Raw genomic sequence first — 53,619 nt, 5'->3', positions numbered from 1 at the left:
GACTCCGTCGCCCGGTACGCGTTCAACCTCCGCTCCATACCAGCTCGTACGGCCGCCAAGGCAGCGGCCGTTGCGTCGGCGGCGGTCAGCTGACGTTACGTGCCGGTACGGGCCACCTGCCGATGGCCCGTACCGGCACGTGGCCTGGCTGAACGCCACGCCCCGCCGGGGAGGGTGCCTGCGGCCCGCTAGCGGGTGATCTTGACGTCGTCGATGCCGGCCTCGACCAGGGAGGCCCCCGAGGCGTCGGCGGCGTCGATGAGGATGCGGACAGTCTGCCCGGCGAAGGCGTTCAGGCTCGCGGTGGCGGTCGCCCAGGAGCCGTTGCGGTTGGACGCCGCGCCGGACTGCTGGAACACCGTGGCCGTGGTGGTGCCGATCACGCGGACTCTGAGGTAGTCGGCGCTGGAGGAGTTCGAGCCGTGCGCCAGATACCAGGACAACGACAGGTTCAAGGGACCGGACGAAGGCAGCGTGATCGGAGGCGACTGTATCGAGGTGACGCCGCCGTCGATGTCGTACGTGCCCGCAGACGAGCCCGCGAGCCGCCCCGTGACCAGGTCGTTCGTGCCGCTGACCGTCGTCCCGAGCTGCTTGGCGCCCGAGGAGGTGGTGGCCTCCGGGTCGCCGCGTTCCCACTGGCCCGCGGTGGCGGTGTCCGTGCCGGAGGGGTTGGCGGTCCAGCCGTTCGCCGTCTCGAACGTGTCCTGCCAGACCACGACCGGCGGTACGGCGGTGGCGATCGTCCAGACGGCGTGCGCGATCGCGTCGGCGTTCCGGTCCAGCGCGGTGTCGTTGATGTTGACCCGCGTGTCACAAGCACGGTGGTAGCAGGGGTCGAACGCCTGCCCGGCCGTGCCGCCCCACAACGCCGCCTGGGCCGAGGACTTGACGCCCTCCGCGCCCGTGAAAGTGCCGCCCGCGGGGATGCCGACCGCGATGAACGGGCCGTAGTCGGAGCGGCCGTCGAAGTCGGTGCCCCGGGTGGGCACGCCGATCGAGGTGAAGTAGTCGATGATGGTCTGCTCCAGCGCCGCCGACCCGGCCGGGCCGGGACCGGCGCCCGTGCCGTCCGAGTTGTCGCCGTCGTATACGAAATATCCGGCGTTGGGGGAGCCGACCATGTCGAAGTTCAGGTATCCCTTGATCCGCGCGCGTTCGGCGGCCGGCAGGTTGTTCACGTAGAACTGCGACCCGCGCAGCCCCAGCTCCTCAGCGCCCCACCAGGCGAACCGCAGGTGCTTGGCCGGCTGGAGCGCCTGACGGGACACCTCGAGCGCGCTCTCCAGGATCGCGGCGCTGCCCGAGCCGTTGTCGTTGATGCCGGGTCCGGCGGTGACGCTGTCGAGGTGGGCGCCGATCATCAGGATGTCGTCAGGATTGCCGCCGGGCCAGTCGGCGATGACGTTGTAACCCGTGGCGCCGTTGTAGGTGAAGGTCTGGAGCGTCGTGGTGAAGCCGGCGGCGTTCAGCCGGTCCCTGACGTAGTTCGCGGAGGCCAGGTAGCCGGGGCGGCCGTGGGCGCGGGTGCCGCCGTTGGCGTCGGCGATGGACTGGAACTGGGCGAGGTGGGCCTTGACGTTGGCGAGGGGGATGTCCGGCGGGGCGGCGGCCCGCGCGGGCGCGACGATCAGGGATAAGCACAGGGTGGCGAGGGCTGCGACAATGACGCCTTTTCTGCGGGTGAGCAGCATGGCGGCGCCTCCATCCGAGGTCGAGGGCGGAAGATCCCGAGATGGTGCTGCATAGGAACGTAACGCCGCGAAAGGAGTTCGCCTAGATGCGCGTGCCAAGATCGGACCGGAGGGCGGACACCACCGGCTCCGGCCTGTCGGCGAAGAACGTGATCGTGGTGGCTTCGGCGCGGCGGCCGAGCGGGCGGACGAACACGATCGGCTCGCTCAGCTCGATCGTCACGTTGGTCCGTGACCCGACCGCCACCCGCAGGTGCCCGTCCTCGACCGAGACCATGCTGCTCTCGTTGTCGTTGCGGCTCGTGCGCACGGCGACGATGCGGTCGCGGGGCACGCGTACGTCGAAGTACGCGCCGTACCTGACGCGCAGCTCATCGGCGGTGATGACGTGCGGCCGGGTGACGCAGGCCGCGGCCAGCGCGACCCCGAACAGCAGCCCGTACACGTCGGCGATCAGCACCGTGAACCGCACCCAGTCCGGCACCCCGGTCGCGACCAGCAGCACATCCACGACCACCGTCTCGACCGCCATCGCGAACAACATCAGCGACAGCGTGAACGCCAGCTCCTTCGCGTACGTCACGACGGTCGCGCCCGCGGGCACTCCGTGCCGTCGGCGGACGATCCACAGCCCGATGCCGGCCAGGCCCTTGAGCTCGAACCCCAGGACTCGTAGTGCGGCTCTGACCATCAGCTTCCTCTCCCTCGGCTCCGGTCACCCCCATGAGACACGTTGACGCCGCGTCAAGGTCAAGCCGGGGAGGGTCTCCCAGATCTACGGCCGGCCACGCCGGCGGTCCTGACCTCCGCGGTGGTCGATCAATTCCAGGAAGGCCGTGGCGGCCGGGGACGGGTGGTTCCCCCAGATGAGGTGCTCCACCCGCGCCGGAGCATCGCGAAGCCGGATGATGCGCAGGTCGGTAAAGCGCGGCGCGTACGCGGCCGGCAACAGCCCCACGCCGAGGCCATGCCGCACCAGGTCGACCATGAAGTCGGCGGACGACACCTCGAAGGCGACGTCACGTCTTACCCCGGCGGCCGCGAAGGCCTCGTCCGACTGAGCCCGCCCGGCATGGCCGGCGCGGAAGTCTATGAACGGCTCGTCCGCCAGGCTTCGCAGGTCCGCTTCGTCGTCCGCCAGGTGATGATCCGGCGCGACCACGGCGACCAGCTCACCTCTGGCCAGCGGGCGGCTCTGGACGGCCTTCGGTTCCGCACGCGTCGGCAGGCCGAGGAACGCGACGTCGACGCCGCCCCGCCGGACCCCTTCGATCAGGTCTTCGCTGCCACTCGAGGTGAGCGTGATGTGCACCCTCGGGTGTCGATGGCGAAACTCCTTCAGTACGACCGGCAGATCGACGGCCGCGACCGTGGGGATGGCGCCGACGGCGAGCCGCCCGCGGATCTCCCCGCTGGCGGCCGCGACTTCGGCCCGGGCCCGATCGGCAGCCTCCAGGCACTCCCTGGCCGCGGGCAGGAACGCCTCCCCGGCCGGCGTCAGCCGTACGCGCCGGCTGGTCCGCTCGAACAGCCGGGCGCCCAACTCCCGCTCCAAGCCGGCGATCTGATGGCTGAGCGCCGACTGCACGACCCGGCAGCGTTCGGCGGCCCGGGTGAAGTTGCTGGTCTCCGCGACCGCGATGACGTACCTCAGCTGTTGCAGCTCCATCCAACCATCGTGCAACACGATCGTTCACGATGAAAATTATGTGTTGGACTCATTGATCGACTCTCGCGCACCCTTGAGTCATGACGGAACCCTCATCCGGGATCCGGTGACATCAGAGAGAACACATGCTCATACATGAAGAACGCCCGCACTCGACCTCGAGAGCATGGCTGGGCGTCTCCGCGATCACAGCCAGTTTGTTCGTCTTCCTCACCACTGAGCTGATGCCCGTCGGTCTGCTCACTCCGCTGAGCACAAGCCTGAACATATCGGTGGGTGTCGCCGGGCTCATGGTCACTTTGCAGGGCGTCTCGGCGGGGCTGGGCGTGCCGTTCATCGTGGCATGGACCAGGCGCGTCAACCGGCGCGTGCTGCTGTCCACGCTACTGGCGATATTGGCCCTGGGAAACGTCGTCACCGCCGTGTCGCCGAACTATGCACTGATCTTGACAACGCGGCTCATCATGGGATTTGCCAGCGGCGTGTTCTGGGCCATAGGCGTGAGCATGGCGATGCGCCTTGTTCCGGAACGCCACGCGAACAGGGCGGCCGCGATCGTGATGTCCGGCATCTCGATCGCCACGGTAGCGGGCATACCGCTGGGAACATTCCTGGAAAGCCTCACCGACTGGCGAACCACGTTTCTCATCTGGAGCGGCCTCAGCGCGCTGGTGTTCCTGGCGGTCGCTGCCATGATTCCATCACTGCCGTCGCAGAACGCGGTCTCGGTCCGGGAAGTCTTCGGGCTTCCGCTCAAGAACGTGCCGCTGCGTTCGGTGTTGTTCACCGTCGTATTGTTCGTGCTCGGCCATTTCGGGGCGTACACCTTTGTGCGACCTTTCTTGGAGGAAAATGCGGCCGCCACGCCCGTCTTCGTCACCGTGGTGCTGATGATTTTCGGTGTCGCCGGCGCCGCCGGGAACTTCGTCGCCGGACATACCGTGAACAGGAATCTGCGGGGCAGCTTCATCGCCGGCTGCTCGGGACTGGTGGTGTCCTTGCTCCTGCTGCTCACGATCGGTGACGGGCAGGCCGGTTCGATCATCTCGCTGATCCTCTGGGGACTTTCCTTCGGCGCCGTGCAACTGTGCCAGGTCAACATGACGCTCGCTGCCGCGCCCGACACCTTTGAAGCCGCCATGTCACTCAACACCATGGCATACAACACATCTATCGCTCTCGGCGCGCTTTTCGGTGGGCTGTTCGCCGATCATGCAGGTGTCACAAGTGTCGTCTGGTTCGGTGTGGCGCTGACAGCGGCTTCGCTGCTCCTCAACCTCGGCACTGGCCGGAAGACCTCACGCACCGTCGCCGACGATGAGCTGGCCGCCAGTGGATGAGCCTGTCCCTCCCATCCTGATGCCGGACGCCGGCTAGCTCGAGGCCGCGCCTGTCTGGCCCAGCAGCCGGGCGAGTGCCTCCAGGGCGGCGGCGCGGACCGCGGTGGGATCGTCGAGGTCGAAGCTGACCGAGAGCCCGTCCCTGAGCAGCAAGAGGATGTCCGCGGTGCGCTCGGCGTCCGGGTGACCGTCGGCCGCCAGCAAGTCCCGGTAGAGGTCGCGGGTCCAGCGCCGGTGCTCCGCGATGGCCTGCCGCACGGGATGGGCAGGATCGGGATACTCGGCCGCGGTGTAGATGAAAGGGCAACCCCGATAGCCGGGTCCCGCGCCGAAGTCGCACATGAAGGTGAAGACGGTCTCCAGCGTCTCCCGTGACGAGGCGGCCGGCATCGTGGCGGCCGCCGCCCGCTGCCAGGAGCTCTGCTCGGTCACGTAGGCCCGGACGAGATCGTCCTTGCTCGGGAAGTGGTGGTAGAAGGTCGCCTTGGCGACCCCCGCCTCCGCGATGATCCGGTCGATGCCCACGGAGTGCACGCCCTCCGCGTAGAACAGGCGGGTCGCGGTCTCCAGGACGCGTGCACGAGCCGGACGGCGCCCTTCCATAGTCTCTGCGGTCACCCCATTGACAGTACCAGACAGGTCTGTCTACTGTTGGGAACAAGAGACAGACAGGTCTGTCTGATACGGGAGGAAGTCATGAGCATCTACACCGCCATCGCCACCGCCGCCGGACGTGACTCTCGCGCGATCTCCTCGGACGGGAAACTGGACCTCAAGCTGGCCAGGCAGAAGGAGCTGGGCGGTGACGGCGAGGGCACCAACCCCGAGCAACTCTTCGCCGCCGGATATGCCGCCTGCTTCACCTCGGCGATGCAGCTGGTGGCCCGTAGCCAGAAGCTCGACGTCGCGGACGCGTCGGTCACGGCCGAGATCGGCCTGTCGCCCAACGGCCAGGGCGGCTTCCAGCTCGAGGCCACGCTCCGGGTGGAGCTGCCCGACACCATCGCGCCGCAGGCGGCCCGCGAGCTCGTCGAGGCCACCCACCAGGTGTGCCCGTACTCCAACGCCACCCGCGGAAACATGCCGGTCGAGCTGGTCATCGAGTAGGGAAGGCGCTGGCGAGGAGAGGCAGGCAGACATGGCACGAGGTATCCAAGCAGGCGACAAGGCGCCCGACTTCACCCTTCCGTCGCAATCCGGCCAACCGGTCCGGCTGTACGACCGGCTCGGCGAACGGGCGGTTGTCCTGTACTTCTATCCCAAGGACGACACCCGTGGCTGCACCGCTGAGGCCTGTGCCTTCCGGGACAGCCACGAGGTCTTCACCGATGCCGGGGCCGAGGTCATCGGCGTCAGCTCCGACTCGGTCGATCGGCACGCCGCGTTCGCCGGCCGGCACCGGCTGCCCTTCACGCTGCTGAGCGACCAGGGCGGCCAGGTGCGCAAGAGCTACGGGGTGCCGGCGGTGCTCGGCCTGATCCCGGGCCGCGTCACCTATGTCATCGACCGTCAGGGGACGGTCAGACATGTCTTCAACTCCATGAGCGGCATCGACGCGCACGTCAACGAGGCGTCCGAGGTGGTCCGCGAGATCCAGGCCGAGAATCCCGCCTGACGGCTGCCGAGGGCGAGGGAGGGGTGGGCCCGATGCACGCCTGCGGCGGGTCCGGGCCCATGAAGGGCTGGGACCGCGAGATCAACCACCTCGGCGGCGGCCGCGGCGTGTACGTACGCGACCCCAACGGGCACAGCTACGAGCTGTTCACCGTCGTCCCGCCCATGTGACGAAGACGCGAAAAATTCTTGGAATTCGATTGAACCCAGCCCCGGTGAGCGGCGTACAACCTGGCGGAAAACGGCGCTCGCCGATGGCCGGAAGGTGCGCCTGCCTGCGCATACATCGGCGTGCCCACCCTGGCGCGAGTCGATCGGCACGGGTATGGCGATGGATTTTCAGCGTGGTTCAGGCAACGACCTCTTCGATTTCGATCGTGGCGCCGTCGCCACCCTCGGGAAGCCGCTCCACCGTACGCGGCCGGCACCGCCGAAGTCCTTCGGCACCGGCGAACCGCCGTCGGCCCGGTCCCATCAAGGGCGGGAAGTCCACGGATGGAGCGACGGCCTGGCCTTACGGCCCCATGATTACCTGGGAAAGGGCCGGCCGCTGGCCCGCGTCGTCAGGGCGGCCGGGCCGTTCGGCGGCGAGGCGCTCTACTTGCTCGCGCTGGGCAGTGCCGCCACCATGGCCAGGCTGCACCTGGCCGGGATCGCGGGGCTGCGGCTCAGCCCGGCGAACGTCCTGATCGGGCCGCACGGGCAGGCGTTCTTCGCGCCCGGGCCGCGCGACAGCGAGTTCCCCTCGCAGGACGTGCGCGACTGGGCCGATGTGATCGTCTTCGCGGCGACGGGGTGGCAGGCGGGGGAGGGCGAGGAGCCCGATCTCGACCGGATGCTCCCGGCGCTGCGCGCGGTGATCGACGAGTGCCGGCAGCCCGATCCCGGGTCCCGCCCGACGGCGGTCGAGCTGGTGCGCATCCTGCTCGGCCACTCCGCGGCGGGCCACGGCGCCTCGCTGGAGGAGTTGCTGCGGGAGGCCGAGAGCCGGACCAGGCCGTACGAGCCGGCGCCGTCCGAGCCGGTGCTCGTGACGACGCCCACCTGGCGGAAGCCGGCGTTCCTGGCCGGGATCGCGATCGGCGTGTCGATCGTCGCGGTCGCGGCGACCGCGGTGGTGGCGATCTCCGGCGGGGCGCGGGAGCACGACTGGCGGGACGTGACAGGCGCCATCGATCGCCGTACCGCCTCCTTTCACCAGGAGGGACGGGACTTCGCCGCCGACGGCAGGCTGAGCTTCGACCGGACCGCGGCCACCTCGTACGAGATGAAGTTGACGTGCGGGAACGCTCCAACGAACGTGTCCCTGGTCGGTGACCGGGGCGTGGCCGGCGGCGTGGCGTTCGACGCAGGCCGGCCGGAGGTCGAGCCGTGCGCGCACCTGCACGCCCCCGCCGTCCGGCGATACAGCTCGCCGTACACGATCAAGGCGCTGCTCGACGCGGCGGGCGCGGACGTGCGCGCCGCGCCCGCGCCCGGCGGCGGCCGGACGATCACGGGCACGGCCCAGGCGCACCGCATGAGGGGCGAGGAGTCCACCGACGCGTTCGGGCAGTTCGGCGGGGAGGGGCCGATCAGGTTCTGGCTGCGGGTGGACGGTGACGGGCTGCCCGTTCGGCTGAAGGTGCAGACCGAGACCAGGGCCGACGGGCCGCTGGTCGTGGAGACGGTCTATCGGGACTGGCGCGAGTACGAGCCGGTCAAGGCGGAGGTGCCGAATGGCTGAGGAATTCACCGCCGACAGGCAGGAGGCCGCGAACGTCTCGCGGGACCTCACATCCATTCGCTCGGCGCTGGACGGGGGCAGGATCGGCGCGCTCGACGCGCGTACCGGGTCGGAGAAGGTCGACGAAGCCATGCGGACGTTCTTCGCGGAGTCCTCGGACAACCGGGAGCGGATGAACCAGTTGCTCGAACGGGCGGCTGGCCTGCTCGACGCCCTCGTCGAGGGCACCGGCGAGCTGGACGCCTCGCTGTCGGAGTCGCTGTCGACGAAGACCGGGAGTACGTGATGAAGGCACTCGGCCTCGGTGTGCTCACCGGAATCCTGCTGGCGACGATCGCAGCGTCGCTGGTGCTCGCCCTGATGGACAGGCCGGCGCACCAACCGGCCTCCAGTGTCGTGGAGGAGCTCGGCCATGGCTGATCTGCCCTTCGGATTCACGGTACGGGTGCCCGAATCCTGGTACGCGTTCGACACCTGGCGGGCCGGGCGTACCGGTGACCTGGCACGCCTGGTGGACGCCCGGGTGAGCGCCGCCCCGGAGCTGGCGCCGCACCGGTCGGTGCTGGTGAAGGTGCTGCGCGAGGTCGCCGACCTGGCGGGTCGGCGCGGTGCGGTGTTCGGCGCGGCGATGACCGACCACGTGGAGGACGTCGGCACCGTCCTGGCCACGCTCATGGTCCTGCACACGCCGGGATCGCCGGACCCCGCGGGCAACACCGTCGAGGCGATCGCCTCCGGCATCATCGCGATCCCGCCACGACAAGGCACGCCGGCCTGGCGGGATGTGGAGATCGTCGAGGTCGACGCCGGCCGTGCCGTGCGGGTCACCGGCGTCGAAGCCGGCGAGATCGAGGCGGTGACCATGCAGACCCTCATCCCCGTACCCGGCGGGCACGGCGTGCTGGACCTGGTGCTCACCAGCCCGCACCTGAGCCTGACCGAGCCCATGCTCGACCTGTTCGACGCGATCAGCGCCACCCTGGCCTGGTCCGATCCCGAAGGAGAGTGAACCGTCATGGCAGGTGGGACCCATCACCTCAGCTTCCCCCAGGTAGAGAACAGCGCGAACCGGCTGAACAGGGAGAAGGAGGACATCGAGAGCCGCCTGACCCAGCTCAAGGCGATGATCGACCAGCTCGTCAGCAGCGACTTCGTCACCGAGCGCGCATCCGGCAAGTTCCAGCAGGACTACGACCAGTGGAACAACGGCGCCAGGCAGGTCATGCAGGGCCTGGAGGGCATGAGCCAGTTCCTCAAGACCGCCATCGCCAAGCACCGCGAGCTGGACGCCTCGCTCAGCGGCGGCGCGGGAGCGTGACGTCGTGCCGGGCGGATGGGAGGTGCTCGGCCTGCCCGGCGACCCCGCGCCCGGGGATCCGGGCCAGGTCCGGGGGCTCGCCGGCCGGCTGCTCGAGGAGGCGCGGCTGGCCGAGGACAACACGGCCAAACTGAGCGCGGTGTCCGGGAACAGCTCGGCACTGCGGATGCGCGGGGACTACGCCGCCCCGTACGCCGAGGCGCTGGGCGAGCTGCCCGGCGAGCTGGCCAAGCTGGGCAAGGCGTACCGGGGCGCCGGGAACGCGCTGATGACGTACGCCGGAAGCCTGGAGCAGGCCCGGGCGCAGGCCGGCGCGGCGCTGCGCCAGGGTCGGACGGCCGACACGCAATACCAGGGCGCGCTACGCGAGGTGCGGGCGCAGCTCCCCGGCGCGGGCGGGGTACGCAGCCTGGCGGAGGCGGAAGCGGCCGTCCGCGCCGCGGAGCCGGCCGTGCGGGCGGCGGTGCGGCCGGCCGTGGAACGTGCCCGCAACGCCGAGGCCGACCGGGCACGGGCACGCCGGATCGCCGACGAGGCGACCCGGCTGCGCGGGGACGCCGAATCGCGGGCCGTACGGGAGATCGAGCAGGCGCTCGACGGCAGCGGCATCAGGAACAAGTCGTTCCTGCAGCAGGCGTGGGACGTGATCTCGACGCCGTTCCGGTCCTGGGACGACTTCGTGGCGTTCGCCGGCAAGGTCGCGCTGGTGGCCGGGCTGGTGGTGCTGGTGATCGGCACCGGCGGGCTGGCCGGGGCGATCCTGGCCGGGGTGGCGGTGGCGGCCGGGGCGGTGGTGCTGGGCGACGCGCTCAACAAGTACCGGCAGGGCCGGGGATCGTTGGGCGAGGTGGGGCTGGCCGCGCTCGGGATCATCCCAGGCGGAAAGAGCCTCGGCCTGCTCGCCCAGGGCGCCAAGGCGGTGGGGAGGCTGCGTGGCGCGGCCGCCGCGGTCCGCGCCGGCGGCGGCACGCTGCTGGGGTCGGCAGCGAAGATCCCCGCGGGCGCGATGTCGATCCGCTCGGCGATCCAGGCAGGCGGAACGCACGCCGGAGCGGCCGCGGCCGCGGCCTGGCAGCGGGGCCGCCAGTTCTTCAGCAAGGACCCGGTGCACTTCCCGACCGGCATCGTGCTGCTCGCGCAGACCGACGTGGACCTGCCCGGCGTGCTGCCGTTACGGCTGGAACGCACCCACCTGTCCAATCACCGCACCGGCCGCTGGTTCGGCCGTTCCTGGGCCTCGACCCTGGATCAGCGCATCGAGGTGGACGCCGAGGGAGTGTGCCTGGCCACGGCCACCGGCACCCTGCTGTCCTTCCCCCATCCGGAGCCTGACCGGTCGGCCCACCCCGACGACGGCCCCCGCCTGGCGCTGCGCCCAGCCGGAGACGGCTACACGGTCTCCGACCCGCACACCGGCCACACCACCCACTTCGCCAGGCAGGACGGAGACGTGCTGCCCATCGCGGCGATCACCGGCCGCAATGGTGACCGCGTCGACTTCCACTACACCGACGGCCTGCTCACCGAGGTGACCCACTCCGGTGGTTACCACCTGGACATCGAGACCCACCAGGGCCGCGTCGTGGAGATCCGCCTGCGCGGCGCCGGCCAGACCGTCGTCTCCTACGCCTACGACGAGTCCGGCGACCTGACCGAGGTGACCAACTCCTCCGGCCTGCCGCTGCGCTTCACGTACGACGACGAAGGCCGGATGACCCGCTGGCAGGACCGCATCGGCACCTGGTACGCGTACACGTACGACCAGGAAGGCCGCTGCGTCTATGGCACCGGCACGGACGGGATCTTCAACACCGAGATCAGCTACGGGGAGGGCGTCACCACGGCCCGCGACTCCCTGGGCCACGCCACCACCTACCACTACAACGACCGCCTCCAGGTCGTCACCGAGAGCAACCCCCTGGGCCACGTAACCCGCTACCGGTGGGACTCCCAGGACCGCCTGCTGGCCCACACCGACCCGCTGGGCGGAACCACCAACTACGCCTACGACGATGCCGGGGCCCTGCTGTCGATCATCCGCCCCGACGGCACAGAACGCCGCCTCACCCGGAACGCGCTGCATCTCCCCGAAACCGTCACCGACTACGACGGCGCCGCATGGACTCTGGCCTACGACGCGCGCGGCAACCTCACCTCCGACCCGGCCGCCACGTACGCGTACGACGATCGCGGCCACCTGACGTCGATCACCGACGCTCTCGGCCACACGCGGACCATCGAGAACGACGCCGCAGGTCTGCCCATCGCGATCACCGACCCACTGGGCGCGACGACCCGCTACGATCGCGACCCGTTCGGCCGGGTCACGGCCGTCACCGACCCGCTCGGCAACACGACCCGCTTCGCCTGGACCGTCGAGGGCGAACCGGCCGCCCGCACGCTGCCGACCGGCGCCACCGAACGCTGGATCTACGACGCCGAGAACAACCTCATCGAGCACGTCGACGCCCTCGGCCAGTCCACCCGCACCGAGATCGGCCCGTTCGACCTCCCGATCTCCCAGACCACCCCGGACGGGGCGCGCCTGGAGTTCGCCTATGACACCGAGCTCAGGCTCACCACCGTCACCAACCCTCAGGGCCTGACCTGGCAGTACACGTACGATCCCGCGGGCAACCTCACGACGGAGACCGACTTCAACCGCCGCGTCCTGACCTACGTCCACGACGCGGCGGGAAACGTCACCGAACGCGTCAACGGCGCGGGCCAGTCCACCACGTTCCTCTATGACGTGCTGGGCCAGCTCATCGTCCAGCACTCCGGTGACCGCGTCGCCACATTCGCCTATGACGAGCTCGGCCGCCTCGTCCGCGCCGCGAACCCCGACGCCGTTCTCGGCATCACCCGCGACGCGCTGGGCCGGATCACCGCCGAGACGTGCAACGGCCGCGCCGTCACGTCGGCCTACGACGCCCTCGGACGGAGAACGCACCGCCGTACCCCGTCCGGTGCCGAGACCAGGTGGGACTACGACGCCGGCAACCGGCCGCTGGCCGTCCACACGGCAGGCCAGACGATTCACTTCGACTACGATCCCGCCGGCAGGGAGATATCCCGAAATTTCGGTACGGATGTCTGGCTGACCCACCGCTGGGACCCGGACTCCCGCCTCCAGACCCAGACCCTGGCCAAGGGACCGGGCGGCCCCGTGATCCAGAGTCGCGCGTACGGCTACCGCGCCGACGGCTACGTCACGAAGATCGACGACCTCCTCTCCGGCCGCCGCCGCTTCGAGCTGGACTCCCTCGGCCGGGCCACCGGGGTGCGGGGCTCGAACTGGTCGGAGCAGTACACGTACAACACCTCCGGCCAGGTCACCGACGCCCTCTGGCCGACCCTGGAAGACTCTCATGGACCGCGGGCGTACACCGGCACCATGATCCGCCAGGCGGGCCGTACCCGCTATGAGTACGACCGCCAGGGGCGTATGGTCCTCCGCCAGAAGAAGGGCCTGTCGTCGAAACCCCGCACCTGGCACTACAGCTGGGACGCCGACGACCGCCTGATCGGCGTCGTCACCCCGGACGGCACGGCCTGGCGCTACCTGTACGACCCGCTCGGCCGCCGCATCGCCAAGGAGCGCGTCGGCGGCACGGGGCGCGTCGACTTCGCGTGGGACGGCCTCACACTCGCCGAACAGACCAGCGGGGACCGCACGACGACCTGGGACTGGGAGCCAGGCACCTTCCGCCCGCTGAGCCAGACCGAGCGCCGTGCCGTCTCCCAGGAGGAGATCGACGAGCGGTTCTACGCCATCGCCACGGATCTGATCGGCACGCCGGCGGAGCTCGTCGATCCCGACGGCGAGCTGGCATGGAGATCCCGGCAGTCGTTCTGGGGCGCCTCGGCGCAACCCGGCGCGACCAGCCTGGAATGCTCACTTCGTTTCCCGGGCCAGTACGCGGACGAGGAATCCGGGCTGCACTACAACCTTTTCCGCCACTACGACCCGGACTCCGGCCACTATTCGGCCGCCGACCCGATCGGGCTGACCGGCGGCTGGAACCCGCACGCGTATGTACGCAACGCCACGACCTGGTCGGATCCCCTCGGGCTCGCCGCCTGTTCGACCGGCACGCCGAAAGGGCTGACCGCAGGCACGCCTCCGTCGGTCGTCAGGAACGGCCTGCAACCTCACGAGCTGGTCCAGGCCAGAGAGATCGTGGACTTCCGCGGCGGGCGGTTCGTCGGGGCGTCACCCAGCCAGCCGGGCATCGACGGCTGGCTGGACGGAGCCCCTGTCAGCCTGAAGGCGTACTCTGGGACGTCACCCGCAGGGGTGCTCAGGCACGCGAGCCTGGCGGAGAGCTCGGCGAGCAAGGCGGGCTTCTCCGGTGTGGATCTGTACGTCGATGCGAAGAACGTACCGGGGGCGACAATGATCGATTTCGGTGTCAACGGACCCTTGGCGCAGATACCGCGCCAAGGGACCATCAGCAGCATCTACGTCAACTCAGCCGATGGCTGGATCGTGTTTCCGGGGTGACTGAGGCATGGCCATAGAGGTCGGAGTCGTTTGCCCGAAGCGGCCGGATCCGGAACCGCTCGCGCTCATGACCGGGTTCGCCATGCGAACGATCCTCGGCGTGTCGAACATCGAGGTCCACCTCGTGGAAGAGGAGGACGCCTGGACGTTCCACTGGGGCGGCGCGGGGCACGCCGTCGCCTTCCTGGTGCCGCCCCGCATGCACGAGTTCGCGGGTCAGTGGTTCGTGTCGTTCCAGCCGGGCGCCCGGGGCGAGCCCGTGCCGACCCTGCTCGTGGTGGTGCTGGCCGTGTGCGCCGCGCTGCTGACCGGCGGCACGATCCTCGACGAGGCCCACCAGTTCGACCGTCCGGACCTCAGCCCGGACGCGGTGCTGGGCCCCGCCCTCCGGGCGTCGCCCCTGCCATCGGAGGCGGCCCTCCACCTGCTGAGAACCGGTCGGCTCGACGCTATGTGAACTGGATGACAGCGTGCACGGACGCCGCCTTCCATGGCTGTCGGTGAAGGAAGTGACATGTTCGACGTCATTCGGTACCGGACCAGGCTGGACGAGCTGGTGGCCAGGCATCTGCCAGCCTTCGAGGAGCGGTTCGGGTACCCGCCGGGCGAGAACGTCGTCGTCGCGGCCTCTCCGGGCGAGAGCGCGGCCACGCTGGAACCGGAGTTCGGACCGCGCGTCCCCGCCGACGTTGGCGCCTTTTTCGACGTCATCGCACAGGTGAGCCTGCCCGACTTCTGGAACGGCTATTTCCTCGGCCCGCCTTCGTGGATCGCCGGCCTGCATCGGGCGCGCGAGCCCCAGACCGTCAAAACCGGGGCCGGCGAGCAGGAGGTCCTCGTCTTCGGCTCGGACGGCGGCGGCACGATGTACGCCGTCCCGCTCCCGGAGGGCCGCCCCGTGTACAAGCTGCCGTCGGGCGAGCTCCGCGACGGCTGCTACCGGCATCCGCTCGGGACCGCGGATTCCCCTCCGATCATCGCTGATGACCTGGAGGAGTTCCTGACCGTCCTCGCCGACGGTCTGGAGAGCCATGTCGCGAACGGGTCACCGGGGCCCTTCAGCTGAAATTTCCGCTCATAGGCGACTCGGGACCGGTCCCGGGCGTGTCGTGCCAGTCTGAGCCGACCGCCGAGCCAAGGTACGGAAGACACGATGAGCTGGAAGCCTTGCGCACTGATGTTGGCCGCCGCGCTGATCCTCACGGGATGTGGCGATGACGAGCCGGACGTGTCCGCGGCGACGAAGCCCGAGACGCACACCCCGAGCGCCGAGCCCACGGCGTCGAGCTCTCCCTCTCCGTCCCCCACGTCATCGCCGTCTCCGACGAGATCGGTGCGGCCCAAGGCCGCGGACGGCCGGAACCTCGGCGCCTGCAAGGACGGGGAATGCGAGGTCGAGGTCAAGACGGGGGACATGATCCGGCTCGGCAACCGGGTCAAGGCCAAGCCCAGGGTCGACTGGCTGGCCGTAGTGGACATCTCCCGCGATGGCCCCACCTTCGCGCTGTCCTCGGGCATGACCACGACCGCCTACGGCGGGATCGAGATCAACGGCGGGCTCAGCGTCGACACGGTCTACGCCAATGGGAAGCGGGCGATAGTCCGCCTCTCACGGATCTCCTGAGCGGCTACAGGGACGCGATCTGGATCAGATCCAGGCGCCGCGACGTGGCCAGGTACGCGCGCCCCGGCGGTCCCGCGAAGAACTGGTCGGGCTCCAGATTGACGCCGTGTTCCCGGGCGTTCACCCGGTTCGCGGGCGTGAGGAGGAGCCGGGTGCCGGTGCGGAGGATCTCGGTGACCTCGGCGGACAACGAGCGGCGGCGGCCCTCCAGGAGCGGGGTGGCGTCGCCGGCCATGATCAGCGCGCGGCGGCCCAGGCCGGCGGGGGCGAGGATGTCCTGCAGGAGTGTGGGCAGGGTGTCGAAGCCCTGCTCTCTGGGGGTGATCGTGAGCTGGTCGAAGTCGTCCACGACCACGGCGTGACGGGTGCCCTCGAAGGCCGCGGCCGCCTCCCGGAGGTCGGCGTCGGTGAACGACGTGCCCGCCAGCGTACGGGCGCCGGGCAATGAGCGGGTGAGCGGCGACCGGGGCGGGGCGATGGCCAGGACGTCCACCCCGGCGCGGAGCAGCCCGGTGGCCATGACGAGGGCGGCGTTGCTGCGGCCCGATCCCGGCGGCCCCGAGACCAGCACCAGGTGCGGCCCCGTCTCGAAGAGGTCCAGGCCGATGGGCAGCACGTCGGGCCCACCGACCCCGATGGGGATGCCGTCCGCGTCGCCGGTCTCGGGCAACGGGACGGTGGTGGGCAGCGGCGGGAACGGCTTCGGGAGTCGTTCCCCGGGAACCGCCGTCACCTGCTCCGGCGGTACGCAGATCTGGACGTGCAACCCGGTGGCCGCCTCGATCGCCCGCCCGGGCAGCACGGGCGGCGACACCATCCCCGACGACAGGTACGCCCGCCGCGTCTCCTCCCGGGGAAAAGGCAGGAAGAGCCGCTGCGAGAAGAGATCCGGCGTCTTCCCCCGGAGCATGTCATGCCCCCCGACCGCCACCACGTGGATGCCGACCGGCGGCCCACCGGCCACGATCCCGCGCACGGTGACCAGCAGCGGCGTCTCCACGAAGTCAGGGTTACCGCGATCCTCGAAGTACTCCCACCCGTCAATGACCAGCACGATCACGGGATCCCCTGTGCCCCGCGACAACCGCCGCCGCTCCACCTCGCCCGCCAGCCACGTCACCATCCGCCGGATCCGATCCGGCTCCCCGGCCCCGGCCACCGCCCCGCAGTGCGGCTGCGACGCGTACGCCGCCGGCCCGCGCGGCTGGTTCTCGATCACGTACACCCACACCCGGGAGGGCGAGCACCGCGCCGCCAGACTGGAGACCAAGGTGCGGACGAACGTGGTCCGCCCCGACTGCGGCCCGCCGGCCACCATGAGCCGCTCGGTCCCGCCCAGATCCAGCGCCATCGCGGGTTGCGCCTGGTTGGCGGGATCGTCCGCCAGCCCGTACGGCACCCCGTCCACGGCCACCACTGAGGCCAGGGGCAGCGCAGCGGGCAGCGGCGGCAGCAGAGGACGGAACGGCGGCTCGCTCGGCAGCCGCCGCGCCGCGTCCAGCACGGCCGCGATGGCCAGGTCCTGGTCGGTACGCCCTCGCGCCGGGGACGACGGCGCCTCGGGACGCGGCAGCCCGAGCGCGGTCCAGGGCAGCACCCGGGCCGTGGCGGGGGCGGCACCGGCCGGGGGCGGATCGCCCAGGTAACCGGTCTGGAAGAGCTGAGGCGTGCGCTGCTCCCCGCCCACGCGCATGATCATGCCCCGGCCGCGCTGCCGGGACGGGATGGCGGCGGCGTCCGGCACGCCGAGGACTTCGGTGCTGTCGGAGGGTTCGTTCTGCCGCAGCGTGATGCGCAGGGAGATGTTGTTCTTCAGCTCGGGCGACAGTTTGCCCTGCAACGACTGGGTGGCCAGCACCAGGTGCATGCCGAGCGAGCGGCCCTTGGCGGCCACGTTCACCAGCTCGCGCAGGAAGTCCGGCGAGGACTCCAGCACCCGCGCGAACTCGTCGAACACCATGACGAGCCGGGGGAGCCGCCCGCCGGCGTCCCAATAGGCGTCGATCTCGCCGCCGTAGCGCGCCAGGATGGCCTCCCTGCGGCGGACCTCGGCGCGTACGGAAGCCAGCACGCGCCGCGCGGCGCTCTCGTCGAACACGTCGGCGGCCGTGTCGCCGGTGGAGCGGATCAGCCCCACCACGTGCGGGCAGTGCTCGAACGGCAGGAACGCGCTGCCGCCCTTGAAGTCGACCAGCACCAGGTTCAGCTCGTCCGGCCGGTTGGCCAGCAGCAACGAGGTGACGAGCGTCTGCAGCAGGATGCTCTTGCCCGCTCCCGTGGCCCCGCCCAGCATCGTGTGCGGGCCGTCGGCCGCGAGGTCCACGGTGACGGGGCCGGAGCCGTCGGCGCCGATGGCGACTCTGGTGGTAGGCCGGGGGTCGGCACTCCAGCGGCTCAGGACGAGGCCGGCGTCGGGCACGCCGAGCCCGAGCACGTCCAGCAGGCGCACCGCCGAGGGGATCACGGCCTCCGCCCGGGCCAGCGTGAGCCGGTCGCGCATGGGCGCCACCGCGCGGGCGATGCGCTCGGCGGCCTGCTCCCCGAGGCTCTCCGGCTGCACCGACACCGGCAGGCCCTGGCGGCCGCGGGTGAGCAGCATGCCGGTGCCGTCGAGCTCGCAGACGCCGCGGCACTCGTTCAGGCTGCGCTGGTCGGCGCAGATCACGTACACGCCGACTGACGGGCCCTCCCTGAGCACCTCCTTCATTCCTGGAATGTCGCGTAACGCCCGCGCCCCGTCGAGGACGACGACCACCTCTTCGGAGAAGCGGCGCTCGCGGAGCTCGAGCCGCTCGGTGACGAGGTTCTTCAGCTCCTCGATCCGCTCCGTCCGGGTCTCGGGCGTGTTGCCCACCAGGCACGGGATCGGCGACCCGTCCGGGCACAGGTGCGGCAGCCAGCGCGCCCACGCCAGGTGCTCCCCTCCGGACGCGGTGATCAGCACCAGGCGCAGCTCGTCCGGCGCGCGCAACGTGCCGAGCTGTACCAGCAGCCAGCGCAGCAGCGCGTCGACCGGCTCGGGCGGTCCGATGACGCCGAGCACGCCGATCTCCCGGAGATCCACCGTCACGGGAACCCCGCGCAGCATCGGCTCGGAGAACCCCGGCCACGGCTCCCCGTCCAGCTGGATCGTGGCCGGTTCGTCCGCGACCCCCACCCGCAGCGTCAGCCCGTCGGGGGAGTCGGCGTTGCGCGGCCACAGCCCCGGGCCCTCGTGCGTGGCGGCGAACGTGAGATCCACCTCGTCGGGCGCGACGAGGTGCCGCAACCATTGTTCGTGTACGACGTGCCGGCGGATCCGCTCCAGGGTCTCCCGCTTGCGCTCCTCGAACTCGCGTTCTTTCTTCCTGCGCTGCCGTCCCTCGACCCACTGCGTAGCGAAGAAGGTAATCGGCGTCAATATTCCGAAGAGCAGAAAATATGCACTTTTCAACAAGATCGCCATGGCGATGGAAATCGGCAGCGGCAGCAGCGACGAAAGCAGCGCCACCGCGATATTGCGAGGCGGGCTCTCATTTCTGGGCAGGGCGAGCCTGGCGCCTGGGACCGCGGGAGCGGGAGAGAACGCCCGGTCGAAGTCGATGCGCCCGTCCCTGGCCCGCGTGGTCCGCAGCCGCGACGGCGGCAGCGGCGCCCACCGCAGCCGGTTGTCGCCCACCTGCAGGACGCCGTCGGGACGCAGCGCGGCCGGCTCCCGCACGGGTAACTCGTCCACCAGCGTGCCGTTGCGCGAGCCCAGGTCGACGACCGTGGCCTCGCCGGTCCACGACACGTCGAGCCGGGCGTGCCGCCTGGACACCCGCTGGTCGCGCAGGAGACCGATGTCGGTCCACTCCCGGCCGATGACGTGGCTGCCGGGGCTCAGCCAGATCACCCGGCCCGTGTCGGGTCCCGCGAACACGCGGATCGCGCCCGCCGCGGCGAGCGGCCGCCAGGGCTGGACCCGCTCCGGCTCGCCCACGCTGATCGTCGCCCCAGGCACGATCGGGCTGCCGGCCACGGCGGCCTCGGGGTCGAGCTTGGCGGTGCCGACGAAGCACTGTCGTCCCTTGACCGCGATGGGCAGGGCCCGCAGCAGCGAGCCGATCGTCGTCTCCGGCTCCGCCGTCACCTCGACATCGAGCTCAGCGGCGGCCGCGGGATCGCGGATGGTGGTCCTGATGATCATAATCCCCTCTCCAGGGGACTAGGCCTGATTTATCAATTAGATCTAGCTGTACGATGAGGGCGAATTACCCGGTCGTGGGCCCTCGTCGCTGGCTAGAGTAATAAATCCCATCTCAGCGCGATATTTCATGATATCCGCAGCGCGAGGAGCCCGTGCCCCCGTGAATCGCCGCGTAACGGATGAAGCCATGGTCCGAGCCCTCTACCGCGAATACGGCGCCCCCCTGATGGCCTTCGCCATCCGGCTGACGGGCGGCGACCGGCGCTGGGCCGAGGACGTCGTGCAGGAGACCCTGGTACGCGCCTGGCGCAACCTCCACGAGCTCCGCACCGACTCCGGCTCGCTCATGCCATGGCTGGCGACCGTCGCGCGCCGCGTGGTCATCGACGACCGCCGCCGCACCGGCACCCGCCCTCTGGACACCGTCGAGGAGATCCCCGAACGCGTGCAGCCCACGCCCGCCGAGGACGAGCGGCTGCTGCGCGAGATCGTGGTGACGGACGCGATGCTCTCGCTCTCCCCGGCCCATCGCCAGGTTCTCACCGAGACGTTCCTGCTGGACCGCACCGTCCAGGAGGCGGCGGAGACGATCGGCGTGCCCGTCGGCACGGTGAAGTCCCGCGTGTACTACGCCATGCGCGCATTACGCGTCGCATTGGAGGAAAGGGGGGTGATGCTGCCGTGACGGAGGGGCATCACATTAGTGAAAGGGGGGTGGTGCAGCCATGACCGAGGTGCATCACGAAGACGTGGCCGCCTACGCGCTCGGCCTGCTCGACGCGCAGGAGCGCGCGGTGTTCGAGCGCCACCTCGCCGGCTGCGCCAGCTGCGCCGGTGAGGTCGGGATGTTCGCCGAGATGGGGCAGCTGATCAGGAGCGTGCACCCGGACGACCTCCTGCCGAACCCGCCGGACCCGCAGGTCGAGTCCCTGCTGGTACGCCGGGCCGCCGCCGAGCGCCGGCGCCGGCGCTTCAACCGCACGATCATGAGCGCCGCCGCCTGCGTGCTGGTGGCGGCCGGCGTCTTCCTGGCCGTCAACTCGGTCACCGGCGGACCCAACCCGGACAGCATCCACGGCCCGGCCCGGCATCTGCTCATGACCGGCAAGACCTACTCCGCCACGGACACCGCCACGGGCACGTCCGCCGTCATCGGCCTGGAGGACAAGGGTTGGGGGACCCACGTCGCGCTGGAGCTGAAGGGCGTCAAGGGACCGCTGCAGTGCCGCCTGCTCGCGATCGGCGACGACGGCCGCTCCGAGGTCGTGGCCAGCTGGGGTGTCCCCGACAAGGGGTACGGCGTGCCCGGTTCGCCCGACCCCCTGGTGCTGCACGGCGGCACCAGCCTTCCCGAGGACGACCTCAACCACTTCACGGTCGAGACCTTCGACGGCAGAACGCTGGCGACCATCGCCATGTGACAGGCCGCCCCGCGACAGGCCGCGTTCAGCGGCCTGTCGCGGGTGACAAGGTCCGCGCCTACGATCGGGAACGATGCGTATCGACCTGCACAGCCACAGCAGCGCCTCCGACGGCACACAGCCTCCGGCCGACGTGGTGCGCCGGGCCCGCGAGCGCGGCCTGGACGTGCTCGCGCTGACCGACCACGACACCGTCGCCGGGCACTCCGCGGCCATCGAGGCGCTGCCCGGAGGGCTGACACTCGTGCCCGGCATGGAGCTGTCCTGCCGGCGTGCCGGGCAGAGCATCCACCTGCTCGCCTACCTCTTCGATCCCGCGGAGCCCGAGCTGGAGGCCGAGTGCGTGCGCATCAGGGAGGCGCGCGAGCTGCGCGGGCGGCTGACCGTCGAGCGGCTGGCCGAGCTCGGTGTGCCGGTCACCTGGGAGCAGGTGTCCGAGCTGGCCGCGGGCGGGCCGGTGGGGCGGCCGCACATCGCCCGCGCCATGGTGGCCGCCGGGGCGATCGCCACGCCGGAGCTGGCGTTCACGCCGGAGTGGATCGGGTCGGGCGGTCGCGCGTACGTGACCCGCTACGCGCTGAACCCCGAGCGGGCGGTACGCCTGGTTCGAGCGGCAGGCGGGGTGCCGGTGCTGGCCCATCCGAAGGCGGCCAAGCGCGGCAAGGTCGTGCCGGACGAGTGGATCGCCGAGCTGGCGGCGGCCGGGCTGTTCGGGGTCGAGGCCGATCACCTGGACCACGACGCGGACGCCCGCGCGCACCTCCGCCGGCTGGCCGCCGAGCTCGGGCTGACGGTGACCGGGTCCAGCGACGACCACGGCGAGCTGACCGGGCACCGGCTGGGCTGCGAGACGACGGCGGCGGAGGTCTACGAGCGCCTGATCGCCGAGGCGACCGGTGCCACACCGATCATGTCACAGAGCCCGTAGATACTCCCGAAGCTTGAGCACCTGCAGCCGCTCCGCGATCTCGTCCCAGGGAGCGAGCGCCGCCAGCCCGGCCTCCCGGTGCGCGGCGGAGTTCTCGGGCCGCAGCCTGGCCAGGTGCAGGTGCGCCAGCGCGGTGCTGACCCCGGCCGGAGGGAGCCCGTCCAGCGCGTCGTCCAGCAGCGCCGCCACCTCCTCGGGCCGGTGCCCAGGATCCTCCAGCATGGCCCCGGCCCGCTGCACGAGACACCGCGCGCGCCCGATTTCGTCGGCGCTCTCCGCATAGAGCAACTCGGCGTGCCGCAGGTGGGCGGCCGCGTCGAAGCTCTGGCCGAGGTAGAAGTCCGCGAGCGCGAGCAGTTCCTCCGCGTGCGCCTCCGCGCCGCGGTCGCCGGTTCGTTGCGCATTCTCCAGGGACTCGAAGAGCACGGCGCGTGCTTGGCGGTACAACTGACGGGCCTCGGGGCCCCAGCCACCGTGATCAAGCTGCTGCCCATTGCGCATGAGCAGCGCGGCGATGTTGTTCCCCTGCAGCGCATGGCCCGCCGCGTCTCCCCGGGGCAGCGCCTGGCCGTAGTGGACGAGCGCGGCCTCGATGGCGGTGAACTGGTCGCCGCCGGCCAGCAGGATGGCCGCGTGCTCCAGGTGCAGCTCCGGGGGCCAGGACTCCACCTTGACCCGTAGCTGGGCCGCCTTGGCGAAGTGCTCCCTGGCCTTGCGCGGGTCGCCGGAGGTGAGCAGGATCGCGCACTGGCGTAGCTCGGCGGTGGCCTGCACGTTCTCGTCGCCGAGCGCCTCGGCTGCCCTGGCCAGCGCCTGCGCCGCCCGCAGCCGGTCCTCGTGCCGCTGTTCGAGCCGGAACCAGTACTCGAGCGCGTCGGCGATGCGGCCGAGCGCGCGGCTGGTCTTGAGCACAGGGTCCGGGCGTGCCAGGACCTGCAGCAGCACCTGATCCTCGATCGCGAACCAGGTGCGGGCCTCGTCGGCGGGCAGCTGGGTGGCGTACGTGTCGGCCTGCTCGGCGAAGTGCCCCACCAGCCGCCGCCAGGCGGCGGCCTCGCTCGGCGTGCTCCGCGCCCCGGCGCCGCGGGTCACGTTCGTCACCCGGACCCGGGTCATCCGCACGTTCTCCACGAGGCCGAGCTCGGCCAGCTCGTCGATCGTGTCCTTGGCGGAGGGCAGGCCCAGCAGGGCGGCGGCGGCCCGATGGTCGACCTCGGCGATGGGCAGCCCGGTCAGCAGGATGAGCAGTTGCTTGGCCGTCGGCCTGAGCTGCTTGACGCTCAGGTTGAGCACGAAGCCGAGCTTCTCGCCGATCGGCAGCCTGTTGAGGTCGTCGACCAGGGTTCTCAACGAGATCATCGGGTTGCGGGCGAGCCAGCGGCCGATTCTGACGATCTCCGACGGGCTGCCCCCGGACGCCTCGACCAGCAGTCCCACGGCCTCCCGGCCGCGGTCGGCACGCTCGTCGCCGATGTGGCCGGCCAGCAGTTCCCGCCCGGCGTCCGGGGCGAGCGGGCCGAGCACGACGGGCTTGACATGCGGCGGCAGCTCGCCCGAGACCGTGCCTGCGATCAGGATGTACGCGCCGGGCACCCAGGACGGCAACCAGGCGACCTGCCTCCACTCGCTGACGTTGTCGAGCAGGAGCACCCGCTTGGTGCGGGTGAGCGCGTCGATCACGTGCGAGGTCGCGTCCGCCGCCTCCTGGATGGCGCCGGGCGGCCGGTCGAGCGTGCGCAGCACGCGCTGGGCGACGCTCAGAGGCGGCTCCACGCGGTTCCGGTCGGGACCGCGGACGTCGGCGTACCGCTGCTTGTTGGCGTCGTCGGCCAACTCCCACGTGGCGTGGATCGCCACCGAGGATGTGCCCATCCCGATGGGGCCTTGGACCACGGCCAGGCCGCTTTCCCTCGCCCGATCCACGACCTGCTTGATCTCGGTTTCCCGGCCGATGAGGTCGCCGCGTGCGGCGGGGACGGGCAGGCGGCCGGGCAGCGGCAGGGGAGCGGGCTCGCGACGGCGGCGAAAGACGCGGACGAGCCAGCCGGCCGCGAAGGGCAGGGGGAAGGCCAGGCCGGCGAGCAGCCACAGCGGGACGCCCTCAACCAGGTCCTCGATCACCTTTTGCTGGAGAACGAGGGTGATTCCGCCTCCCATGGCCAGCCCGCCCAGCCCTTCGGGCAAGTGCGCCTTGGCCCGCCGGTAGAACCGCGACAGCCGGAACCGTAACCGGTCCCGGCGCGAGATGTCCGTCATCGCCGGACCCCTCGCGTCAGTCCGCGGTACAGCCAGCGGGCGGTCAGGGTGACCACGGCCATGGGCACCGCGGTCGCGATCACCGACTGTGCCGCCAGCGTGCCCACGGAGCTGGTGAAGTGGCGGGACTGCTCCAGCACGATCAGCGGCAGGTGGTCGCCCGACGGCCAGTTGAGCAGCAGCCCGACGACCGCGTCGTTCCACACCAGCACGAACGCGAGCACGCCGGCCAGCACCACGGCCGGGCGCGCCTCGCGTACCACGTGGACCAGCTCCCACCGGTGCCGCGCCAGCATGGGCGTCGCCACCCGGGTGAAGGCGCTGTGCAGCACGAGTACAGCCAGCGGGATCACCAGCGCGGCGTGCACGATGGCCAGCGCGGAGGTGGTGCCGACGACGGGGCTGAGCCAGCGCTGCAGCGGCACGGCGAACGCCTGCGGAGGCAGAGCCGCCAGCGCCACCGCGACCAGGAGCGCCGGCCGCCAGGCGCGGCGCGGCAGCAGGTGCTCGTGGGCCAGTACGTACGCGGCCGGGACGGCGGCCAGCAGCACCAGCCCGACGACCACGGCCGCCCGCAGGAAGGTGGTGCCCAGAGCGGCCACGAAACCCGTGTCGGCGAGGACCTGCCCGTACGAGGCGAGGCTCCACGGGCCGCCGCTCCACCACCCGGACAGCGTCGCGGCGATCGGGTCGCGCACCGAGGTGAGCACCAGCACCGCGAACGGCAGCAGCCACAGCACCGACACGACCCCGCACACCAGCCGGGTCCGCCGGCTCGGAGCCGGGGGCCGCGTGAGTGTCCGGGTGGAAGGCTCGGCCCAGCTCACGCGCCCGCGCAGCCCGGCGAGCGACGGCAGCGCCAGCACCGCCACCAGCGTGGACAGCACCACCGCTAGCGCGGCCGCACGCGAGGTGCCCAGGTCGCCGTGGTGCCGCCACCAGAACAGCCCGCCGCCCTCGACCTCGGCCTGCATCGACCCCGGCGCGCCCATCAGCACGAGGTCGAACACGCGGGCCGCCGCCACCAGCGCGAACAGGTACGCCAGCGCCGTCGGCCCGGCCAGCGCGGGGATCACGATGGACCACAGCCTGCGCGCCCGGCTGATGCCGAAGGCCCTGGCCATCCGCAGCAGGTTGGTCGGCAACCGGGCCAGCGCCTCGTGGAAGACCAGGAACGCGACCCCTGCCCACTGCCATACGAACGCCGATCCCAGCACCAGCCAGATCCAGACCGGCCCGAGGAAGGCCACGTCGGCGCCGAGGACGGCGCTGAAGAGGCCGCGCCGCTGGTTGGTGTCGTAAAGCAGGCGGAAGATCGCGCCTGTGGTGAGCGGGGAGACCGCGGCGGGCAGCACCAGCACCAAGCGCAGGATCCGCAGTGAGACCGGGCCCGCGTTCCTGGCCAGCCAGGCCACGCCGAATCCTGTCGCGCACACGACCACGGCCAGCACCAGCCAGATGAGCGAGTTGCCCAGTGCCTGGAGGACCTGGACGTCGCGCAGCACGTCGTAGGCGGCGAATCCTTCGGCAAAGCTGATGATCACGGTGGCGCAGAGCGGGGCCAGGATGACGCCCGCCGACAGCAGCACGGCGAGCAGCAGGTAGACGGACGCGCGCCAGCGGCCGAGGCCGTGCCTGACCACGGGGATGCGGGCGTCGTGGTACGGCACCACCTCGAACAGGAAGGCGTTTTCCCCGCTCATAAGGAACCCTCCCGGCTCCCCGCGACGAGCTTCTCGCGGGCGTCGTTCGCGGCCTTCACCGGATCGGCCCGGCCGACGACCACGTCGGAGAACAACTCGGTGAGCACGCGCCACAGCCCGCGCCCGTCGCCGCCCTCCAGGCTGCCGATGAGCCGGTCAGACAGATCGTAATGGCCGTTCACGGCGTCGTTCAGCTCCTTGGCCGGGCCGCGGAGCAACGCGTTGGACGGCAGCGTGAACGGCGTCAGGAAGCCGCCGTCGCCGATCCACTGCGTCAGCGCGTCCCGCTCGTCCTGCCTTCGCGGCCTGGTCAGCCAGTTGATGAACTCGATCGCATCGGCCCGCCCATCGCGCATCGCCACCGCCACGTCCCCGCCGACGACCAGCGGCGGCGCGTTGTCCCGCCATCGCGGGAAGCGGAAGTGGCCGGCGACTCCCCGGCCGGCGTAGTGGTCGATGACCGGCAGGGCGAAGTCGGGAGCCGCCACCAGGTCGGCGGTGCGGTAGACGAAGACGTCGAGCACGGAGTCGTGGAACTGCATGGTGAGCGCGCGCCTCCCCTGGTCGGGGTCGAACGCTTCGCGCCAGATCGTGGCCAGCAGTTCCAGCGCCTCCTCGGTCCGTGCAACGCCCCACCAGGCCGGGTTCCCCGGCTCGCCCGTGGCGGGGAAGATCCCGTTGTACACCTCGGGGGCATAGGCGAGCAGGACATTCTCGAACCAGTCGCTGAGCATCCACCCGTCGGCCGCCCCGATCGCGAGCGTGCCGCGGGCGGGCCGCCAGGTGTCCAGGTCCTCGGGCGGCTGCGCGAACTCCCCGGCACGGTGCCAGACGAGCGACTTGTGTGCGATCTTGAACCAGGCGCCGAGTTCCTCGCGCCCTCTGTGCGTGGTCACGAGCCGGCGCCAGAAAGGGGGCTGCTCGTGGCCGCCGGTCCACGGCCTGATGCGGCGCCGGACCACCGGGTCGAAGAGCAGGCCGAGCCGGGGGATCACCGCCACGTCGGGGATGACCTCCTCGGCCGGGCCGCGGAGCAGGGCCGCGATGTTGTCACCTGCCGAATAGACGCTGACCGGCCTGCCGTACTCCTTGACCACGTCCAGGAAGCGCCGGAGCTCGTCGCCGCTCCAGACCACCGCCACCCGCAGCGGCCGGTCCCGCCCGCAGCCGGCAAGGGCCACGGCCGGGATCGCGGCCAGTACCCCCCTACGGCTGAGCGACATGGGCGACCTCCCAGAAGCGCGAAGGCGAGGCGAGGCTGGCCACCCTGGTCCTGTCGTCGGTCACGACCAGCACGGCCAGGCCGGGATCGGCGCGCAGCGCCGCGCTCACGGCCGCGTGACAGGGCCCGTAACCGGTGCGGTCCTCGACCACCATGACCTTGGGAGGCGTGTGCCTGCACAACGCCCGGGCCAGGGCGGCGTACAGCCGCTCGTCGTGGGCCAGCTCGTGCGGACGGGACCGCAGGAAGCCCTGGATGTCCATCCGCCGGGCCATGAACGTGATCCGGCCGTGGACGAACGACGGCGCCAGGTTGTCGCCGCGAGCGGCCAGCGTGAGATTCTGCTCGACCGTCAGATGCGGCAGCAGCCCGGCGCCCGCCGGGACCAGACCGACCTCGCGCTCGGCCGGCAGCCGCATGGTGATCTCCTCGCCGCCGACACAGATCCGGCCGCCGACCGGCATCTCCAGGCCGAGCAGCAGGTCGGCGAACGCGTCGGCCTCAACGGAGTCGGCGGCCACCACCACAGCGGCGTGCCCCGGGGCGAGTGTCAGCGGGTCGGGCGACAGGCCGCGCCGGACGCCGTGCATTTCCCACGTGAGGCCAGCGAGCTCTAGAAGTGGTGCGTCCACAGACCCAATCCCGGATGTCCGTCCCCGTTCCGCACCTGACGTTTTCACAAACTGTGAGTCACGGCAACGTAATAGAGCGGCTCGGCCAGGCGTCACCCCGGCGCGGCGAAATGCCCATATGTCGCGGAATTTCCGGTCATTCTGGTTTCTGTGGCGCGGCGAAGTGCGTGGTGAACCAGTCGCGGGCGTACTCGGCCACCGCCTCCAGCGCGCCCGGCTCCTCGAACAGATGGGTGGCGCCGGGCACGACGATCATCCGGCTCTCGGCCCGCAGGCGCCGCTGCGCCTCCTCGTTGAGCTCCACCACCACCGGGTCCCGGCCGCCCACGACGAGCAGCGTCGGCGCGCGTACCGCGGCCAGCCGATCCCCGGCCAGGTCGGGACGCCCGCCGCGCGAGACGATCGCCGCGATCGTGTTGGCCGGCTCGGCGGCCGCCCACAGCGCCGCGGCGGCGCCGGTGCTCGCGCCGAAATACCCGATCGGCAGGCCCGCCGCCTCCTCCTGCTCGCGCACCCAGCCCGTACGTCGCAGCAGCCGGTCGGCCAGGAGCCCGATGTCGAACACGTTCGCCCGATCGGCCTCCTCCTCCGGCGTCAGCAGGTCGAACAGCAGCGTGCCCAGGCCCGCCTGATTGAGCACGCGGGCCACATAGCGGTTGCGCGGGCTGAGCCGGCTGCTCCCGCTGCCGTGCACGAACACCACGACCCCCTGAGCGGCATCAGGAACGATCAGATCGCCGGCCACGTGCCACACCTCCCCACTGCCGTGCCGCTACCCCCGTCAGCCCAGGTCTACCCTGGGCTCATGCCCGCGGAACCGGACCCCGGTTGCCGGCTGCACCACGACTACGCCACCAGCACCGCGGCGCCCCGGTGCGCCATGGACTGCCGGTGCGAGACGACGGGGCGTCACCCGGCCCCATTCCTGGGTGACGCCCCGCCGCCGTCCCGGTCAGCCCAGCGCCAGCGCGGCGACGAACTGCAGCAGGTGCCAGGCCACGTAGGCGCCCACCGACCAGAACGCCCACTCCTTGCTCCGCTGGATCCTGGACACCCAGCGCAGCCCCTCCACCGGCTCCTTGCTCACCCGGGTGGTCTTGGTCACCAGCAGGGCGGACGCCACCCAGGTGAGGGTCGAAGCGGTGACCAGCCCGAACGACAGCCCCCGCAGGATGTCGCCGGGCGCCTCCACGAGAGGCAACTGCCGGATCCAGGCAGCCGCCACCCCGACGAGCAGCGCGACGGTGATCCGCCTATCCTTGCGGGCCTGTCTTTTGAGCGACTGCAGGTCGCGCCGTAGCTGGTTCTTGAGCATCCGAATCACCTCCGCAGTGATGAGCTGGTGACACCAGCTAACGGGAGAATTCGGAGAAGATCTGCGACCTCACTCTCAAGAATTCACGACTTTTAGCGGCATTTCAGGCCAATTTCCGGAGTTCTTCCGCCACACGCTGCGCCTCGATGACGTCCCCGACCTCTTCGAGCGTTCGCACCGCCTCGGCCAGATAGGTGATGGCCGCGCCCCGGTTGCCCAGCCTGCCCGAGATCAGCCCGAGCGCCCGCAACGCGCACCCGAGGTCCCGCCTGGTCCCGCACTCCAGGTGCACGTCCCTGGCCTGCCGCGCGTAGACCAGCGCCTCCTCGCCCCGGTCCAGGTCCAGCAGCACCATGGCGAGCGTCGTGAGCGCCGCCGCCCACCGGTCCCTGGTGCCGGTCTCGTTCTGCAGCTCGGCCGTCTCCATGGCCGGCCCGAGCGCCGCCGCCGGCCGGCCCGCCGTGTGCAGCGCCTGCGCGATCGACAGCAGCGCGCTGGCCCGGTTGTCGCGCAGCTCCTCCCTGATCGCCAGCGACGCCTTCGCCGCCCGCAGCGCGGGCGTGTGCTGCCCGAGCGACAGATACGTGTACGCCAGCGTCTCCTGCACGTCGCCCTCCGCCCGCCGGTTCCCCAGGCCCTGCACGATGTCGAGGGCCTCCAGCGCGTACACGAACGCCACCTGCACCTGCCCCTGCCGCCGCCGCACCCTGGCGAGCCGGTTGAGCATGCGGGCCTCGACGGGCCCGTCGTGGATCACCCGGCTGATCGACAGCGCCTGGTTCAGGTAGTCGTCGGCCCGCAGGTAGTCCGACAGCCGCCAGTGCACCAGCCCGATGTCGCCGAGGGTCTCCGCCTTGCCCTGCTCGTGATGGAGCTCGACCTGCACGGCAAGGGCCTGCTCGTAGTAGGCGAGGGCCTCGTCGTACCGTGAGCCGTTGCGTGCGATGCGCCCGAGCGCGCACAGGGCCCGGCCGCAGCCGTACTGGTCGCCGGTCGCGGTGTAGCCGGCCAGTGCGCGTTCGGCGTCGCGCTGGGCGTCCTGCGGCAGTCGCAGCAGGTCGTAGATCTCGGCGAGGCACAGCAGCGTCTCGGCCTCGGCGTGCTCGTCGCCCAGCTCGTGGCAGATCGACAGCGCCTCCAGGCCCTCCTCCAGCGCCGCGTTGGGCTCGCCCAGGTTCTGCTGCACCCGGGCCAGGGTGATCAGGCTCTGCGCCGTGCCCCTGCGGTCGCCGATCTCCTCGCGTACGTCCAGGGCCTGGCCGGCGTACTGCAGGGCCAGCTCGTATCGCTCCTGGGACAGGTGCAGCCGGGAGAGCGTGTGCAGGCAGCCGGCCACGCCCGCCGGGTCGTCGATCTCCCGGTAGAGGCCGAGCGCCTCGTCGGCGCACTTGAGCGCGTCCTCGCTGTTGCCGGCGATGCCGTGCACCTCGGCCAGCTCGTTGAGCGCGCGGGCCTGCCCCACCGCGTCACCGAGCGCGGCGTAGTCGGCCAGCGCCTCCCCGATGAACCTGACCGCCAGCGTCGACGGACCGATGTCCCGGTGGATCGAGCCCAGATTGCCGCGCATGAGCGCGATCGCCCGCCGGTTGCCGATCTGCATGGCCGAGGTCAGCCCGGCCTGCTGGATCTCCAGGTTGTTCTCGTAGAAGCGCAGCCGCCTGAACGGCGCGAACACGGCCTCCGCCAGCCGCCACGCCATGCCGTACGCGCCGCTCTCCTCCGCCAGCCGCACGGCCGACACCAGCGAACGCCGCTCGGCCTCGAACCACTCCCGCGCCGTCTTCGGATCGGCCGCCACCGCCAGGTAGTGGTCGAGCAGCCGCGCCCTGGCCTCGCGCACGCCCGCTTCCGCGTGCCTGCCCAGCTCCCTGGCCAGGCGCTTGACCAGGTCGTGCACCCGATAACGGGGCCCGGGCAGCGGCTCGACCAGGTACGCCCGGTGCAGCTCTTCCACCGCGGCCACGGCCTCGTTCACCGGCGCCCCCAGCGCGGCGCCCAGCACCTCCGGCGTGAAGTCACGCCCGGGCAGCAGCCCGACGTGCCGGAACGCCCGTCGCTGCGCCGGGCTCAGCGACTCGTACGCCAGATCGAGCGCCGACCGGAACGCCTCCTCCGGATCGCCCACCAGCAGCCGGTCAGGCCTGCGCAGCTCCCGCACCCGCGACTGCACGCTCATCCCGGGGTTCTCGGCCAGCTTGGCCGCCGAGATCCGCAGCGCGAACGGATGGTACGAGCACACCCTGGCCAGCTCGGCCAGCGCGTCCCGGTCCGCGGCCCGCGGCGAGTCCTCCCCGAGCACCGCCACCAGCAGCGCCACCGCGTTGCCCGGGTCGAGCACCCCCAGGTCCATGAGGTCGGCGTGCCCGGTGGCCCGCAGCGGCGCCATCCGCGTGCGGCTGGTCACCAGCACCACGCAGTCCTTGCTGCCCGGCAGCAGCGGGCGCACCTGGGCGGGGTCGGCGGCGTTGTCGAGGATGAGCAGCAGCTTGCGCCCGGCGATCCTGCTGCGGTAGAGGAGCATCAGCTCAGCCTCGTCGGGGGCGGGCTCGCTGACCCCGAGCGAGCGCAGGATCTGCCCGAGCGCCTCCACGGCGTTCATCGGCGGCTGGTTGGGCGACTGGCCCCGCAGGTCGATCACGATCTGCCCGTCGGGGAACCGGTCGGCGTGCAGGTGGCCCCAGTGCGTCACCAGCGCGGTCTTGCCCACGCCGGGTAAGCCCTGCACGACCATGGTGTTCGGCCGGCGAGCCCGGTCCAGCCAGCCGGTGAGCAGGTCGAGGCTCTGCTGCCGCCCGGTGAAGTCCGGCACGTCCGGGGACAGCTGGCGGGGCTTGGGCAGCTCGCCGACCGGCAACGGGTCCGCGGCGGCGCCGGGCCGGGTCAGGAACGGCGTCACCCGGCCCGTCCACGGCGCCGACAGGTGCTCCCAGCCGGCGGCGGCCGCCCGCAGCGCGGGCGGGTCCTCGATGCGCAGCCGCCGGTAGCCGGGGCGTACCAGCCAGCCGCGCTGCACCCACTGCTGGAGCTGGCGCTGCACCACGTCGGGCGAGCTGCCGACCAGGTCGGCCAGGGTCTCCATGGACAGCGGCGGGGCCGACGCCGAGGCGAGACCGTACCGCTCGTCGAGATGCAGCAGCCACACGGCCAGCCGGGCGGCGACAGGGGCGCGGGCGAGGGCTTCGTGCCTGCGGGCGGCCACGTTCCTGGCGAACAACTCCTGGACCAGCGCGGTGGCCACGGCGGGGCTGGCGGCGGCGTGCTCGCGCAGCCGGCGCATGTCGATGGGCCAGGCCCGGAGCTCGGTCAGCGCGTCGATCCTGACCCGCTCGCTCGGGTTCCAGAAGGCCAGCTCGCCGATCAGGTCGCCGTCGCCGCGCAGGTCGTGGATGGCGTCGCGCTCTCCGGCCGGGGTGTTGTACTCGCGGGCGTAGCCGTAGTCGATGAGGTAAACGCGGTTGGCGGGCCGCAACGGCGAGCAAACGGTCTCGTTACGCCGGAAAACGCGCGGACGGGCGCCCTCGTCCACCAGCGACCTGAACGATCCCACCCCGACACCACCCCCTGCGGACGGCGGTGTCCTTGGCATGACAGACGTAAAACGGACCGAACACCAATGTGTCACATCGGCGGGCCCCGCTGTCAATCGGCCGGATCGAGCCTGCGAAGAAAGGGATCAGATGTGTGCGGTCTCGGTGCGGTCGGGGACGAAGCGGTATCCGACGTTGCGGACCGTTCCGATCAGCGATTCGTACTCGGTGCCGAGCTTGGCGCGCAGGCGCCGCACGTGCACGTCGACCGTCCTGGTGCCGCCGAAGTAATCGTAGCCCCAGACCTCCTGCAGCAGCTGGGCGCGGGTGAAGACCCTGCCGGGGTGCTGCGCGAGGTATTTGAGCAGCTCGAACTCCTTGAACGTCAGGTCGAGGACCCGGCCGCGCAGCCTGGCGGTGTAGGTGGCCTCGTCGATCGCCAGGTCGCCGCTGCGGATCTCGTCGGGCACGTCCTCGGCCGCGGCCTGGGAGATGCGCCCGGTCGCCATGCGCAGGCGCGCCTCGACCTCGGCCGGTCCCGCGCTGTCCAGCAGCACGTCGTCCGCGCCCCACTCCGCGGTCATCGCGGCCAGCCCGCCCTCGGTCACGATCACCAGCAGCGGGCAGTCGATGCCGGTGGTGCGGATCAACCGGCACAGGCTCTTGGCCTGCACGAGCTCCTTACGCGCGTCCACGAGGACGGCGTCGTGGGGAGGCGTGTCGATCAGTGCGGACGCCTCCGCTGGAGCGACGCGGACCGAGTGGAGCAGCAGCCCCAGCGCCGGCAGCACCTCGGCTGAGGGCTCGAGGGCGTTGGTCAGCAGGAGCAGGTTGCTCATTACGGCCTCCTCAAACGCGCAAGGACCCGGGGGCTACGTCGCCCAGGTCCTGTACGTGAGGATATCCCACGAGTAGGTCGCGTCCATTGCGCGTCCACCAGGTGAACAGCGGGTCTCCTGAAACAACCCGGTTAAGGGCGACGCACAATGGAACACCGGAAGATGGTGAGGTTGGCATGGCCACAGGAAAAATACGGTATTGGGCGGCGGCCAAGGAGGCGGCGGGTGTCGCCGAGGAATCGTTCGAAGCGGTCACTCTTGGTGAACTAATGACCAAAATCACACAAAATCGTGCAGATCTGGCACGGGTGGTGCGACGCTGCTCATTCCTCGTGGACGGCTCGCCGGTCGGCAAGCGGGCCCACGACGAGGTCGTTCTGGGCGAGGGCGCGACCGTGGAGGTGCTCCCGCCGTTCGCCGGCGGGTGATCGGTCGTCTCCCCGGGGAAGGAGTCGATAGGCTCTTGCCCCCTCCTAGACAGGGAGCCCCATGCGCAAACTGATCGTCTTCCTGATCGTGCTGGTCGTTCTCCTTGTCGCCGTCGACCGGGTCGCCGCGGCCGGAGTCGAACGCGACCTGGCGAACAGGATCGCGGCCGCCGCGGACCTCAGTGGCCCCCCCACCGTCACCATTGAGGGCATCCCGTTTCTCACTCAGGCCATCTCCGGACGCTATCCGGAGGTACGGTTCAATCTCGGCACGTTCAACTACGGAGGCGTGCCGGTCAAGAACCTGCGGGGCGCCGCCTACGACGTGACGGCTCCCCTGGCCGACGTCCTGCAGAACAGACCCACGGCCAAGGCCGGCCGCGTGACCATCAGCGGCACCCTGACCAGGGCGACGATCGACAAGTACGCCCCGCAGGGTGTCAAGATCGGCGGCAACGGGCAGCGGCTCACGGCGTCGGGCGAGGTGACGGTGGGGGTGACGAAGATGAAGATCAACGCCGAGCTGCGGGTCGAGCTGGCCGACGGGGGCATCAGGATCCAGGCCGAGAAGATCGAGGGCCTGCCCGCCCAGGCCGCGCAGCTCGTTTCCTACACGATCCCGTTCAAGGGCAAGCTGCCCTTCGACGTCAAGGTGACCGGGGTCAAGAGCGTGGCCGAAGGATTGGAGATCTCGGCCGAAGCGTCTGACGTGCCGATCCGTGGATGACCGTGAACCGGCTGACCCCGCCGTACGTGATGAGGGTGTGAGCACAGCCGGCACCGCCGACGAGGAACTCGTGAGAACCCTCTTCGACGAGCACGCCGGGCCACTCTACGGATACGTGCTGCGACTGACCGGTGACTCGGGACGGGCGGAGGATGTGGTGCAGGAGACGCTGTTGCGGGCCTGGCGACACCCCGACGCGCTCTCCGACCGGCCGATCCGCGCGTGGCTGTTCACGGTGGCCCGAAACCTGGTCGTCGATCAGCACCGCGCCAAGAAGGCCAGGCCGCAGGAGACCGGCGACGAGGCGCTGGCCGTCCTGCCCGCCGAGGACGAGCTGGAGCGCGCGGTCGAGTCGTGGGCGGTGGCCGAGGCGCTGGCCGCGCTGCGGCCGGAGCACCGCGAGGTGCTGTTGGAGGTCTACTACCGGGGGCGATCGGTGAAGGAGGCGTCGGCGACGCTGGGCATTCCGCCGGGGACGGTCAAGTCGCGCTCCTACTACGCGCTGCGCGCGCTGAAGCTCGCGCTCGAGGAGCGGGGGCTGGCGCCGTGATGACGTGCGAGGAGGTACGGCTGGCCCTGGGGGCGCACGCCTTGGGCGCGCTCGACGCCGACGAGGCGCTGGAGATCGACACCCATCTGGCGACCTGCGAGGCGTGCGGCGCCGAGCTGCTGGAGCTTGGGGGCGTCGCGTCGTTCCTGGGGAAGGTGTCGGAACGCGACGTCGAGCTGGTGGCCAGCCCCCCGCGCCAGGTGCTCGACCGGCTGCTCAACGACCGCGCCAAGCGGAGTAGGCGCGGCCGGCTGCTGCTGGTGGCCGCGGCCTGCGTCGCGCTGCTGGGGCTGGGCGGCACGGTCTGGACGGTCGTGCAGGAATCCCGCCCGGAAGCGGGGACGGCGGCGGCCCCCGTGTCGTCCCGGCAGGCGTCGGAGGAGGTCGCGCCCCGCATGGCGGACGACAGCGACCAGGCGTCCAAGGCTGAGAACTTCAGCGGCGATCCCACGCCGGCGACCAAGCCCTCCGCGTCACCCAAGCCCACCCCCTCTGCCAGCAGGACGCCCAAGAGTGCGCTCGCCGGCCGCGAGTTCACCGGCGAGAACCGCGCCAAGGGCTACAACGCCACCGTCATGGCCTGGCCCCGCGACGGCGGCACCGAGCTCGGCGTGGGCGTCAGCGGAGTCCCCGCCGGCACGACCTGCAGCCTCGTCGTCGTCGGCAGGAACGGGCAGCGGGAGACCACGGACGGCTGGGTCGTCAGCAACGAGCCCTACCAGGACAAGCCCGCGTTCAAGAGCATGACCACGCTCGCCATGAAGGACATCGCCAGGTTCGACGTCGTCGACCAGAAGGGCAAAATCCTCGTCAGCGTCTCCACGCGGAAGTAAACGCGGCCGCGCGCCGTTGCACCAGGGGTGACGGGTTTGTTGTCCGAGGCCGAGCTCGGCGTGGCGCTGGGGGAGCGGGCGACGCTGGTGCAGTTCTCGACCGCGTTCTGCCAGCCGTGCCGGGCGACCAGGCGCGTCCTCGCCGACGTGAGCGCGCTCGTGCCCGGCGTGAGCCACGTCGAGGTCGACGCCGAGTCCCGGCTCGACCTGGTGCGCCGGCTGGACGTCACGGGCACGCCGACCGTCCTCGTGCTGGACGCGGCGGGCAGGATCGTCCGGCGGGCCTCCGGCCAGCCGCGTAAAGCCGACGTCCTGGTCGCGCTCGCCGCCGCCGTGACCCCCGCGTCGTCTCACGAATCGTCTCACCAACCGGACGAGATGTGACAGATGACGAGACGCCGAGTAGTGTCGTGCGCATGAACCCATCGACAGAGCTGCTCACGAAGCGGCGGGCGGTTGATTTCTGCCGCGTCGCCACCGCGCTCTGTCGCGCTGCCTGAGGACGATAACGCGGACGTCCGAGTCCGCCCCAATCGAGCCTTCAGGGAGCATCCCGCGATGCCTGCCGACCTTAGAGCGCCGCGCCCAGACGTGGCAGCCACCTCCTTGGTTACCGCCCTCGTCCCCGTGACGGGGCGCCTTCGGTTGCCCGCGGTCACGTCCCGGATGCCCTTCCCGAAGTTCCTCAACGCAGCCTGGGGATCCAGCCTTGGCTGCGCCACGTATCCGCCTATTCGCCGTCTACTGCCCGCCGCCAACATGGAGGTTTCCCAATGAGCCGCTCCGCCGCCCTGGTGGACGCCGACTGGGTCGAGGCCAACCTCGACACCCCAGGTGTCGTCCTCGTCGAGGTCGACGAGGACGTCAGCGCCTACGACAAGGGCCACATCCGTGGCGCCGTCAAGGTCGATTGGCGGCAGGACCTGCAGGATCCGGTCCGCCGCGACTTCGTGGACAAGACCGGTTTCGAGGCCCTGCTGTCGGACCGCGGCATCTCCAACGATGACACCGTCGTGCTCTACGGCGGAAACAACAACTGGTTCGCCGCCTACGCCTACTGGTACTTCAAGCTCTACGGCCACGAGAACGTCAAGCTGCTCGACGGCGGACGCAAGAAGTGGGAGCTCGACTCGCGCGAGCTGGTCAAGGACGTGCCGCAGCGCGCCAAGACGCAGTACGTCGCCCAGGAGCAGGAAAAGGCGATCCGCGCCTTCCGCGACGACGTGGTCGCCGCCATCGGCAAGCTCAACCTGGTGGACGTGCGCTCGCCCGACGAGTTCACCGGCAAGCTGCTCGCTCCCGCCCACCTGCCGCAGGAGCAGGCCCAGCGCGCCGGCCACGTGCCGACCGCGCGCAACATCCCGTGGTCCAAGGCGGCCAACGACGACGGCACCTTCAAGACCGACGACGACCTGCGCACCCTCTACCAGGAGGCCGGGGTCGACTTCGGCAAGGACACCATCGCCTACTGCCGCATCGGCGAGCGCTCGGCGCACACGTGGTTCGTGCTGCACGAGCTGCTCGGCCAGGACAACGTGAAGAACTACGACGGATCGTGGACCGAGTACGGCTCGCTCGTGGGCGTGCCGATCGAGCTGGGGGAGGCCCGCTAATGACTGCACAGGGTTGCGGAGCGCCGGAGCAGACGATCGCCCTGCCGGCCGGGATCGACCTGGCCACCCAGGCCGTGATCCAGGGCGTGGTGACAGGCGCGAGCACGGCGTACGCACGGCTGCTCGACCACTCCGGTGAGTTCACCGGCGAGGTCGTCGTGTCCGACGACGGCATCTTCCGTTTCTTCGCCGCTCCCGGCGACTGGACCGTCCGCATCATCGCGGGCGGCGGCGTCACCAGGGATGTCCAGGTGGAGGCCAAGCTGGGCGAGGTCGCCTCGCTCGCCGTCGCCGTCTGAGCCATCTTCACGTGAGGGCCCGCGTCTTTCCGGACGCGGGCCTTTCGCGTGCAACCGATCCGGGCGCGCCGGTGTTGTATCTCACGTGAATGCGATCGACCCGGTGGCCAGGGCGCTGCTCGACGACCTCGACGAGGGGTTCGCCGAGATGTACGCCGCCTACCGCAACTTGGTCTTCTCGACCGCGTTGCGGCTGAGCGGGCGGTGGGCCTGTGCCGAGGACCTCACCGCGGAGGCGTTCCTGCGGGCGTACCAGGCGCTGGCCGGCTACGACAGCGACCGCATCGCCGCGCTCCAGTCGCGGGCGTGGCTGATGACGATTCTCATGAACGTCTGGCGCAACGCGGTCCGCACCAAGTCCCGCAAGCCGCCGCCCGACCTGCGCGACGAGCCGGTCGACGCCGTCGATCCCGGCCAGGACGTCGAGGCGGCGGCGGTGCGTCGAGAGACCGGCGACGAGCTGGCCGAGCTGCTCGGCCGGCTCCCGGAGGAGCAGCGGGCCGCGGTGGTGCTCAGGCACGTCGTCGATCTGCCGGTCAGCGAGATCGCCACCGTGCTCAAGATCCCGCAGGGCACGGTCAAGTCACACGTGTCGCGGGGACTGCAGCGGCTGCGCGCACTGGGAGGTGCCCGATGACCGAGGACCGGTTGCTCGCCGGGCTGGCGGCGCTGGCCGCCGACGCGCCGGAGGGGCTGCTCGATCGGATCGCCGCCCGCTGGGTGAGCGTGGCCGGGCCGATCGGGGAGCTTCGGGTGGCGTTCACCGGCCATGGAGTGGCGTACGTGCACTCCGGCCCCGGCTTCGCGGCGGCGTTCAGGGAGCGGTTCGGCCGCCCGCTGCTGCCCGCCGCCCGGCCGCCCGCGGGGCTGCTGCCCGCGCTGCGCGCCGGCCGGGCGCCCAGGGTGCGGCTGGACCTGCGGGGGCTGAGCGACTTCCAGCGCGACGTGCTGGAGGCGGCGCGGACGATCCCGCGCGGCGAGGTGCGACCCTACTCGTGGATCGCCGCCCGGATCGGCCGCCCCAAGGCCGTGCGCGCGGTCGGGACGGCGCTGGCGAACAACCCCGTGCCGCTGCTGGTCCCGTGCCACCGGGTGACCAGGTCGGACGGCGTGGCAGGCGACTACGTGTTCGGCCCGGCGGCCAAGGAACGGCTGCTGCTGGCCGAGGGCGTCGACCTGGAGCGGCTGCGCCGGCTGGCAGGGGAGCGGGTGTTCTACCTGGCCAGCGACACCACCGGCGTCGTGTGCTTCCCCACGTGTCACAACGCCAGGCGCATCACGCCCGCCCACCGGCACGGCTTCCGCACCCTCGCCCAGGCCAGAGCCGCCGGCTACCGTCCGTGCCGCACCTGCCGCCCGGCTCAGGGCTTGGTGGGGTAGCGCATGAGGAGCGTCGCCCGGACGATGTCGGGTCCGTGCGCGCGATAGCCGTGCGGCACGTCGGAGCGCCACGAAATATGATCCCCAGGCCCGGCCGTCAGCGGTTCCTTCATCGGACCCGCGCTCAGTGTGCCGCTGAAGACCGTGACGTGCTCGGTCACACCTTCGTGGTGCGCGGGCGAGGTCTGCGTGAGGCCGGGCGGGACGCGTACGCGGTAGAGCTCGTACGTGACCCGGTCGTCCTCGAACACCTCGAGCAGCTCCGCCTCCATCGCCGTGCCTCGCATGATCTGCGGCTCGGGCGGCGGGTCGAGAATGGCCCCGATCGGCACCCCGAGCTGCGCGGTGATGGCCCAGAGCGTCTCCAGCGTCGGATCGCGCGTGCCGGTCTCGACCCCTGCCAGGGTGGCCTTGCCGATGCCGGCGCGCTTGGCGAGCTCGGACAGCGAGACGCCGCGCGCCTGTCGCAGCCGCCGCAGGCGATCTCCCACGACGCGAGGGTCGGTGTCGAAGGCGGGCAGCGGCTCCATACCGCCATGGTGCCGCACGCATCGCGCTTCGTCGCGGGCATTCCCGCCCGGATAATCCTTCTGTAACTGCTCAGCGACGGTTTCCGTGGTTGCGGCTGCGACACCAGGGACAGACCGATACGATTCGACAAATGTCCGGTTCGACAGTCGCGACGGCACCGCCCCAGCCAGAGCCGACACCGGCTCAGCGAATGCCGTCGCCGTATTCGCTCCCCCTGCACGCACTACGCCTGGCGGGGAAGTGCGCCCTGCCCCTGATCCTCTGGTTCGCCGCCGGCGAGGCGGTGCGCTACGGGCTGATGTACGCCGCCACCGAGGTCGCCTACGGCGAATGGCGGCAGGCCCGCCTGATCGTCGTGATGGCGCTGCTCACCGTCATCGTCCTGGCGGCCATGACGGTCACCACCGGCATGCTCTACAGCCTGCGCGGCGCCCTGTGGGAGATCCGCGCCAGGACCGGGGAAGGCGCGACGAACGAGCCCTTCTTCAGGGCGCTGGACCGGGTGGCCCCGACGTTCGCGGTGCTCTATCTGGCATGGGGATTCCAGAACGAGGACGCCAGAGACCTCATCGATATGGACTTCTTCCACCACTACTACGAGGGCGCGAGCGCGAACTGGTTCGGCGAGGAGAACGTCGTCGGCCGGCTGCTCATCGACCTCAACCTGTGGGTGTCACTCGGCGCGATGGCCGCCATGTTCGGGCTGAAGCTGCTGTTCGCGAAGCTCGTGGAGAAGGGCAAGGGCAAATTCCCCGGCTTCGGCGCGGCCTTCTCGGAGTTCGCCTTCGTCTTCTACGGGCTCAACGTCACCGTCGCCTTCGCGGGCGCGCGTTCCGACTGGATGGAGCAGCGTACCGTCGTCGCCGGCACGGAGGACGTCTGGAACGAGGCCCAGAAGACCCTGCCGGTGTGGAAGGCCATCACCGACGGGTTCGGCGAGGTCTGGCCGTTGTTCCTCGACGCCGTCGCCGTCCCGCTGGCCTGGCTCACCGTGGCGATGCTCGTCTTCGGCGCCTACTCCGACCAGGCCCGGACCCTGGTCAAGGGCACCCGTCTGGAGAAGGGCGTGGAGCGCCTCGAAAGCAGCCACGATCTCACGCAGAAGACGTTCGACCAGGTCACCAGCGGTTTCCGGGATCGCTGGCTGCCACTTGCCAACTCCCTGCGGATGATCATCAAGGGCGGCTTCCCCTTGTTCGGCATGATGTGCCTGTGCTACGTCACCATCGCGGTGGCCGTACAGTACGCCGACCGAGGGCTGCGCATGCTCATCGGCGGGCGGACGGAGTGGGCCTGGACCTTCCAGGGGCCGCCGTTGTCGTTCCTGCATCAGCTCATCGTGACCGTGCTGACCATGGCGCTGCTGGCGGCCACGTACGACATCGCGGCCACCCGGGCGCGCCTCAAGGGAGAGTCGCTCAGCGACGCCTGAACCGCAGGACCTCGGTGTCCGACGGCATCTTCTCGACGGCCTCCTTCTTGAAGAGGTCCTCCGTGGGAGTGTCCGAACGGTAGTTGCTCAGCCGGAACGACAGTTCGACCTCGTTGGCCACCGCGGTCGGCACGATGGCCGCGCCCAGGATCTTGTACTCCTTGCCCACCTCCAGCCGGTCCGTCGGCCGATCGGTGTCGTTCACGAACTCCACGACCCAGGTGCGGCCGGCGCGGTCCGTCAGCTTCGTCTCGTAGGGCAGGCCGGTCATCGTGGCGCTGCTCTCGTCGACGACCTTCTTGACGATGTCCACCTGCAACCAGGTCACCTCAGGGCCGTACTTGTTGTCCGCGGGCGGCTTCATGGGCTTGACCGAAGCCTTCCACTCGACGTTGTTGACCTTGGCCATCTGGCCGGGGGCGACGGCGATCTCCTTGGTCTCGATCCCTCTCGTCGTGCTCGTCTCGTAGAACAGGTAACCGTCGTAGCTCTGGGCGGCTGTGATCAGCAGCGACACGACGACGGCGCCCGTGGCGATCAAGACCGTGCGACGGCGTCGTGGGCGGCCGGGCGCGGACTGCTGCGTCGCGTCCGCCTGTTCAGGGCCTGCCGGCGGTTGCTGCCGGCCGTCGTACGGGGCGGCGGGCGACGTGGCCTGCGCGGGTGGCGCGCCTGGAGGCGGCAGGGGCGGGGTGCCCCGGGCCTGCAGCACGGGTGGCGCGCCTGGGGGCGGCAGGGGCGGGGCGCCTGGAGGTGGAAGGGGCGGGGCGCCTGGGGCCTGCGCGGGTGGCGCGCCTGGCGGTGGCAGGGGTGGGGCGCCTGGGGCCTGCGGCCGTACGACGGGGATCGGCTGGGTGGCGCTGCCGACCTCGCGCCGGGCAGGAGGCCAGACCTGCTGGTCGGGATACGCAGGCCGAGCCTGGCCCGGGTACCTGCCCTGAACCGGGGGCCCGCCGTGCGCCGGAGGCCCTCCATAGCCGGGTGGTGTGCCGTATCCCGGCATGCCCTGCCCGTGCGCCATACCTTGCCCCTGCGCCGCGCCTTGGCCCTGCGATGGTGGCTGGCCCTGCGACGGCGGCTGTCCATGCCTGGCGCCTCGCCCGCGCGCCGGCCTCTGCTCGGGCGGCGCGTCATGACCAGGCCGCGCATGCTGACCCTGCGGCGTGCCGTAGCCCTGCGGCGCGCCCTGTCCGGGTGGCACGCCCTGTCGGGGTGGCGGGCCGTAGCCGGGTGGCATGCCCTGTCCGGGCGGCGGGCCGTAGGCCTGAGGCGTGCCCGGCTCGAACGGCATGCCTGAAGCCGGCGATGGTGGCCGTCCCTGCGGCGCGCCCTGCTCGTGCGGCGCGCCCTGCTCGTGCGGCGCGTCATGGCCGGGACGCGGTGCCCCGTGACTGTGGCGCCGGCCGATCCGGGGTGGCAGGCCCTGGCCGGTGACCGGCGGCATGCCCTGGCCCGGAGGAGTCTCGTCAACCGGAGGAGTGTCATAGGCCGGCGGTGTGCCGTGAGCCGGCGGGGCCTCCCAGGTGGCGTGTGAGCCGAGGCCGGGCGGCGGTTGCCTGCTGGGTGGCGGCGGCGGTGGCGGGTCCTCCTCGCGCCGCTTGTCGCCCTTGGGGGAGAACCAGTCGCGCTCGTCGTCGTTCGTGCTCATGCGGCGATCACTTCTTGTCGGTCGAGTAGACGTTCTGCGCCGAGGCGGCCAACTTGCGCGCGGCGTCCTCGTCCAGTCCGAGATCGATCTCGACCTCCGGCCGGTACGACTCGACGACGACGGACGCACGCAGGCCGAAGACGACGCTCGCGTCCGCCAGCGCCGACGGCGGCACTTCGAAGAAGAACCGGCCGCTGGTCCAGATGTCCGGCTGCACCCACTTCTGTGCCAGCGTCAGGGTGTTGTCCACCCGGTCCGTGGCGTCGAACTTCTTCCCGTCGGCGGTCACCAGCACCGGCTGGCCCAGGTGGTAGGGCTTGATGCTGGACTTGGCCGAGACGGTGACGATGAGGAAGACCTGATCGGTCGGGACGGTGCTGGTGCCGCTCTGGATCGATTTCGCGGTGGCGAGCGAGTCGAGTCGCAGGCTGAAACGCCGCGCGTCGACGGCTTCGCCCTTGGCTCCCGCGTAGGTGAGCGGATCGCTGAGCTCGTTGTCCGACAGATGGAGGGTCTGCATCCCCACGGCGCCGCCCATGAGGAGCAGCCCCGCGACGACGCCCAGCGCCTTGGACCCGCCGCCGCGCCGGCGCTCCGTCCGCCTGGTGCGGCGGGACGGCGCCACGGCGGAGCCTTGCTGTGTGGCCGTCACGCCGCGTCACCCTTCTTGACCGGCAGCGTCACACGCGCCTTGATCTCGGGCATGAACGTGTCGCCGACCTCTTTGCTGACCAACTGCCAGTGCGGCACGCTGAGGACGGTGTCCTCCTCGAACTCGAAGGTGCCCACGTCGAGAACGATCTTCTCCGGCGGCTGCTGGTTCCCCTTCAGCTCGTATCTGACGATCACCTGGCTCTTCACCCCGGGGTGGAGTTGCTTGCTCTCGCCCCCCTTGACACGAACGAAGGTGAACGGGCCCGCTTCCTTGGGGAATGCCGGGGTGATCTTGACGAGCGAGCCGGCGAAGGTCTCGGAGGTGAAGGCTCTTTCGATCTTTTCGGGTGGATTCCCCACCGAGGAGGTGTCGTCACCTGTGTTGGTGACGTCGAAGACGAGCTCCACGAACCGCTTGTCCTCTTCGAAGTCGAAACGAGCCTTCTCCACGGTCACCCGCGACTCGACGAACTTGGTCTGATATCTGCCTTGGTCGAGCACCGCGCCCTGACTCAGCGGCTCCGGATTTTCAGGGGCCTCGCTGAGTCCGCCCAGCAGGGCGGTGATGCCGATGGCGGTCAACGCCACCAGGCCGATGGCGGGTACCACTACCGGGCGTCTCGGCTTGTCAGTGCTGCCGCCGGAGGGTTCCGTCATGGGAAACGATGCTAGTCGTTATCGCTTATCCCATCTGCCGCAATGCTCCCATCGGACTGGTCGAATTGCCGAGAAACCCTGCCGCTTAAGGGCTTGAAGCTCATACGCTGTCACGGAGCGGAAAGGGCTGGTCCCTACACCTAACGACATATCGCGGCCGGAGGGTCACGTGACGGACGTGCATCCCGAGCATGCCCAGCTCCAGGCGGACCGCATCTACCTGGGCTGGCAGTACATCCTGCTGCACCCCGACCCGGGCCCGCCGCCGAAGCGCCCGTCACCCGTCGAGGAGCAGGCCGCCGCCGCGCCCGATCCCGCCGAGATGGAGCTGATGCGCCGGGAGCGGCTCCAGGAGGACATGCTCAACCGGCCGGTACGCCTCTTCCGTCTGTTCATGCTGGTGCTGAGCGTGCTGATCCTGGCCGTGGCGGTGGCCGGCTACCTGGCCTGGTCGTTCGCGATCGTCGGGCTGGTCGCGGCCGGGGGCGTCGCGGCCATCTGCAGTTACGCGCTGCTCCAGGGCGATCGGGCGGTCAAGTACCGCGTGCTGGAGCAGCAGGCCAGGGACCAACGCCAGCGCAAGGAACGTGACAAGGAGCTGTTCCGCGCGCAGGAGGAGCACGCCAAGCGTTACCGGGAGTGGCAGGAGTCCAAGGAGCGCTTCGACCGGCAACTCACGTGGTACGCGGTGGCCGTACCGCACGAGATCGACCGCATCGACGTCGCGGGTGGCACGCTGCCGGGATGGTCGGCGCTGATCACCCTGCTCGGTGCCACGCGCCTCTACAGCGGCGGGCATCTGACCGTGCTGGACCTGTCCGAGGGCGCGATCGCCAAGGACCTGATCGAGCTGGCCCGCAAGGGCGGCGACGATCCGCTGGTCTGGGTGCTGCCGGTCGACCTGCCCCGGCTCGACCTGGGCGCCACGCTCAAGCCGGAGGCGTTCGCGGACGTGCTGGCGCACGTGGTGAGCGTGAGCGAGGAGCATCGCACGACGCGTGACCTCAGCTTCGACAACGCCATCCTGGAACGGGTGCTGGAGGTGCTCGGGGACAACGCCACGATCAGTCAGGTCACGGCCGCGCTGCGGGCGCTGGCGCAGGTGGGCGACCCGCGCGACGACCTGAGGTTCGGGCTGATCACCGCGACCCAGCTGGAGCGCATCGGGACGCTGTTCGGGCGCGGGGTGAGCGACCGGGTGGTGATCGAGCGGGCGTGGGCGCTGGAGTCGCAGCTGCGCAAGCTGGAGACGCTCGGCACGCAGGCCGTACGCCTGCCGCCCGCCCGGCTGCGGGTGGTGAGCATGGACCGGCAGGCGGGCGTGTTCGGCAACCGGGTGCTCGGCACGTACGTGGCCACCGCGCTCACCCACATCCTGCGCCAGTCGCCCGCCTCCGACCGGCCCTGGTACCACACGATCATCGTGGCGGGCGCGGACAAGCTCAGGGGCGACGTGCTGGACCGGCTGATGGACGCCTGCGAGACCTCCCGTACCGGACTTGTTCTGACTTATCGATCCTTGACCCCAACCGTGCGGGAACGTCTGGGCAGGGGGCACGCGGCGGTGGCGTTCATGCGGCTCGGCAACGCCGAGGACGCCAGGGTGGCCAGCGAGCACGTCGGGACCGAGCACCGGCTGGAGCTCGCCCAGCTCACCGAGACGATCAGCGACTCGCTGCCGGGGCTGGACGGCGGCTACACCTCGACGATCTCGCAGGTGGACGACGAGTGGGAGGAACGGGACGAGAGCCATGCCGACCTCGCCGGGGACATCACGGAGTCGACCGAGTGGGGCAGGACCGCTGACAAGATCTCCGAGAAGGAGCGGGTGCTGCAGCGCTCGCGCGAGTTCCTCGTCGAGCCGCACCAGCTCCAGCAGCTGCCCACGACCTCGGTGATCGTCACCGACGCCACGGCCCAGGGCCGGCGCGTACGCCTCGCCGACGCGAACCCGGCCATTCTCACCTTCCCCAAGACCACGCTCGGCGAGCTGGAGGACGTACGCGAGGCCGTCATGGCGCTCGACCCCCAGGCCCAGGACGGCGACGGGGAGGCGCCGCCCAACCTCGGGCCACCACCGCCACGCCTGGACTGGCGAAAGGGCAGGCAATGACATGGTCAATGTCAACGTGACGAGCTGACGGTTGGCGGAATTTAACGAAGAACCGTCTCTGGGGGATTGATATGCAGCCGAGCGTGTCGCTGAGTGGGCCCTGGTACCGAATCCAGTCGATCGCCGCGCCCTCGCGAAGCTCGTCGGCGGAGTGGGATTTCGTCACCGTGCTGCCCGCCGTGCTCTCGGCGGCGCAGCGTGACCGGCCGTTCGTCATCGGGTGGCTGTCGCGGGGGTCCGGCGCGCCGCTCGAACTGATCACCAACGCGGGGCCGTTGTCGCCGCCGCGCCAGCCGCGCCGGGCCACCGACGCGCCCGACCTCCCGAGCGGGCCGCAGCCGCTGCTGTTCCCGGGCGGGGCGCGGGGGGTCCAGCTGTCGGACGAATACCTGGCGGACCTGGCGGACCTGGTGTGGACGCCGTGCCCGGGGCGCCAGGCGCCTCCTCTGGGGAGGCGGGACCCGGACGAGCTGCGGCAGCCGACGCTGTTCGAGGCGACGCTGGTCACGCTCATGTCGCGGCCGTTCGCCTGGCTCGTCGTGGCCGAGCCGACCGATCTGCTGGACGCCGAGGTGGCGCACCTGCGTACCCAGCTCAACGTGCTCAGGCAGTACGGCGACGCCTCCGAGCGCTCCCGGTTCGACGCCGAGCGGGCCGAGCGGCGCATGCAGGAGCTGGACGCGTTCAGGGAGGCGGGGCTCTGGAACGTGCGCGTGCTGGCCGGCGGCGCCACCGCCGACGAGTTGCGGCAGATCGCGCCCGTGCTGGTGGGGTCGGTCGAGATGAGCCACCACCCGTACCGGTTGCGCAGCTCTCACGGCGCGGTCCACGCGCTGTCCGAGGCCCTCGCCATCACCATGCAGGACCCGGCGGACGGCGCCGCCGTACCGTTCGCCGCCACCGCGGGAGCGCTCGCCGCGCTGGCCGGGCTGCCCAGGCGTGAGGTGCCCGGGGTACGCGTGCTCGACTCGGGCTTCTTCGACGTGACGTCCGAGGCCGACGGCGGCGAGCTGGAGCTGGGGGAGATCCTCGACGGGCAGGACCGGGGCGTCGGGTCGTTCCGGGTGCCGCTGGCGACGCTCAACAGGCACGCGTTCGTCACGGGGGCCACGGGCTCCGGCAAGTCGCAGACGGTCCGGCACCTGCTGGAGCAGCTCAGCAGGGCGCGCATCCCGTGGCTGGCCATCGAGCCGGCCAAGTCCGAGTACGCCGCCATGGCCGGCCGCGTCGACGAGCCCGTCACCGTGATCAACCCGTCCGCGCCCGACGGCGTGCCGTTCAGCATCAACCCGCTCGAACCCGAGCCCGGCTACCCGGTCCAGGCCCACATCGACATGGTCAGGGCGCTGTTCATGGCGGCCTTCGACGCCGAGGAGCCGTTCCCGCAGATCATGTCGCTGGCTCTGCAGCGCGTCTACGAGGCCACCGGCTGGGACGTCGTCACCGGCGGCGCGGTCCCCGGGTCGAACGTCCCGCCGAGCGTCCCCACCCTCGAACAGCTCCAGCAGCACGCCATGGACGTCATCAAGGAGATCGGTTACGGCCGTGAGGTCCAGGCCGACGTCGAGGGCTTCATCTCGCTCAGACTCCGGTCCCTGCGGGTCGGCTCGGCCGGGCGCTTCTTCGAGGGCGGCCACCCCGCCGACATCGGCGGCCTGCTGGAACGCGACGTCGTGCTGGCCATCGAGGACGTGGCCAACGACGAGGACAAGGCGTTCCTCATGGGCACGCTGATCATCAGGATCGTCGAGCACCTGCGCATGCGGGCGCGGACGGAGAAGACCCACGAGCTGCGCCACGTCATCGTGATCGAGGAGGCGCACCGGCTGCTGCGCGACCGCGGCCACGGACGGGCCTCCACACATGCCGTGGAGCTGCTGGCCGGGCTGCTCGCCGAGATCAGGGCGTACGGCGAGGGCATCGTGGTGGCCGAGCAGATCCCCACCAAGCTCGTCACCGACGTCGTCAAGAACACCGCGCTGAAGGTCGTGCACCGGCTACCGGCCGAGGACGACAGGAAGCTCGTCGGCGCCGCCATGAACCTGAGCGACGAGCAGTCTCGCCACGTCGTCTCGCTCCAGCCGGGCTCGGCCGCGGTCTTCGCCGACGGCATGGACCGGCCGCTGCGGGTCCGCGTGCCGCTCGGCGAGTCCAGGGAGAAGGTGCTCCCAGGCCCGCCCCCGCCCATCCGGGGCCGCAGGTCGGCGGCGTGCGGCGCCCAGTGCCGCACCGGGCAGGCGTGCACGCTCGTGGAGCTGCGCGAGGCGGACGTGCTCGCCGACGCGCCGGAATGGGCTTGGCTGCGCATCTGGTGCGACACGGTCATCCTCGCCTTCGTCAGCAACCGGCCGCTGCCCGGGGTTCCGCGCGCCCTGTCGTCCGCCTGGGCCGAGCTGCCCGCGCGGCGCCGCGAATGCCTGCTGGCCACCCTGATCGAACGCTCGGTGCAGCGCCGCGCCTGGTCGCTGCGCACCTGGTTCGACCCGTCGCTGCTCACGGAGAAGGCGGCGGAGAAGGCCACGCGCCTGCTCGCGGGGCTGGAGGCCGGTGGCGAACGTCCCGGGGCGTCGTGGGTCATCCCTCAGGTGCGGTGGCTGCACGAGGTCGACCGGCTCTTCCCGTACGGCCGGCCCGCCCCGAACCTGCGCAACCCCGCCCCGCCGATGGAGTACGCCCTCTTCCGCTCCCCGAACGGCGTCAACGGCAACGGGGACCGGGTGCACACGGAGTTGCTCGGCCACCGGGCCAAGGCGCTCCGGCACCACCCGTTGTCGATGGAGGTGGACCGGAACCGGGCTCTGGCGTGGCGGGTGATCCTGGGAGACGACGAGAACGAGTGCGTCCAGCGGGACATCACGACGGTCGCGATCGGCATCGAGTCGTCGGCCAGGATCAGGCACGTGGGCCAGACGATGGGGGCCGGGTGGCTGGAGGGCGTGCTGTCCTGGCCGCGCCGCTTCGTTCTCCCGTTCGACCACGGCGGCGCCCCGGAGATGTCCTTCGCCGACCCCGCCGCCGCAGCCCCCTGACCCGCACCGGCAACGTGGGGACGAACGCGGTCCCCGCGTTTTCGCGCGCGTCACCTGAGTACGGTCCAACCCCGACTAGGATCCATGGTCATGACCCAGCTCCCTTTGCGGGCCCAGCTCGCCAGCGCCCTGGGCCGGAGCGCCGCCACGTTGTCCAGGATGACCGGACGCGGCGACGGCTCCGTGATCGGCGGGCGGGTCGGCCTGCTGCTTGAGCCCGACCTGCTGCGTAAGCTGGCCCGCGATCGCAGGCTGGCCCTGGTCAGCGCCACCAACGGCAAGACCACCACCACCAGGCTGATCACCTCGGCGCTGCTCGAGCTCGGCGAGGTGGCCACCAACGCGTTCGGCGCCAACATGCCGGCCGGCCACGTCTCGGCGCTGTCCCAGCACAAGGCCGCCCCCTACGGCGTCCTGGAGGTGGATGAGAAATATCTGCCCGAGGTGCTCGACACGACCGGAGCCGGCGTCGTCTGCCTGATGAATCTCAGCCGCGACCAGATGGACCGTGCCGCCGAGATCTGGCTGCTGGCCCAGAAGTGGCGCAGGGCGCTGTCCGGCAAGCCCACCCACGTCATCGCCAACTGCGACGACCCGCTCGTCACCTGGGGCGCCTCCACGGCGGCCAAGGTCACCTGGGTCGCCGGCGGGCAGCGGTGGAAGGAAGACTCCTGGTGCTGCCCCGAGTGCGGCGGCCCGCTCGACCGCAAGGACGCCTTCTGGGCCTGCCGCGAGTGCACGTTCCACCGTCCTGAGCCGCAGTGGGCGCTCGACGACGACACGGCGATCGACCCGCGCGGGCAGCGGTGGCTGCTCGACATCCAGCTCCCCGGCCTGGCCAACCGCTCCAACGCGGTGATGGCGCTGGCGGTGGCGGAGGCGTTCGGGCTGCCGGTGGAGCGGGCGCTGCCCCGGTTGCGCGAGGTCACCTCGGTGGCGGGTCGCTACACGACGGTCGAGCGTGAGGGCCGCCACGCCCGCCTGCTGCTGGCGAAGAACCCGGCGGGCTGGCTGGAGGCGTTCGACGTCGCCGATCCGCAGCTGCCGATCATCTTGTCGGTCAACGCTCAGGGCCCCGACGGTCGCGACACGTCGTGGTTGTGGGACGTCGACTACCGCATCCTGCGCGGCCGTCCCGTCTTCGTCACCGGCGAACGCCGCCTCGACCTGGCGCTCCGGCTCGACGTGGCTGAGGTGCCGTTCTCGCTGTGCGGCACGTTCACGGAGGCGCTGGCCATGCAGCCGCCCGGCCGGGTCGACGTGATCGCCAACTACACCGCCTTCCAGCAGATCCGATCGGAGTTCGGCCGTGCCGTCTGACAGCGCCCTTCGCATCGTCTGGATCTATCCCGACCTGCTGAGCACGTACGGAGACCAGGGCAACGTCCTCGTCCTGGAGCAGCGGGCGCGACGCCGGGGGATCGAGACGGAGACGATCTACGTCCGCTCGGCGGACGCGGTGCCGGAGAGCGGTGACATCTACCTCATCGGCGGCGGCGAGGACCGCCCCCAGATCCTGGCCACCGAGCGCCTGCGCAGGGACGGCGGTCTCCACCGCGCCATCGCCGGCGGCGCGGCCATGCTGGCGGTGTGCGCCGGCTACCAGATCATGGGGAGCACGTTCGGCGGCGAGGAAGGCCAGCCGGTGGACGGGATCGGGCTCCTGGACATCGCCAGCTCCCGCGGCCCCGCGCGGGCGGTGGGGGAGCTGGTGGCCGAGGTGGACGCCGCACTCAACCTGCCGACGCTGACCGGCTTCGAGAACCACATGGGCGTGACCCATCTGGGGCCCGGGGTCAAGCCGCTGTCCAAGACCGTCAAGGGCGTGGGGAACGGGGACGGGTTCGAAGGCTGCTACGCCGGACACGTGGTCGGGACCTACCTGCACGGGCCGGCGTTGGCCCGCAATCCCGCGCTGGCTGATCTGCTGCTGACGTGGCGGGTGGGGGAGCTGGCCCCGCTCGACGACTCCCGCTACGAGGCCCTTCGCCGGGAACGCCTGTCCACCGTCCTGTCCGCCTGACTTTCCGCCCGGGCCGCACGCCGGCTCATGCCTCCTCGCCTGGGCTGGTGTCGCCTCCGGGCCATGACTGCGTGCCATGGCCCGGGAGGTCCTCGCCGAGCAGTCCCCGCAACCGTTCCCGGACGTACTCCTCGGTCTGCGCGGCATCGCGCTCACCGACTTCGACGACCAGCACGTTCCACCGCGTCGCCGCCAACACTCTCAAGGTCAGTTCACTCTCACGGCGGAGATGATCGGCCGCTGATGCCAGGTCGTTGACGGTACGGGTGCCCGGCGAGCGCCGCAGCTTGCCGACATACCAGTCCGTCCATTCAGGACCTTCGCGCTCGACCGCTCGTCGCAAGGCGGCTTCGGGGTCGCCCCGGAGGAAGACGACGCTGACCCGCGTCGGTTCCACGGCTTCCTCCAGATCGTGAACGACCTGGGCGATCGACGTCTCGTCGTGCCCCCAGGCCACCAGCGAAGGGACGAAAGGAATCAGCGCATCCGTGACCAGCACGTCCACGCCGCCCGCCCGGGCCTGCTCGACGTAGACCTTGGTGGCCTGGACCAGTGTCCGAGGTCGCACGCTGCCGGTTCCTCCGGCGAACTCCTCGGCCACCGCGCGAAATGAGGCGCGAGTGAGGACATCGGCCTCCTGGAAGTGATCGACCACGGCTCCTGTGCCGTCGATCCAGCGAGCCAGCGCACTGCACAGGGTCGATTTCCCCACCCCGGGACTGCTGCCCACCACCGCGATCAAGTGCTCTGCCATCGAAGCAGCCTGCCACACCCCTGAACGCCCGCGACGGGCAGACCCTGCGGGAGTCGTGCTCCGAGCTGGACATGGCCAGGCAGTCCGTCAGCAAGCACCTGGCGGTGCTGGAGGGGGCTGTCAGTAGACCAGGGCCTGCACGCCCTCGGCCGTCGCTTCCTCGACGAACGACGGAGCGCCGGCGATGCGGACCCCGTCGATGACGTCGTCCACGGTGATGTTCCTGCGCGCCGCGCACTGCGTGCACAACGTCACGCGCCCGGCCGCGAGGATGACGTCGAGCAGGTCCGCGAGCGGCGTGGCATGCGGGAGAGCGAACTCCTTGGCCCGGCCGGGCAGCGCGAACCACGACGACTCGCCGGTCAGCCACAGGGAAACGGGTACACCGCTCGCGAGCGCGGCGGCCGCGACCGTGAACGCCTGGTTGCAGCGCTCGGGGGCGTCGGCCCCGGCGGTCACCTTGATCACCAGAGATCGTGCCATATCCGCCACCCTAGTCCCGAAGGAGGCCGAATGCGGGTGGAGGCCGATCTGAAGGCAGTCGTCGGTGACCTGTTCGCCACCCTGGTCACCGTGCCGAGCTCTACACGGATGCCGTACGAACGCGCCGCGCCGCTACGCTTGGGGAACATGGAAGAACCTGAGGTGCACCCTGCTCTGGAGCCGATTGCGTTCCTGCTCGGCCGGTGGGAGGGCGCGGGAGTGGGCGGCTACCCGACGATCGAGAGCTTCAACTTCGGGCAGGAGATCGAGTTCGGTCACAACGGCAAGCCGTTCCTGACCTATGTGAGCCGCACCTGGCTGCTCGACGAGGCCGGAAACCGGGTCAGGCCGCTGGCCACGGAGTCGGGATACTGGCGGCCGCAGCCGGACCGGCAGATCGAGGTGGTGCTCGCGCACCCGACCGGGATCGTCGAGATCTACATCGGCGAGGTCGTCTTCCACAAGATCGAGCTGCGTACGGACGTCGTCGCGCGCACGTCGTCGGCCAAGGAATACACGGCGGGCCACCGGCTCTACGGGCTGGTCAACGGCAACCTCATGTGGGCCTACGAGATGGCGGCCGTCGGGCACCCGCTCACGGACCATATGTCGGCGGAGCTGAAGAAGGTAGCTTGATCAGATATGAGCACGCCTTTCACCGCTGACGCCATCGAGGCGATCAAGCGCCACATGAACGACGACCACGCCGACGATGCGCTGATCATCGTACGCGGGCTCGGCGGGCGGCCCGACGCCACGTCCGCCGTGACGAGCGACGTCGACGCCGAGGCCATCGAGTTCACGATCGACGGCGGGGAGCGGATCCGGGTGCCCTGGGGCGAGACGATCACCGAGCGGGCGCAGGTGCGCAAGGCCGTGGTGACGCTCTATCGGGAAGCCTGCGGCAAGCTCGGCATTCCGGCCCGCGGCGAACATTGAAAAAGGGCCCCAGGCATCACTCC

At 70.8% G+C, this 53,619-nt stretch carries 52 protein-coding genes; 33 read left to right on the top strand and 19 right to left on the bottom strand.

What is annotated here, in order from left to right; genetic code table 11:
* Positions 1-188: 188 nt before the first annotated feature.
* The 3 genes from ACIBX3_RS42925 to ACIBX3_RS42915 all read right to left on the bottom strand — a co-directional run bounded on the left by ACIBX3_RS42925 (position 189) and on the right by ACIBX3_RS42915 (position 3,363).
* Positions 189-1,694, bottom strand: coding sequence for a M28 family peptidase (locus ACIBX3_RS42925; protein ID WP_397126356.1), 1,506 nt, complete (start codon positions 1,692-1,694; stop codon positions 189-191).
* An 82-nt stretch (positions 1,695-1,776) separates the two neighbouring features.
* Entirely contained in the window at positions 1,777-2,385 is a 609-nt protein-coding gene (locus tag ACIBX3_RS42920) for a hypothetical protein (protein ID WP_397126355.1), read from the bottom strand.
* Positions 2,386-2,469: 84 nt separating this feature from the next.
* Positions 2,470-3,363 (bottom strand): LysR substrate-binding domain-containing protein, encoded by an 894-nt coding sequence (locus tag ACIBX3_RS42915; RefSeq protein ID WP_397126354.1) that lies wholly within the window; start codon positions 3,361-3,363, stop codon positions 2,470-2,472.
* 197 nt (positions 3,364-3,560) lie between these two features.
* Here ACIBX3_RS42915 and ACIBX3_RS42910 point away from each other — a divergent pair, with 197 nt between their 5' ends.
* Positions 3,561-4,703 (top strand): MFS transporter, encoded by a 1,143-nt coding sequence (locus tag ACIBX3_RS42910; protein WP_397126353.1) that lies wholly within the window; start codon positions 3,561-3,563, stop codon positions 4,701-4,703.
* A 33-nt stretch (positions 4,704-4,736) separates the two neighbouring features.
* Here ACIBX3_RS42910 and ACIBX3_RS42905 read toward each other — a convergent pair whose 3' ends face one another.
* Entirely contained in the window at positions 4,737-5,321 is a 585-nt protein-coding gene (locus tag ACIBX3_RS42905; RefSeq protein WP_397126352.1) for a TetR/AcrR family transcriptional regulator, read from the bottom strand.
* Between the two features lie 78 nt (positions 5,322-5,399).
* On the opposite strand from ACIBX3_RS42905, the gene ACIBX3_RS42900 reads away from it, so the two are divergent.
* The 12 genes from ACIBX3_RS42900 to ACIBX3_RS42845 all read left to right on the top strand — a co-directional run bounded on the left by ACIBX3_RS42900 (position 5,400) and on the right by ACIBX3_RS42845 (position 15,492).
* Entirely contained in the window at positions 5,400-5,810 is a 411-nt protein-coding gene (locus ACIBX3_RS42900) for an organic hydroperoxide resistance protein (protein ID WP_397126351.1), read from the top strand.
* A gap of 31 nt (positions 5,811-5,841) precedes the next feature.
* Complete coding sequence (locus ACIBX3_RS42895) at positions 5,842-6,318, top strand: peroxiredoxin (RefSeq protein ID WP_397126350.1); 477 nt, start codon at positions 5,842-5,844, stop codon at positions 6,316-6,318.
* 23 nt (positions 6,319-6,341) lie between these two features.
* Entirely contained in the window at positions 6,342-6,488 is a 147-nt protein-coding gene (locus ACIBX3_RS42890; protein ID WP_397126349.1) for a hypothetical protein, read from the top strand.
* Positions 6,489-6,648: 160 nt separating this feature from the next.
* Positions 6,649-8,043, top strand: a complete 1,395-nt coding sequence (locus ACIBX3_RS42885) for a hypothetical protein (protein ID WP_397126348.1) — start codon at positions 6,649-6,651, stop codon at positions 8,041-8,043.
* On the top strand, positions 8,036-8,329 hold the full coding sequence (locus ACIBX3_RS42880; protein ID WP_397126347.1) for a hypothetical protein: 294 nt from the start codon (positions 8,036-8,038) through the stop codon (positions 8,327-8,329). The genes ACIBX3_RS42885 and ACIBX3_RS42880 overlap by 8 nt, the downstream gene beginning before the upstream one ends.
* On the top strand, positions 8,329-8,463 hold the full coding sequence (locus tag ACIBX3_RS42875; protein ID WP_397126346.1) for a hypothetical protein: 135 nt from the start codon (positions 8,329-8,331) through the stop codon (positions 8,461-8,463). Before ACIBX3_RS42880 ends, ACIBX3_RS42875 begins: the two co-directional genes overlap by 1 nt.
* The gene (locus ACIBX3_RS42870) at positions 8,456-9,052 is read left to right on the top strand and encodes a hypothetical protein (protein WP_397126345.1); all 597 of its coding nucleotides are present in this window, start codon (positions 8,456-8,458) and stop codon (positions 9,050-9,052) included. The genes ACIBX3_RS42875 and ACIBX3_RS42870 overlap by 8 nt, the downstream gene beginning before the upstream one ends.
* 6 nt (positions 9,053-9,058) lie before the next feature.
* Positions 9,059-9,361 (top strand): WXG100 family type VII secretion target, encoded by a 303-nt coding sequence (locus tag ACIBX3_RS42865; protein ID WP_397126344.1) that lies wholly within the window; start codon positions 9,059-9,061, stop codon positions 9,359-9,361.
* Between the two features lie 4 nt (positions 9,362-9,365).
* On the top strand, positions 9,366-13,868 hold the full coding sequence (locus tag ACIBX3_RS42860) for an RHS repeat-associated core domain-containing protein (protein ID WP_397126343.1): 4,503 nt from the start codon (positions 9,366-9,368) through the stop codon (positions 13,866-13,868).
* Positions 13,869-13,875: 7 nt separating this feature from the next.
* A complete protein-coding gene (locus ACIBX3_RS42855) occupies positions 13,876-14,325 on the top strand; it encodes a hypothetical protein (RefSeq protein ID WP_397126342.1) in 450 nt (149 codons plus the stop codon).
* Between the two features lie 57 nt (positions 14,326-14,382).
* Positions 14,383-14,934, top strand: a complete 552-nt coding sequence (locus tag ACIBX3_RS42850; RefSeq protein WP_397126341.1) for a hypothetical protein — start codon at positions 14,383-14,385, stop codon at positions 14,932-14,934.
* An 87-nt stretch (positions 14,935-15,021) separates the two neighbouring features.
* On the top strand, positions 15,022-15,492 hold the full coding sequence (locus ACIBX3_RS42845; RefSeq protein ID WP_397126340.1) for a hypothetical protein: 471 nt from the start codon (positions 15,022-15,024) through the stop codon (positions 15,490-15,492).
* 4 nt (positions 15,493-15,496) lie between these two features.
* On the opposite strand, the gene ACIBX3_RS42840 is transcribed toward ACIBX3_RS42845, so the two are convergent.
* Positions 15,497-19,660: an FtsK/SpoIIIE domain-containing protein gene (locus ACIBX3_RS42840; protein ID WP_397126339.1), complete on the bottom strand. Its 4,164-nt coding sequence runs from the start codon at positions 19,658-19,660 to the stop codon at positions 15,497-15,499.
* Between the two features lie 187 nt (positions 19,661-19,847).
* On the opposite strand from ACIBX3_RS42840, the gene ACIBX3_RS42835 reads away from it, so the two are divergent.
* The 3 genes from ACIBX3_RS42835 to ACIBX3_RS42825 all read left to right on the top strand — a co-directional run bounded on the left by ACIBX3_RS42835 (position 19,848) and on the right by ACIBX3_RS42825 (position 22,009).
* Complete coding sequence (locus tag ACIBX3_RS42835) at positions 19,848-20,345, top strand: sigma-70 family RNA polymerase sigma factor (RefSeq protein ID WP_397126338.1); 498 nt, start codon at positions 19,848-19,850, stop codon at positions 20,343-20,345.
* Between the two features lie 40 nt (positions 20,346-20,385).
* Positions 20,386-21,081, top strand: a complete 696-nt coding sequence (locus ACIBX3_RS42830) for an anti-sigma factor family protein (RefSeq protein WP_397126337.1) — start codon at positions 20,386-20,388, stop codon at positions 21,079-21,081.
* Positions 21,082-21,154: 73 nt separating this feature from the next.
* Positions 21,155-22,009 (top strand): PHP domain-containing protein, encoded by an 855-nt coding sequence (locus tag ACIBX3_RS42825; RefSeq protein ID WP_397126336.1) that lies wholly within the window; start codon positions 21,155-21,157, stop codon positions 22,007-22,009.
* Here the strand turns inward: ACIBX3_RS42825 and ACIBX3_RS42820 are convergent.
* From ACIBX3_RS42820 to ACIBX3_RS42785, 8 genes are all read right to left on the bottom strand, one after another.
* Complete coding sequence (locus tag ACIBX3_RS42820) at positions 21,995-24,265, bottom strand: hypothetical protein (RefSeq protein WP_397126335.1); 2,271 nt, start codon at positions 24,263-24,265, stop codon at positions 21,995-21,997. The two genes, ACIBX3_RS42825 and ACIBX3_RS42820, sit on opposite strands and share 15 nt — an antisense overlap.
* Positions 24,262-25,968, bottom strand: coding sequence for an ABC transporter permease subunit (locus ACIBX3_RS42815; protein ID WP_397126334.1), 1,707 nt, complete (start codon positions 25,966-25,968; stop codon positions 24,262-24,264). The genes ACIBX3_RS42820 and ACIBX3_RS42815 overlap by 4 nt, the downstream gene beginning before the upstream one ends.
* Positions 25,965-27,191, bottom strand: a complete 1,227-nt coding sequence (locus tag ACIBX3_RS42810) for a hypothetical protein (protein WP_397126333.1) — start codon at positions 27,189-27,191, stop codon at positions 25,965-25,967. Before ACIBX3_RS42810 ends, ACIBX3_RS42815 begins: the two co-directional genes overlap by 4 nt.
* Positions 27,175-27,780 (bottom strand): ATP-binding cassette domain-containing protein, encoded by a 606-nt coding sequence (locus ACIBX3_RS42805; RefSeq protein WP_397126332.1) that lies wholly within the window; start codon positions 27,778-27,780, stop codon positions 27,175-27,177. Before ACIBX3_RS42805 ends, ACIBX3_RS42810 begins: the two co-directional genes overlap by 17 nt.
* A 178-nt stretch (positions 27,781-27,958) precedes the next feature.
* Positions 27,959-28,567 (bottom strand): dienelactone hydrolase family protein, encoded by a 609-nt coding sequence (locus tag ACIBX3_RS42800; protein WP_397126331.1) that lies wholly within the window; start codon positions 28,565-28,567, stop codon positions 27,959-27,961.
* A 207-nt stretch (positions 28,568-28,774) separates the two neighbouring features.
* A complete protein-coding gene (locus tag ACIBX3_RS42795; RefSeq protein WP_397126330.1) occupies positions 28,775-29,137 on the bottom strand; it encodes a hypothetical protein in 363 nt (120 codons plus the stop codon).
* A gap of 103 nt (positions 29,138-29,240) precedes the next feature.
* Entirely contained in the window at positions 29,241-32,684 is a 3,444-nt protein-coding gene (locus ACIBX3_RS42790) for a tetratricopeptide repeat protein (protein WP_397126329.1), read from the bottom strand.
* Positions 32,685-32,810: 126 nt separating this feature from the next.
* Positions 32,811-33,503, bottom strand: a complete 693-nt coding sequence (locus ACIBX3_RS42785; RefSeq protein WP_397126328.1) for a response regulator transcription factor — start codon at positions 33,501-33,503, stop codon at positions 32,811-32,813.
* A 176-nt stretch (positions 33,504-33,679) separates the two neighbouring features.
* On the opposite strand from ACIBX3_RS42785, the gene ACIBX3_RS42780 reads away from it, so the two are divergent.
* From ACIBX3_RS42780 to ACIBX3_RS42735, 10 genes are all read left to right on the top strand, one after another.
* On the top strand, positions 33,680-33,931 hold the full coding sequence (locus tag ACIBX3_RS42780; protein ID WP_397126327.1) for a MoaD/ThiS family protein: 252 nt from the start codon (positions 33,680-33,682) through the stop codon (positions 33,929-33,931).
* Positions 33,932-33,992: 61 nt separating this feature from the next.
* Positions 33,993-34,658, top strand: a complete 666-nt coding sequence (locus ACIBX3_RS42775) for a DUF2993 domain-containing protein (protein ID WP_397126326.1) — start codon at positions 33,993-33,995, stop codon at positions 34,656-34,658.
* A 37-nt stretch (positions 34,659-34,695) separates the two neighbouring features.
* Entirely contained in the window at positions 34,696-35,208 is a 513-nt protein-coding gene (locus ACIBX3_RS42770) for a sigma-70 family RNA polymerase sigma factor (protein WP_397126324.1), read from the top strand.
* Positions 35,208-36,041 carry an anti-sigma factor family protein gene (locus ACIBX3_RS42765; RefSeq protein ID WP_397126361.1) on the top strand — a complete coding sequence of 278 codons (834 nt, stop codon included), beginning with the start codon at positions 35,208-35,210 and terminating at the stop codon, positions 36,039-36,041. The genes ACIBX3_RS42770 and ACIBX3_RS42765 overlap by 1 nt, the downstream gene beginning before the upstream one ends.
* Positions 36,042-36,080: 39 nt before the next feature.
* Positions 36,081-36,425, top strand: coding sequence for a thioredoxin family protein (locus tag ACIBX3_RS42760; protein WP_397126360.1), 345 nt, complete (start codon positions 36,081-36,083; stop codon positions 36,423-36,425).
* A 32-nt stretch (positions 36,426-36,457) separates the two neighbouring features.
* Complete coding sequence (locus ACIBX3_RS42755) at positions 36,458-36,541, top strand: putative leader peptide (RefSeq protein ID WP_350668905.1); 84 nt, start codon at positions 36,458-36,460, stop codon at positions 36,539-36,541.
* 273 nt (positions 36,542-36,814) lie between these two features.
* A complete protein-coding gene (locus tag ACIBX3_RS42750; protein WP_397126323.1) occupies positions 36,815-37,654 on the top strand; it encodes a sulfurtransferase in 840 nt (279 codons plus the stop codon).
* The gene (locus ACIBX3_RS42745) at positions 37,654-37,953 is read left to right on the top strand and encodes a DUF1416 domain-containing protein (RefSeq protein WP_397126322.1); all 300 of its coding nucleotides are present in this window, start codon (positions 37,654-37,656) and stop codon (positions 37,951-37,953) included. Before ACIBX3_RS42750 ends, ACIBX3_RS42745 begins: the two co-directional genes overlap by 1 nt.
* 85 nt (positions 37,954-38,038) lie before the next feature.
* Positions 38,039-38,590: an RNA polymerase sigma factor gene (locus tag ACIBX3_RS42740; protein ID WP_397126321.1), complete on the top strand. Its 552-nt coding sequence runs from the start codon at positions 38,039-38,041 to the stop codon at positions 38,588-38,590.
* Positions 38,587-39,333, top strand: a complete 747-nt coding sequence (locus tag ACIBX3_RS42735; protein WP_397126320.1) for a methylated-DNA--[protein]-cysteine S-methyltransferase — start codon at positions 38,587-38,589, stop codon at positions 39,331-39,333. Before ACIBX3_RS42740 ends, ACIBX3_RS42735 begins: the two co-directional genes overlap by 4 nt.
* Here the strand turns inward: ACIBX3_RS42735 and ACIBX3_RS42730 are convergent.
* Positions 39,315-39,863 carry a helix-turn-helix domain-containing protein gene (locus ACIBX3_RS42730; RefSeq protein ID WP_397126319.1) on the bottom strand — a complete coding sequence of 183 codons (549 nt, stop codon included), beginning with the start codon at positions 39,861-39,863 and terminating at the stop codon, positions 39,315-39,317. The genes ACIBX3_RS42735 and ACIBX3_RS42730 overlap by 19 nt on opposite strands.
* Positions 39,864-39,994: 131 nt before the next feature.
* Between ACIBX3_RS42730 and ACIBX3_RS42725 the strand changes: the two genes are divergently transcribed.
* Positions 39,995-41,296, top strand: a complete 1,302-nt coding sequence (locus tag ACIBX3_RS42725) for a hypothetical protein (RefSeq protein ID WP_397126318.1) — start codon at positions 39,995-39,997, stop codon at positions 41,294-41,296.
* Here the strand turns inward: ACIBX3_RS42725 and ACIBX3_RS42720 are convergent.
* Genes ACIBX3_RS42720 through ACIBX3_RS42710 form a run of 3 tightly spaced genes read right to left on the bottom strand, consistent with a single transcriptional unit; the run spans position 41,283 to position 44,255 of the window.
* Complete coding sequence (locus ACIBX3_RS42720; RefSeq protein ID WP_397126317.1) at positions 41,283-42,944, bottom strand: hypothetical protein; 1,662 nt, start codon at positions 42,942-42,944, stop codon at positions 41,283-41,285. The two genes, ACIBX3_RS42725 and ACIBX3_RS42720, sit on opposite strands and share 14 nt — an antisense overlap.
* Positions 42,945-42,951: 7 nt before the next feature.
* A complete protein-coding gene (locus ACIBX3_RS42715; protein WP_397126316.1) occupies positions 42,952-43,596 on the bottom strand; it encodes a hypothetical protein in 645 nt (214 codons plus the stop codon).
* On the bottom strand, positions 43,593-44,255 hold the full coding sequence (locus tag ACIBX3_RS42710; protein ID WP_397126315.1) for a hypothetical protein: 663 nt from the start codon (positions 44,253-44,255) through the stop codon (positions 43,593-43,595). The genes ACIBX3_RS42715 and ACIBX3_RS42710 overlap by 4 nt, the downstream gene beginning before the upstream one ends.
* 169 nt (positions 44,256-44,424) lie before the next feature.
* Here ACIBX3_RS42710 and ACIBX3_RS42705 point away from each other — a divergent pair, with 169 nt between their 5' ends.
* The 4 genes from ACIBX3_RS42705 (at position 44,425) to ACIBX3_RS42690 (ending at position 51,420) form a co-directional block, all read left to right on the top strand.
* Positions 44,425-46,368 carry a hypothetical protein gene (locus ACIBX3_RS42705; protein ID WP_397126314.1) on the top strand — a complete coding sequence of 648 codons (1,944 nt, stop codon included), beginning with the start codon at positions 44,425-44,427 and terminating at the stop codon, positions 46,366-46,368.
* A gap of 83 nt (positions 46,369-46,451) precedes the next feature.
* On the top strand, positions 46,452-49,397 hold the full coding sequence (locus ACIBX3_RS42700; protein ID WP_397126313.1) for an ATP-binding protein: 2,946 nt from the start codon (positions 46,452-46,454) through the stop codon (positions 49,395-49,397).
* 90 nt (positions 49,398-49,487) lie between these two features.
* Positions 49,488-50,717, top strand: a complete 1,230-nt coding sequence (locus tag ACIBX3_RS42695) for a MurT ligase domain-containing protein (RefSeq protein WP_397126312.1) — start codon at positions 49,488-49,490, stop codon at positions 50,715-50,717.
* The gene (locus tag ACIBX3_RS42690) at positions 50,707-51,420 is read left to right on the top strand and encodes a type 1 glutamine amidotransferase (RefSeq protein WP_397126311.1); all 714 of its coding nucleotides are present in this window, start codon (positions 50,707-50,709) and stop codon (positions 51,418-51,420) included. Before ACIBX3_RS42695 ends, ACIBX3_RS42690 begins: the two co-directional genes overlap by 11 nt.
* A gap of 25 nt (positions 51,421-51,445) precedes the next feature.
* Here ACIBX3_RS42690 and ACIBX3_RS42685 read toward each other — a convergent pair whose 3' ends face one another.
* Positions 51,446-52,174, bottom strand: coding sequence for an ATP-binding protein (locus ACIBX3_RS42685; protein ID WP_397126310.1), 729 nt, complete (start codon positions 52,172-52,174; stop codon positions 51,446-51,448).
* 120 nt (positions 52,175-52,294) lie between these two features.
* A complete protein-coding gene (locus tag ACIBX3_RS42680) occupies positions 52,295-52,657 on the bottom strand; it encodes a DsrE family protein (protein WP_397126309.1) in 363 nt (120 codons plus the stop codon).
* A gap of 30 nt (positions 52,658-52,687) precedes the next feature.
* Between ACIBX3_RS42680 and ACIBX3_RS42675 the strand changes: the two genes are divergently transcribed.
* Complete coding sequence (locus tag ACIBX3_RS42675) at positions 52,688-53,293, top strand: FABP family protein (protein WP_397126308.1); 606 nt, start codon at positions 52,688-52,690, stop codon at positions 53,291-53,293.
* A 6-nt stretch (positions 53,294-53,299) separates the two neighbouring features.
* The gene (locus tag ACIBX3_RS42670) at positions 53,300-53,596 is read left to right on the top strand and encodes a DUF2470 domain-containing protein (RefSeq protein ID WP_397126307.1); all 297 of its coding nucleotides are present in this window, start codon (positions 53,300-53,302) and stop codon (positions 53,594-53,596) included.
* Positions 53,597-53,619 lie beyond the last annotated feature (23 nt).

The organism is Nonomuraea sp. NPDC049480, assembly GCF_044465905.1.
In the GTDB taxonomy this organism is placed as follows: domain Bacteria; phylum Actinomycetota; class Actinomycetes; order Streptosporangiales; family Streptosporangiaceae; genus Nonomuraea.
The sequence above is the reverse complement of the archived record's forward strand: the minus strand, read 5'-3'. Positions and strand labels throughout refer to the sequence as shown.

Coding starts and splice junctions, on each gene's coding strand:
- ACIBX3_RS42850 (WP_397126341.1), top strand. CDS start 14,383: ATGTTCGACGTCATTCGGTACCGGACCAGGCTGGACGAGCTGGTGGCC.
- ACIBX3_RS42730 (WP_397126319.1), bottom strand. CDS start 39,863: ATGGAGCCGCTGCCCGCCTTCGACACCGACCCTCGCGTCGTGGGAGAT.
- ACIBX3_RS42885 (WP_397126348.1), top strand. CDS start 6,649: ATGGATTTTCAGCGTGGTTCAGGCAACGACCTCTTCGATTTCGATCGT.
- ACIBX3_RS42755 (WP_350668905.1), top strand. CDS start 36,458: ATGAACCCATCGACAGAGCTGCTCACGAAGCGGCGGGCGGTTGATTTC.
- ACIBX3_RS42695 (WP_397126312.1), top strand. CDS start 49,488: ATGACCCAGCTCCCTTTGCGGGCCCAGCTCGCCAGCGCCCTGGGCCGG.
- ACIBX3_RS42920 (WP_397126355.1), bottom strand. CDS start 2,385: ATGGTCAGAGCCGCACTACGAGTCCTGGGGTTCGAGCTCAAGGGCCTG.
- ACIBX3_RS42795 (WP_397126330.1), bottom strand. CDS start 29,137: ATGCTCAAGAACCAGCTACGGCGCGACCTGCAGTCGCTCAAAAGACAG.
- ACIBX3_RS42785 (WP_397126328.1), bottom strand. CDS start 33,503: ATGAGCAACCTGCTCCTGCTGACCAACGCCCTCGAGCCCTCAGCCGAG.
- ACIBX3_RS42840 (WP_397126339.1), bottom strand. CDS start 19,660: ATGATCATCAGGACCACCATCCGCGATCCCGCGGCCGCCGCTGAGCTC.
- ACIBX3_RS42685 (WP_397126310.1), bottom strand. CDS start 52,174: ATGGCAGAGCACTTGATCGCGGTGGTGGGCAGCAGTCCCGGGGTGGGG.
- ACIBX3_RS42750 (WP_397126323.1), top strand. CDS start 36,815: ATGAGCCGCTCCGCCGCCCTGGTGGACGCCGACTGGGTCGAGGCCAAC.
- ACIBX3_RS42900 (WP_397126351.1), top strand. CDS start 5,400: ATGAGCATCTACACCGCCATCGCCACCGCCGCCGGACGTGACTCTCGC.
- ACIBX3_RS42670 (WP_397126307.1), top strand. CDS start 53,300: ATGAGCACGCCTTTCACCGCTGACGCCATCGAGGCGATCAAGCGCCAC.
- ACIBX3_RS42735 (WP_397126320.1), top strand. CDS start 38,587: ATGACCGAGGACCGGTTGCTCGCCGGGCTGGCGGCGCTGGCCGCCGAC.
- ACIBX3_RS42805 (WP_397126332.1), bottom strand. CDS start 27,780: ATGCACGGCGTCCGGCGCGGCCTGTCGCCCGACCCGCTGACACTCGCC.
- ACIBX3_RS42925 (WP_397126356.1), bottom strand. CDS start 1,694: ATGCTGCTCACCCGCAGAAAAGGCGTCATTGTCGCAGCCCTCGCCACC.
- ACIBX3_RS42875 (WP_397126346.1), top strand. CDS start 8,329: ATGAAGGCACTCGGCCTCGGTGTGCTCACCGGAATCCTGCTGGCGACG.
- ACIBX3_RS42915 (WP_397126354.1), bottom strand. CDS start 3,363: ATGGAGCTGCAACAGCTGAGGTACGTCATCGCGGTCGCGGAGACCAGC.
- ACIBX3_RS42855 (WP_397126342.1), top strand. CDS start 13,876: ATGGCCATAGAGGTCGGAGTCGTTTGCCCGAAGCGGCCGGATCCGGAA.
- ACIBX3_RS42870 (WP_397126345.1), top strand. CDS start 8,456: ATGGCTGATCTGCCCTTCGGATTCACGGTACGGGTGCCCGAATCCTGG.
- ACIBX3_RS42830 (WP_397126337.1), top strand. CDS start 20,386: ATGACCGAGGTGCATCACGAAGACGTGGCCGCCTACGCGCTCGGCCTG.
- ACIBX3_RS42895 (WP_397126350.1), top strand. CDS start 5,842: ATGGCACGAGGTATCCAAGCAGGCGACAAGGCGCCCGACTTCACCCTT.
- ACIBX3_RS42845 (WP_397126340.1), top strand. CDS start 15,022: ATGAGCTGGAAGCCTTGCGCACTGATGTTGGCCGCCGCGCTGATCCTC.
- ACIBX3_RS42745 (WP_397126322.1), top strand. CDS start 37,654: ATGACTGCACAGGGTTGCGGAGCGCCGGAGCAGACGATCGCCCTGCCG.
- ACIBX3_RS42725 (WP_397126318.1), top strand. CDS start 39,995: ATGTCCGGTTCGACAGTCGCGACGGCACCGCCCCAGCCAGAGCCGACA.
- ACIBX3_RS42775 (WP_397126326.1), top strand. CDS start 33,993: ATGCGCAAACTGATCGTCTTCCTGATCGTGCTGGTCGTTCTCCTTGTC.
- ACIBX3_RS42780 (WP_397126327.1), top strand. CDS start 33,680: ATGGCCACAGGAAAAATACGGTATTGGGCGGCGGCCAAGGAGGCGGCG.
- ACIBX3_RS42825 (WP_397126336.1), top strand. CDS start 21,155: ATGCGTATCGACCTGCACAGCCACAGCAGCGCCTCCGACGGCACACAG.
- ACIBX3_RS42720 (WP_397126317.1), bottom strand. CDS start 42,944: ATGAGCACGAACGACGACGAGCGCGACTGGTTCTCCCCCAAGGGCGAC.
- ACIBX3_RS42835 (WP_397126338.1), top strand. CDS start 19,848: ATGGTCCGAGCCCTCTACCGCGAATACGGCGCCCCCCTGATGGCCTTC.
- ACIBX3_RS42710 (WP_397126315.1), bottom strand. CDS start 44,255: ATGACGGAACCCTCCGGCGGCAGCACTGACAAGCCGAGACGCCCGGTA.
- ACIBX3_RS42675 (WP_397126308.1), top strand. CDS start 52,688: ATGCGGGTGGAGGCCGATCTGAAGGCAGTCGTCGGTGACCTGTTCGCC.
- ACIBX3_RS42865 (WP_397126344.1), top strand. CDS start 9,059: ATGGCAGGTGGGACCCATCACCTCAGCTTCCCCCAGGTAGAGAACAGC.
- ACIBX3_RS42810 (WP_397126333.1), bottom strand. CDS start 27,191: ATGTCGCTCAGCCGTAGGGGGGTACTGGCCGCGATCCCGGCCGTGGCC.
- ACIBX3_RS42680 (WP_397126309.1), bottom strand. CDS start 52,657: ATGGCACGATCTCTGGTGATCAAGGTGACCGCCGGGGCCGACGCCCCC.
- ACIBX3_RS42815 (WP_397126334.1), bottom strand. CDS start 25,968: ATGAGCGGGGAAAACGCCTTCCTGTTCGAGGTGGTGCCGTACCACGAC.
- ACIBX3_RS42880 (WP_397126347.1), top strand. CDS start 8,036: ATGGCTGAGGAATTCACCGCCGACAGGCAGGAGGCCGCGAACGTCTCG.
- ACIBX3_RS42820 (WP_397126335.1), bottom strand. CDS start 24,265: ATGACGGACATCTCGCGCCGGGACCGGTTACGGTTCCGGCTGTCGCGG.
- ACIBX3_RS42765 (WP_397126361.1), top strand. CDS start 35,208: ATGACGTGCGAGGAGGTACGGCTGGCCCTGGGGGCGCACGCCTTGGGC.